The organism is Streptococcus parasalivarius, from assembly GCF_054785155.1.
In genome coordinates, this window is sequence record NZ_BAABOB010000011.1 from 1 (window position 1) to 48,516 (window position 48,516).

The 48,516-nt window shown below is 40.1% G+C and carries 52 protein-coding genes, 1 tRNA gene and 1 pseudogene; 7 read left to right on the forward strand and 47 right to left on the reverse strand.

The genetic code is table 11. From position 1 onward, the window contains the following. Positions 1-337 precede the first annotated feature (337 nt). The 25 genes from ACYVQ1_RS09560 to ACYVQ1_RS09680 form a co-directional block, all read right to left on the reverse strand. The gene (locus ACYVQ1_RS09560; protein WP_060973129.1) at positions 338-811 is read right to left on the reverse strand and encodes an ECF transporter S component; all 474 of its coding nucleotides are present in this window, start codon (positions 809-811) and stop codon (positions 338-340) included. After that, positions 801-1,562 carry a bifunctional hydroxymethylpyrimidine kinase/phosphomethylpyrimidine kinase gene (locus ACYVQ1_RS09565; RefSeq protein WP_461250509.1) on the reverse strand — a complete coding sequence of 254 codons (762 nt, stop codon included), beginning with the start codon at positions 1,560-1,562 and terminating at the stop codon, positions 801-803. The genes ACYVQ1_RS09560 and ACYVQ1_RS09565 overlap by 11 nt, the downstream gene beginning before the upstream one ends. After that, positions 1,555-2,301, reverse strand: a complete 747-nt coding sequence (truA, locus tag ACYVQ1_RS09570) for a tRNA pseudouridine(38-40) synthase TruA (RefSeq protein WP_175063579.1) — start codon at positions 2,299-2,301, stop codon at positions 1,555-1,557. Before truA ends, ACYVQ1_RS09565 begins: the two co-directional genes overlap by 8 nt. Before the next feature lie 105 nt (positions 2,302-2,406). After that, entirely contained in the window at positions 2,407-3,540 is a 1,134-nt protein-coding gene (gene dnaJ, locus ACYVQ1_RS09575) for a molecular chaperone DnaJ (RefSeq protein WP_002886399.1), read from the reverse strand. Positions 3,541-3,694: 154 nt separating this feature from the next. Then, positions 3,695-4,327, reverse strand: a complete 633-nt coding sequence (locus ACYVQ1_RS09580) for a DJ-1/PfpI family protein (protein ID WP_461250510.1) — start codon at positions 4,325-4,327, stop codon at positions 3,695-3,697. Positions 4,328-4,528: 201 nt separating this feature from the next. Beyond that, on the reverse strand, positions 4,529-6,352 hold the full coding sequence (gene dnaK / locus ACYVQ1_RS09585; protein WP_461250511.1) for a molecular chaperone DnaK: 1,824 nt from the start codon (positions 6,350-6,352) through the stop codon (positions 4,529-4,531). 267 nt (positions 6,353-6,619) lie between these two features. Then, a complete protein-coding gene (gene grpE, locus ACYVQ1_RS09590) occupies positions 6,620-7,144 on the reverse strand; it encodes a nucleotide exchange factor GrpE (RefSeq protein ID WP_461250512.1) in 525 nt (174 codons plus the stop codon). A 38-nt stretch (positions 7,145-7,182) separates the two neighbouring features. Then, the gene (hrcA, locus tag ACYVQ1_RS09595; protein WP_004182170.1) at positions 7,183-8,217 is read right to left on the reverse strand and encodes a heat-inducible transcriptional repressor HrcA; all 1,035 of its coding nucleotides are present in this window, start codon (positions 8,215-8,217) and stop codon (positions 7,183-7,185) included. Between the two features lie 189 nt (positions 8,218-8,406). Then, complete coding sequence (locus ACYVQ1_RS09600; RefSeq protein WP_461250513.1) at positions 8,407-8,991, reverse strand: glycoside hydrolase family 73 protein; 585 nt, start codon at positions 8,989-8,991, stop codon at positions 8,407-8,409. Then, positions 8,988-9,785 (reverse strand): M15 family metallopeptidase, encoded by a 798-nt coding sequence (locus tag ACYVQ1_RS09605; protein WP_461250514.1) that lies wholly within the window; start codon positions 9,783-9,785, stop codon positions 8,988-8,990. The genes ACYVQ1_RS09600 and ACYVQ1_RS09605 overlap by 4 nt, the downstream gene beginning before the upstream one ends. Further along, positions 9,772-10,476: a histidine phosphatase family protein gene (locus ACYVQ1_RS09610; protein WP_461250515.1), complete on the reverse strand. Its 705-nt coding sequence runs from the start codon at positions 10,474-10,476 to the stop codon at positions 9,772-9,774. Before ACYVQ1_RS09610 ends, ACYVQ1_RS09605 begins: the two co-directional genes overlap by 14 nt. A gap of 115 nt (positions 10,477-10,591) precedes the next feature. After that, positions 10,592-11,929, reverse strand: a complete 1,338-nt coding sequence (locus ACYVQ1_RS09615) for a PFL family protein (protein ID WP_461250516.1) — start codon at positions 11,927-11,929, stop codon at positions 10,592-10,594. 17 nt (positions 11,930-11,946) lie between these two features. Beyond that, complete coding sequence (locus tag ACYVQ1_RS09620) at positions 11,947-12,213, reverse strand: ACT domain-containing protein (RefSeq protein WP_021143456.1); 267 nt, start codon at positions 12,211-12,213, stop codon at positions 11,947-11,949. Between the two features lie 320 nt (positions 12,214-12,533). Beyond that, positions 12,534-13,751, reverse strand: a complete 1,218-nt coding sequence (locus tag ACYVQ1_RS09625; RefSeq protein ID WP_461250517.1) for a CapA family protein — start codon at positions 13,749-13,751, stop codon at positions 12,534-12,536. 165 nt (positions 13,752-13,916) lie between these two features. Beyond that, the gene (gene srtB / locus ACYVQ1_RS09630) at positions 13,917-14,753 is read right to left on the reverse strand and encodes a class B sortase, LPKTxAVK-specific (RefSeq protein WP_461250518.1); all 837 of its coding nucleotides are present in this window, start codon (positions 14,751-14,753) and stop codon (positions 13,917-13,919) included. A gap of 86 nt (positions 14,754-14,839) precedes the next feature. After that, positions 14,840-15,253, reverse strand: coding sequence for an LPKTxAVK-anchored surface protein (locus ACYVQ1_RS09635; protein WP_461250519.1), 414 nt, complete (start codon positions 15,251-15,253; stop codon positions 14,840-14,842). A gap of 680 nt (positions 15,254-15,933) precedes the next feature. Continuing rightward, on the reverse strand, positions 15,934-16,143 hold the full coding sequence (locus ACYVQ1_RS09640) for a helix-turn-helix transcriptional regulator (protein ID WP_002886384.1): 210 nt from the start codon (positions 16,141-16,143) through the stop codon (positions 15,934-15,936). A gap of 3 nt (positions 16,144-16,146) precedes the next feature. Next, entirely contained in the window at positions 16,147-16,728 is a 582-nt protein-coding gene (locus tag ACYVQ1_RS09645) for a hypothetical protein (protein ID WP_461250520.1), read from the reverse strand. 480 nt (positions 16,729-17,208) lie between these two features. Then, positions 17,209-17,772, reverse strand: a complete 564-nt coding sequence (locus tag ACYVQ1_RS09650; RefSeq protein ID WP_461250521.1) for a TMEM175 family protein — start codon at positions 17,770-17,772, stop codon at positions 17,209-17,211. Between the two features lie 151 nt (positions 17,773-17,923). Continuing rightward, positions 17,924-18,574 carry a DsbA family oxidoreductase gene (locus ACYVQ1_RS09655; RefSeq protein ID WP_014677715.1) on the reverse strand — a complete coding sequence of 217 codons (651 nt, stop codon included), beginning with the start codon at positions 18,572-18,574 and terminating at the stop codon, positions 17,924-17,926. Positions 18,575-18,593: 19 nt separating this feature from the next. Beyond that, entirely contained in the window at positions 18,594-18,773 is a 180-nt protein-coding gene (locus tag ACYVQ1_RS09660; protein WP_014677714.1) for a type Z 30S ribosomal protein S14, read from the reverse strand. Further along, positions 18,774-19,043, reverse strand: a complete 270-nt coding sequence (locus ACYVQ1_RS09665; RefSeq protein ID WP_461258414.1) for a hypothetical protein — start codon at positions 19,041-19,043, stop codon at positions 18,774-18,776. Further along, positions 19,040-19,960 (reverse strand): thioredoxin-disulfide reductase, encoded by a 921-nt coding sequence (gene trxB, locus ACYVQ1_RS09670; RefSeq protein ID WP_461250523.1) that lies wholly within the window; start codon positions 19,958-19,960, stop codon positions 19,040-19,042. Before trxB ends, ACYVQ1_RS09665 begins: the two co-directional genes overlap by 4 nt. Before the next feature lie 8 nt (positions 19,961-19,968). Beyond that, positions 19,969-20,283 carry a thioredoxin gene (trxA, locus tag ACYVQ1_RS09675; RefSeq protein ID WP_062005158.1) on the reverse strand — a complete coding sequence of 105 codons (315 nt, stop codon included), beginning with the start codon at positions 20,281-20,283 and terminating at the stop codon, positions 19,969-19,971. A 306-nt stretch (positions 20,284-20,589) separates the two neighbouring features. After that, a complete protein-coding gene (locus tag ACYVQ1_RS09680) occupies positions 20,590-21,258 on the reverse strand; it encodes an ArsR/SmtB family transcription factor (RefSeq protein ID WP_014677709.1) in 669 nt (222 codons plus the stop codon). Positions 21,259-21,671: 413 nt separating this feature from the next. Between ACYVQ1_RS09680 and ACYVQ1_RS09685 the strand changes: the two are divergent. Beyond that, positions 21,672-21,971 (forward strand): annotated as a pseudogene (locus ACYVQ1_RS09685) (tyrosine-type recombinase/integrase); the annotation flags it as partial. A 112-nt stretch (positions 21,972-22,083) separates the two neighbouring features. On the opposite strand, the gene rpsI reads toward ACYVQ1_RS09685, so the two are convergent. The 13 genes from rpsI to pnp all read right to left on the reverse strand — a co-directional run bounded on the left by rpsI (position 22,084) and on the right by pnp (position 33,996). Beyond that, on the reverse strand, positions 22,084-22,476 hold the full coding sequence (gene rpsI, locus ACYVQ1_RS09690) for a 30S ribosomal protein S9 (RefSeq protein WP_002888293.1): 393 nt from the start codon (positions 22,474-22,476) through the stop codon (positions 22,084-22,086). Between the two features lie 27 nt (positions 22,477-22,503). Next, positions 22,504-22,950 carry a 50S ribosomal protein L13 gene (gene rplM / locus ACYVQ1_RS09695; protein WP_002886374.1) on the reverse strand — a complete coding sequence of 149 codons (447 nt, stop codon included), beginning with the start codon at positions 22,948-22,950 and terminating at the stop codon, positions 22,504-22,506. Between the two features lie 250 nt (positions 22,951-23,200). Continuing rightward, positions 23,201-23,401 carry a helix-turn-helix transcriptional regulator gene (locus tag ACYVQ1_RS09700; protein WP_002886373.1) on the reverse strand — a complete coding sequence of 67 codons (201 nt, stop codon included), beginning with the start codon at positions 23,399-23,401 and terminating at the stop codon, positions 23,201-23,203. Positions 23,402-23,409: 8 nt separating this feature from the next. Further along, positions 23,410-23,880 carry a hypothetical protein gene (locus ACYVQ1_RS09705; RefSeq protein WP_270282653.1) on the reverse strand — a complete coding sequence of 157 codons (471 nt, stop codon included), beginning with the start codon at positions 23,878-23,880 and terminating at the stop codon, positions 23,410-23,412. Positions 23,881-24,030: 150 nt separating this feature from the next. Then, the gene (locus tag ACYVQ1_RS09710) at positions 24,031-24,891 is read right to left on the reverse strand and encodes a DegV family protein (protein ID WP_270282655.1); all 861 of its coding nucleotides are present in this window, start codon (positions 24,889-24,891) and stop codon (positions 24,031-24,033) included. A gap of 8 nt (positions 24,892-24,899) precedes the next feature. Next, positions 24,900-25,415, reverse strand: coding sequence for an NYN domain-containing protein (locus ACYVQ1_RS09715; RefSeq protein WP_002889631.1), 516 nt, complete (start codon positions 25,413-25,415; stop codon positions 24,900-24,902). A 2-nt stretch (positions 25,416-25,417) separates the two neighbouring features. After that, on the reverse strand, positions 25,418-26,161 hold the full coding sequence (rlmB, locus tag ACYVQ1_RS09720) for a 23S rRNA (guanosine(2251)-2'-O)-methyltransferase RlmB (protein WP_002886369.1): 744 nt from the start codon (positions 26,159-26,161) through the stop codon (positions 25,418-25,420). A gap of 47 nt (positions 26,162-26,208) precedes the next feature. Continuing rightward, the gene (locus tag ACYVQ1_RS09725) at positions 26,209-27,882 is read right to left on the reverse strand and encodes a hypothetical protein (protein WP_461250524.1); all 1,674 of its coding nucleotides are present in this window, start codon (positions 27,880-27,882) and stop codon (positions 26,209-26,211) included. Positions 27,883-28,170: 288 nt separating this feature from the next. After that, positions 28,171-28,572, reverse strand: a complete 402-nt coding sequence (locus ACYVQ1_RS09730) for a Mini-ribonuclease 3 (protein ID WP_461250525.1) — start codon at positions 28,570-28,572, stop codon at positions 28,171-28,173. Next, complete coding sequence (cysS, locus tag ACYVQ1_RS09735; protein ID WP_461250526.1) at positions 28,565-29,908, reverse strand: cysteine--tRNA ligase; 1,344 nt, start codon at positions 29,906-29,908, stop codon at positions 28,565-28,567. Before cysS ends, ACYVQ1_RS09730 begins: the two co-directional genes overlap by 8 nt. Before the next feature lie 376 nt (positions 29,909-30,284). Further along, positions 30,285-30,905 carry a serine O-acetyltransferase gene (gene cysE / locus ACYVQ1_RS09740; protein ID WP_461250527.1) on the reverse strand — a complete coding sequence of 207 codons (621 nt, stop codon included), beginning with the start codon at positions 30,903-30,905 and terminating at the stop codon, positions 30,285-30,287. Between the two features lie 86 nt (positions 30,906-30,991). After that, positions 30,992-31,762: an SseB family protein gene (locus tag ACYVQ1_RS09745; RefSeq protein WP_461250528.1), complete on the reverse strand. Its 771-nt coding sequence runs from the start codon at positions 31,760-31,762 to the stop codon at positions 30,992-30,994. After that, the gene (pnp, locus tag ACYVQ1_RS09750; RefSeq protein ID WP_461250529.1) at positions 31,759-33,996 is read right to left on the reverse strand and encodes a polyribonucleotide nucleotidyltransferase; all 2,238 of its coding nucleotides are present in this window, start codon (positions 33,994-33,996) and stop codon (positions 31,759-31,761) included. Before pnp ends, ACYVQ1_RS09745 begins: the two co-directional genes overlap by 4 nt. 209 nt (positions 33,997-34,205) lie before the next feature. Between pnp and pbp3 (ACYVQ1_RS09755) the strand changes: the two genes are divergently transcribed. Together pbp3 (ACYVQ1_RS09755) and pbp3 (ACYVQ1_RS09760) are read left to right on the forward strand one after the other, a co-directional pair. Then, entirely contained in the window at positions 34,206-35,453 is a 1,248-nt protein-coding gene (pbp3, locus tag ACYVQ1_RS09755; protein ID WP_461250530.1) for a D-alanyl-D-alanine carboxypeptidase PBP3, read from the forward strand. A gap of 144 nt (positions 35,454-35,597) precedes the next feature. Continuing rightward, a complete protein-coding gene (gene pbp3 / locus ACYVQ1_RS09760) occupies positions 35,598-36,854 on the forward strand; it encodes a D-alanyl-D-alanine carboxypeptidase PBP3 (RefSeq protein WP_270537501.1) in 1,257 nt (418 codons plus the stop codon). A 129-nt stretch (positions 36,855-36,983) separates the two neighbouring features. Here the strand turns inward: pbp3 (ACYVQ1_RS09760) and ACYVQ1_RS09765 are convergent, their stop codons facing one another. Together ACYVQ1_RS09765 and ACYVQ1_RS09770 are read right to left on the reverse strand one after the other, a co-directional pair. After that, positions 36,984-39,434, reverse strand: coding sequence for an ATP-dependent Clp protease ATP-binding subunit (locus tag ACYVQ1_RS09765; RefSeq protein ID WP_461250531.1), 2,451 nt, complete (start codon positions 39,432-39,434; stop codon positions 36,984-36,986). Beyond that, positions 39,435-39,890 (reverse strand): CtsR family transcriptional regulator, encoded by a 456-nt coding sequence (locus tag ACYVQ1_RS09770; RefSeq protein WP_002889615.1) that lies wholly within the window; start codon positions 39,888-39,890, stop codon positions 39,435-39,437. A gap of 298 nt (positions 39,891-40,188) precedes the next feature. Here ACYVQ1_RS09770 and ACYVQ1_RS09775 point away from each other — a divergent pair, with 298 nt between their 5' ends. Further along, positions 40,189-40,659, forward strand: coding sequence for a COG2426 family protein (locus ACYVQ1_RS09775; protein ID WP_461250532.1), 471 nt, complete (start codon positions 40,189-40,191; stop codon positions 40,657-40,659). A 105-nt stretch (positions 40,660-40,764) separates the two neighbouring features. Here the strand turns inward: ACYVQ1_RS09775 and tsf are convergent, their stop codons facing one another. Together tsf and rpsB are read right to left on the reverse strand one after the other, a co-directional pair. After that, positions 40,765-41,805 (reverse strand): translation elongation factor Ts, encoded by a 1,041-nt coding sequence (gene tsf, locus ACYVQ1_RS09780; protein WP_002886343.1) that lies wholly within the window; start codon positions 41,803-41,805, stop codon positions 40,765-40,767. A 110-nt stretch (positions 41,806-41,915) separates the two neighbouring features. Next, on the reverse strand, positions 41,916-42,683 hold the full coding sequence (gene rpsB / locus ACYVQ1_RS09785; protein ID WP_002886342.1) for a 30S ribosomal protein S2: 768 nt from the start codon (positions 42,681-42,683) through the stop codon (positions 41,916-41,918). A gap of 272 nt (positions 42,684-42,955) precedes the next feature. On the opposite strand from rpsB, the gene ahpC reads away from it, so the two are divergent. From ahpC to ACYVQ1_RS09800, 3 genes are all read left to right on the forward strand, one after another. Beyond that, positions 42,956-43,516, forward strand: coding sequence for an alkyl hydroperoxide reductase subunit C (gene ahpC / locus ACYVQ1_RS09790; RefSeq protein WP_037599758.1), 561 nt, complete (start codon positions 42,956-42,958; stop codon positions 43,514-43,516). A 16-nt stretch (positions 43,517-43,532) separates the two neighbouring features. After that, positions 43,533-45,065, forward strand: coding sequence for an alkyl hydroperoxide reductase subunit F (ahpF, locus tag ACYVQ1_RS09795; RefSeq protein ID WP_461250533.1), 1,533 nt, complete (start codon positions 43,533-43,535; stop codon positions 45,063-45,065). A gap of 175 nt (positions 45,066-45,240) precedes the next feature. Beyond that, positions 45,241-45,311: transfer RNA gene (locus tag ACYVQ1_RS09800), tRNA-Cys, on the forward strand. Positions 45,312-45,398: 87 nt separating this feature from the next. Here ACYVQ1_RS09800 and ACYVQ1_RS09805 read toward each other — a convergent pair. From ACYVQ1_RS09805 to ACYVQ1_RS09825, 5 genes are all read right to left on the reverse strand, one after another. Further along, on the reverse strand, positions 45,399-45,944 hold the full coding sequence (locus tag ACYVQ1_RS09805) for an NAD(P)H-dependent oxidoreductase (protein WP_461250534.1): 546 nt from the start codon (positions 45,942-45,944) through the stop codon (positions 45,399-45,401). An 87-nt stretch (positions 45,945-46,031) separates the two neighbouring features. Then, complete coding sequence (locus tag ACYVQ1_RS09810) at positions 46,032-46,460, reverse strand: MarR family winged helix-turn-helix transcriptional regulator (RefSeq protein ID WP_002886332.1); 429 nt, start codon at positions 46,458-46,460, stop codon at positions 46,032-46,034. A 132-nt stretch (positions 46,461-46,592) separates the two neighbouring features. Further along, positions 46,593-46,823: a GlsB/YeaQ/YmgE family stress response membrane protein gene (locus tag ACYVQ1_RS09815; RefSeq protein ID WP_002889604.1), complete on the reverse strand. Its 231-nt coding sequence runs from the start codon at positions 46,821-46,823 to the stop codon at positions 46,593-46,595. Between the two features lie 19 nt (positions 46,824-46,842). After that, on the reverse strand, positions 46,843-48,084 hold the full coding sequence (locus tag ACYVQ1_RS09820) for an aminopeptidase (protein WP_461250535.1): 1,242 nt from the start codon (positions 48,082-48,084) through the stop codon (positions 46,843-46,845). Positions 48,085-48,328: 244 nt separating this feature from the next. Beyond that, positions 48,329-48,516 (reverse strand): transposase (locus ACYVQ1_RS09825; protein WP_461258415.1); only part of this gene is annotated, 188 nt, incomplete at its 5' end.

A 48,516-nucleotide genomic window follows, 5' to 3' on the forward strand; every position in this document is an offset into this window, starting at 1 on the left:
ACGATTTATTCTTGTAAATTGACAGGTTATAATTTCTTCTATCATAACCCTGCACTTGGTTTCTTATTCAGTTCTCAAAGGTCTTTGTCTCTCTTAAGACAACTCCTATATTCTAGCAAATCTAGAACAACTTGTCAACACTTTTTTCGAAGTTTTTTCACTTCTCGTGTTCGCCGCCCCTTCCGAAGCAGCTTATTTATAATATCATCTCTGACTTATCTTGTCAATAACTTTTTTAAAGTTTTGGAACCTTTTCAAGTTTGTGGCAAGTCTGTTAAGACAACTTTTATATCTTAACACCCAATTTTGTTATTGTCAATAGGGTTTAGTAATGTTATTAACCTTTTTTAGACTGAACTTTTTTGAATCCTTGATACAATACCCATCCAACAACTACGCCAAGAGCATTCTGGCAGAAATTAGGAATCACTTCTGCGATTGAAGCTCCTGTTCCATACATAAATACTGAAGCAAGTGCATAGCCACCCACCATCACAATTGTTGCAATCAGAAGGCCTAGGATACGATAGTTCCCTTTAAATCCAGCAAAATAACCTTGTGCACCATGAATTAATAAACTGATAAACATCCATTGCGGAGCAGATGATAGCAAATCTATCAGAAAAGCAGACAATCCGCCCACAATTGCCCCCTCTTTCTTCCCAAGATAAAAGGCTGTGAAGTAGATTCCTGCATCTACCAAAGTTAAAAGCCCTGTTGGAGTTGGAATTTTAGCTACAAATCCAAAGGTCACTGATAAAGCTGTTAAGATAGCTAATAATGTTAGCTCTTTTGTTTTCTTATTTTGCATATTGAACTACTCCAAATTCATTTGATTGTTTAATTGATTCATAAACAAAGGATTTAGCATTTGCCACAGCTTCAGTTTCTGAACATCCTTTGACTAATTCACTAGCTATACTTGAAGCAAATGTACATCCTGCACCGGTATTGTTTTTATCCAACACAACTTCCTCAAACAATTTGTAGTCTGCTCCATCATAAAAGACATCTATCGCTTTATTACCATCCAAGCGGTTTCCACCTTTGACAACGACAGTCTTAGCTCCTAATTCATTGAGATAGCTAGCCGCATGCTTCATATCATCAAGAGTCTTGACCTTTCTATCTATAAGCAGTTCGACTTCAGGTAAGTTCGGAGTGATAACCGTGATATAAGGGAAAAATTTAACCAATTCATCACGTAGTTGAGAAACTTCAACGTCATGAGTCTCCTTACATACTAAAACGGGATCCAAGACAATTGGAATATCAGAATGATTTTTAACAAAATCCAACGTTAATTCTGCGATCTCAACGTTAGGCAACAAGCCAATTTTAATTGCTGAGAAGGGGACATCTTTTAGTGAATCAAGTTGTTGTTTAAAAACATTCGTATCAACCGGAATGACCTCAAAACCATTCTCAGTCATAGCTGTTAGACAGGTAAGAGCCACAAATCCATGCTGTTTATTTGTGGTAAATGTCGCTAAATCTGCATGAAGTCCGCCACCACTAAAAATATCATTCCCTGAAATCGCTAAAATCAATTCATTACTCATATCGTATCTCCTTTAAATACAAACCATTACCAGCTGTCGTTGGTCCTGCAAGATTACGGTCACGACTTTCTAATACTGTCTTAACTTGCGAAACAGGCATGCGACCATTGCCAATCTTCAACAAGGTGCCAACCATATTTCTAACTTGCTTATAGAGAAAACCATTACCAGAAAAAGTAAAGATATAAAATCCAGTTTTTTCATCAATAGATACACTAGCCTGGGTAATTGTGCGTACTTTATTTTCTACAGAAGTTCCTGAAGCTGTGAAGCCTGTAAAATCATGTGTACCGACCAAATCCTTAGCAGCCTCCTGCATAGGTGCTAAACTTAGAGGGTAGGGATAGTGGGTCGCATAATTACGCATCATGGGGTTCTTAGGTCGCCCTGCATCTACTAGGAACTCATAAGTTTTACTGTGTTTGTTGTATCGCGCATGGAATTCCTCCGATACAAGTTCGATACTAACAACATCAATATCATCTGGACATTGCGTATCTAAACCGAAACGCAACTTCTCTGGATCTCGCTCTTGAGGCAAATCGAAGTGAATAACTTGGCCATAGGCATGAACACCTGCATCTGTCCGACCCGCTCCATGAACGGTGACAGGTGTACCACTATTTAAACGTAAGAGAGTCTTTTCGAGCTCTTCTTGAATAGAACGTGCATTTGGTTGTCTTTGAAAACCTGAGAAAAGTGTACCATCGTAGGAAATTGTCGCTTTGTATCTAACCATAGAGCTATCATATCAGATTTTTTAGAGGATAAAAAGTAGATTTATCACAAACTGACCCCGTACAGTTTTTAGCATAAAGAAAAAGACGCCTTTCGCGTCCCTTCTTTATAAATCTTCTAAAGCGTCTTTTACCTTGTTAAAGAAACCTTTTTTCTGTGGTGCAATCTTTTCATCACCGCTTGCTTTGGCGAATGCAAGGAGAGCTTCTTTTTGGGCATCATTTAGCTTCGTAGGAGTTACAATCTTAACTGTAACGTGTTGGTCTCCTTGTGAACCTCCACGAAGACGTGGAGCACCCTTTCCTTTTAGACGGAAAGTTTTGCCTGTTTGAGTTCCTGCTGGAATGGTCATCTCAACATTGCCGTGAACTGTTGGTACTTCGACAGTGTCACCAAGAGCTGCTTGGACAAAAGAAATGTTAAGTGTATAGTAAATTGTTGATCCATCACGCGTAAATTTATCGCTTGGATTAACATTGATGATTACAAAGAGATCTCCATAAGGTCCACCATTGAAACCAGCTTCACCTTGACCAGCAAGACGGATTTGTTGACCTGTTTCAACACCTGCTGGAATCTTGACAGATACTTTATGGCTTTGTTTTTCATGTCCTGTTCCATGACAAGTTTGACATGGCTCTTTAATTTCTTGACCTGTTCCATGACAAACATCACAGGTTACTTGACGACGCATCATACCAAGTGGTGTTTGCGTATCGACATTGATAACCCCTTGACCATGACAGCGACCACAAGTTACAGGGCTTGTTCCAGGTTTTGCACCAGATCCTGAACATGTCTTACATGTCGCTTCACGGTTGTAGTGAACTTCTTTTTCTGCACCAAAAATTGCTTCTTCAAAGCTTAAGTTGACACGGTACTGAAGGTCATCACCTTGACGTGGAGCATTTGGGTTGCGAGTAGCACCACCACCAAAGAAGCTAGAGAAAATATCCTCAAATCCTCCAAAGCCTGCACCACCATCAAAACCACCAAAGCCTCCTTGGCCACCAAAACCATTTGCACCATCTGGTCCGTATTGGTCATAGGCTGCACGTTTTTGGTCGTCACTTAGAGTTTCGTATGCCTCTTGGACCTCTTTATATTTTTCTTCCGCACCTGGTTCTTTATTAATGTCTGGGTGGTATTTCTTAGACATCTTACGATAGGCACGTTTGATTTCATCTTGAGAGGCATCCTTAGATACCCCAAGACGATCGTAATATTCGGTATTGTTCATACAAGATACTAAGAGCGAACAGAAAGCGACTGAAATTTAGGAAACCCATAAGAAATCCTGATTTCTTAGGAGGTTTATCTAATTTCCAAGCTTTCCGCTCGTGTTCAATTTCTCGAACACTCTTTGTTCCTTTCTATAATTTTTATGTAAATCTTTAGAGGGTGTTTTCTATACTTCGCTTCACTTGATCAAACTCTTCATCTGATAGAGTAAATAACAAATCCTCCTCAGAGTACTCGTTTTTTTCTTTAAAATAGTTGCCCGTATTTTCTGCCAACCCTAGACTTAGAATCACTTTCCTTGCAAACTCTTGATGTTCGAATCCTATAGCCGTAATAATCTGTTTATCTTGCACAACCACTTTCGGTTGGAAATTCTCACGAGGAAGAAATTCAAAATAGTCAAAGAAGTTTTGCCAAATTCCACCTGTAAATTTCGTGTCCTTCAACAAGCCTGCTTTGGCTAATAAAAGGGGGGCTGAAGAAATGGCTGCAATTAAGACATCTTGCTCACCAAGCTCCCTCAAAAACGATATCAATTTTTCATCCTGTAGAGCAGGTCCAATGTTAACCATTCCTGGCAAAATCACACAAGAATACTCTTCTATACGGATTTGATCCAATGTTTTGGTCGGTTGACAGGGTAAGCCATCCTCAGATATAACTATCGAATGTTCTGAAGCCACATAATCAATTGTTACGTCAAAAGACAGGGCTAAAGTACTTGTTAAAGTGGTTATCTCATAAAGAGAAAAATTAGGATAAATGATACAAAGTACTTTTTTCATACGCAACATCCTCTATTTTACCGAAAAACAGAGGCTGGTTTGCAACCTCTGGATTTCTTACTATCATTTACTAGATAAGCTCAACACCTTACCGAACTGAGCACGCCTTACCTCTTGGTGAAAAAGAGAAATCTCCCTAGAAACTAAAGTTTCTGCGTCGGATTTCCTATTTCACTGTGAGGTTTTAACGGGCTTTGCATCTTATTTTTCAGTAAACTCTCCGTCTACGACATCGTCGCCTGAGTTATCTGCTGTTTGTGCACCTTCTGCTCCTGCTTGAGCTTGTTGTGCTGCTGCAGCTTGTTCGTAAAGTTTAACCGCAAGAGCTTGAGCTTTTTCGTTAAGAGCTTCCAATTTAGCCTTCATGTCATCAAGATTGCCTGATTCTTGAGCTTTCTTAAGGTCATCAAGAGCTGATTGAGCAGCATCACGTTCTGTATCGAAGCCTTTACCTTCTGTTTCTTTGATTGTTTTTTCAGTCGCAAAGATAGCTTGGTCAACTTCGTTACGAAGATCTACTTCTTCTTTACGTTTTGCATCTGCTTCAGCATTTGCTTCAGCATCTTTCATCATCTTTTCAATTTCTTCATCTGTCAAACCAGAGTTAGATTGGATAACAATTGTTTGTTCCTTTTGAGTTCCAAGGTCTTTAGCTTTAACAGATACGATACCGTTCTTATCAATATCGAAAGTAACTTCGATTTGTGGGATACCACGTGGTGCAGCTGGGATATCAGTCAATTGGAAACGTCCAAGAGTCTTGTTATCTGCTGCCATTGGGCGTTCCCCTTGAAGAACGTGGATATCAACGGCTGGTTGGTTGTCTGCTGCAGTTGAGAAAACTTGTGACTTAGATGTTGGAATTGTAGTGTTGCGGTCGATGAGTTTTGTGAACACTCCACCCATTGTTTCGATACCAAGTGACAATGGAGTTACATCAAGAAGGACAACGTCTTTGACATCACCAGTGATCACACCACCTTGGATAGCAGCACCCATAGCAACTACTTCATCAGGGTTAACTGATTTATTTGGTTCTTTACCAGTTTCAGCTTTAACAGCTTCTACAACGGCAGGAATACGAGTTGAACCACCGACAAGGATGACTTCGTCAATATCTGACAAGCTCAAACCTGCATCTGAAAGGGCTTGGCGAACTGGAGTTTTAGTACGTTCTACAAGGTCACGAGTCAAATCATCGAATTTCGCACGAGTCAATGTCATTTCCAAGTGAAGAGGTCCAGCCTCACCAGCAGTGATGAATGGCAAGCTGATTTGTGTTGATGTGACACCAGAAAGGTCTTTCTTAGCTTTTTCAGCTGCGTCTTTCAAACGTTGAAGAGCCATCTTGTCTGTTGACAAGTCGATACCATTTTCTTTCTTGAATTCTTCAACCATGTGGTCGATGATTTTTTGGTCAAAGTCATCACCACCGAGTTTGTTATCCCCTGCAGTTGCCAATACATCAAAGACACCATCACCAAGTTCAAGGATAGATACGTCGAATGTACCACCACCAAGGTCGAATACCAAGATTTTTTCTTCTTTATCAGTCTTATCCAAACCATAAGCAAGGGCTGCTGCTGTTGGTTCGTTGACGATACGTTCTACTTCAAGACCAGCAATTTTACCAGCGTCTTTAGTTGCTTGACGTTGAGCATCGTTGAAGTAAGCAGGAACTGTAATAACAGCTTTGGTTACTTTTTCACCAAGATAATCTTCAGCATAACCTTTCAAGTATTGAAGAATCATTGCTGAAATTTCTTGTGGTGTGTATTCTTTACCGTTAGCAGAAACTCTTTCAGAAGTACCCATCTTAGATTTGATAGAGATAATTGTATCTGGGTTTGTTACTGCTTGACGTTTTGCAGCATCACCAACGATGATTTCACCATTTTTGAATGACACAACAGATGGAGTTGTGCGGTTACCTTCTGGGTTTGCGATAATTTTTGATTCAGTCCCTTCAAGAACTGCTACTGCTGAGTTTGTTGTACCTAAGTCAATACCAATGATTTTAGACATATGTTTTTCCCCTTTTTACTAAAATTTCTATTTTGCTTTTTTATCTTTCATTCATAGTTTTCTGTCATTTCGGACAAGTTTTCAATTATGTTACGACACAAGAAGTCGAAATCGATGTCATTTCGACAACAAGTTGCTTCAGCAACCGTCAGAATTGCCTAGTTGAACACACCCTAAGCTCTGAGTAAAAAAGATAGATTTCCTTGTGTTCATCGAACACCTCGTCAATCTCCTATTTTTACTGTGAGCTTTTACGGACTTTGTATCCTAGTTGTATACAACTACCATGGCTGGGCGTAAGACACGTTCATGGAGCTTATACCCTTTTTGGAAAACTTGCGCAATCGTGTCTGCTGGATGTTCATCATCTGCAGGCATTGTTTGAATAGCCATGTGGAAGTTATGATCGAAATCACCATCTGCTGGGATTTCTTCAATTCCTTCCTCTTTAAAAGCATGTACTAAACTTTCTTGCACCATTTCCAAGCCTTTTTTGACATCATCAGTCAAACCCTCAACGGCAAGAGCACGTTCAAGGTTATCAAGTGATGGCAAAATCGCTTTTGCCAAATCTTGGCTACGATACTTTTGCAATTGTTGACGTTCTTCATTAGAACGGCGCTGAATGTTTTGCATTTCTGCATGGGCACGAAGGTATTTATTTTCAAATTCTTCGGCACGCGCTTGTGCTTCTTCAAGTTCAGAAGGTTCGCTTACTTCCTCTACAACTTCTTCAGTTGTCTCAGTAGCTTCCTCTTCTTTCACTTCTTCTTTTTTAATATCTTCAGTCAAGGCATACACCTCTTTCTATACTTATTAAATGTTATATCTTAGCTAACTTCATAATGGTTACTATTGAGGTAACGGTAATAATCCGTCAACTTCATAACCAAAACTCTACTAATAACATTGACCAAACTAACCATGCGACGATAATCCATTTCAACTGGGCCAATCACATGCATGAGCGCCATCCCACGATAAGGAATCAGGAATTTATGACTCATAACTGTGACATTTTCAAGCGCTTCTTCAGTTGATTCTGCAACCGAAATCTTGGTCACTTCATCATCGGAGATAGCTGATCGAAGCTCAAGTGCCACATGTTGTGGATTGTCCAAAAATTGATAGGTTTTTAAGTCGGCATAAGTCAGTGATGCAACCTTACCTTCGATGAAAATCAATTCCTTAAAAAGTTGTGAAAAGATATAATCAAACAAATCTAGAACATTATCTGTTATCTTGAAATACTTCTGCACAATCTGAGGAATCTCAGTTCTCAATCGGTAATGGATATCTAAGACAGTGTTTCCCAAAAAACGTTCTTGAACAAGCTTATGAAGAATTTCCAAATCACTAGACAAGAAATTTTTTGGAATAGCAAACTGAACTGTCACAGGCTTAGATTCATCTAGAGTAAGAACCGCTAAAGCGTCGTGATTGGATAGATGAACAATGTCAAATCCAGTCAGACGTTGTCGTGTCGGTTCCACATCTTGAATCACTGCTGTACATCCTGTCATTTCTGCCAGCAGCTTCGCCGCTGCATCCAAGATATCTTCAAGTTTAAAAGCTTCAAAGTCAAAAGCTTTAACCACTTGATAAACATCTTGTTCATCAATCGTATCAAGATTCAAAGAATTAGCGACAAAATACTGGAAACCTGCTCGGCTTGGCATACGCCCACTAGAAGTATGAGCTTTTTCAAGATAGCCCATTTTTTCTAGCTTGGCCATGTCATTACGAATAGTCGCTGAACTCGAATCAATTGATTCTTGTAACGCTTTAGAACCAACCGGTTCATGTGTACGAGTGAACATCTCAACTATCAAATTCAAAATAGTGTTTTGCCTTTGCGTAATCACGATGTCACCTCATTTCTATTTATTAGCACTCTAACACGTCGACTGCTAACTTATGATTCTATTATACACCTAAACTTGAACATGTCAACCCAAAAAAACAAAAAATTAGCACTCTTTTCAAGAGAGTGCTAAAAATACATCTCAAGACCTAGAGAAGCAAAAAAAGAGCACCTCCGAGGTACTCTAATCTTATCGATCATATTTTGACAAATGATAGGTCTCAATAATAGATATGAGGTGTTTGGCGTACTCTGGATCACTGCTAAAACCCGCAGCTTGTAGTTTTTCTGCCGCAACTTTATAACTAGTCGTTCCTGCCACCTCTTTATAGGTTGACTCACCCCACGTTCCTTGGCGAAGCTCTTCTAAATAAGTCATCATAGAACTTGACCAATCCTTAAAAACCGCAAAATCCACCTTTTGGTATTGCCACTTACCTTTACTATAGATACTATCCTTTAAACGAATACGTTCTTGACCCGGCTGAGCTAGCAGACTGTAGATGTTATGGTATTTAACAGATAAAAGACTGCTACCATAATTCGACTCATATGCAGCTTGACTAAGGAGAATAGACGCAGGCACACCATAGTTTTTGGACATCTTTTGAGCTGTTGGAGCTAAGGTCTCAATAAACTCTTGCTGCGTGTAAGCAACCTTTACCGAACGAGCATTATCATCTGTAGAGGCATGAAGAATCAAAGGTAAGACAATACCTAAAGCGAAAACAGCAACTAAGGTTATGAAGGCTTTTAGTTTAAAACGTCGTCTCACTTAGCTTTCTCCTTTAATAATGCCAAATATTCCTCCAAAGTAAGATTATGTTCAGTCATATACTCTGCTGACTCTTTACCAACATAGCGGAAATGCCAATCCTCGTAGCCTACACCTGTTGACGATGTTTTACCATCTGGAAAACGAAGAACAAAGCCATATTTCGGCGCTAACTCTTTAACTTTAGCTACTGTATCTGGATCTGCTTCATTTAAGCTATCTACAGTACTCATATCAATCGCAAGACCCGTCTGGTGTTCACTCGCTCCTGGTGGTTGTGAATAGGTTTGAACCTTTTTCTCCGCCTGAGACTCCGTCAAACTTGGGTCAGCAGCCATTTCCTGCTGAACATAACTGTTATAAAGTTCTGTCTGATAAGCAACACTACGATAACCTGATATCAAGTGGTAACTTGGATCAATTTCTTGAGCAGCTGCTAAAAACTCCTTAACATTCTTAGCAATTCTCGCATCTACAGAAACACCATCGACATCAGCAATCTCAGGGTTAAGTTCTTTAGACTTATTATCTCGATTTACCAAAAGCAATTGCCAGTCTTTAGGCGATACATCAGGTAGTCCCTTTGCATCCTTGCTTTGAGTCGCATCGGTAGCTTGTTTACTACTTTTTGTTACTGACGATCCACTGGTTTGTTGGACTGTACGACTGACACCAAATACTGAATAAAGTCCTGCTACAACTAAAAGGACTGCAATCAAGACACTACTGATAACCAAAAACCAGTTGGTTTGCTTTTTCGCCTGACGGCGACTTGGATAGTTATTTTTTACCATTTTCTTTTTCTATTATCTCTCGCCCAACCTGACGATAAGTCATATCGCCAAGTGCTTCTAATGTAAATTTACCATTTTCATAAGCAACAACAGTAACCGAACCGTTGTCCAATGAAGGATGCTCGACAGAAGGATCAATTAACCATGCAAAAGTTGCAATAGTCATACCGTGACTAACGACGATAGCATCACCTCCACCAGACCTCTCAAGATCCTCAGCCATAGCTGTAAACCCTTCTATAATACGTTTTCTGAGCACTTCCCAAGACTCTGCCCAACCAGCCGTATCCACATCAAGGATACCTTGTGCAAGTTCAGGATAAGTTACCTCATGCAAATCCTTACCTTGAAAAGCATCTGTTCTCGGTAGCACACCGTAGAAAAGTTCACCATCATAGCCACCATCTAAACTACCAAAACACCACTCACGAATACGTTTGTCACGTTTATAGGGAATAGTTTCTAAACCCATCTCACGCAAAATGATATCCATGGTTTGAATCGTTCGACCTGAATCACTAGAATATGCAGCTTTAAAAGGAATACCTGCTGCTTTCAGACCTACCCCCAATTCACGAATACCTTCTTCACCGAATGGGGTCAAAGGGCTATCAGACCAACCTTGTGCACGACCAATGGTGTTAAACATCGTTTTGCCATGTCTCGCAATATATAACCTAACCTTACTCATAGCGCCCCTTCTTTCCGTCATTTTTGAATTCATTATAGCACAAATCCCCTCGACTATCTAGCCAGCGAGACCATCAGAAAATGCCTTACCAATTGGCAAAGCATTTATCATCCGTTTAGTTTTTAAAGCTGTGAACAGGAGCTGGGATTTGACCACCACGCGCAATGAAGTCAGCCGATGAAGCTTTGTTTACCCTCATTACCGGTGCATACCCAAGAAGACCTCCAAGTTCCAGCATGTCACCTTCCTTACCATAAGGAATAATACGAACAGCTGTTGTTTTCTGGTTAATAACACCGATAGCCGCTTCATCAGCAATCATGGCCGCGATTGTAGTATCTGGCGTATCAGCAGGAATAGCAATCATGTCTAGACCAACAGAACAGATAGCTGTCATAGCTTCCAATTTTTCAAGGTTGATATGACCAGATTTAACAGCCGCAATCATACCCTCATCTTCAGAAACTGGAATAAAGGCACCTGACAAACCACCAACTTGGTTACATGCCATGATACCACCTTTTTTAACTTGGTCATTAAGAAGGGCTAGAGCTGCAGTAGTACCATGTGTACCAACAACTTCAAGACCCATCGCTTCAAGGACACGGGCTACTGAATCACCAACTGCTGGTGTTGGCGCAAGAGACAAATCTACAATACCGAACTCGACACCAAGACGTTCACTGGCCATTTGACCAACCAACTGACCAACACGTGTGATTTTGAAGGCAGTCTTCTTAACTGTTTCAGCTAAAACATCGAAACTTTCGCCTGGAACTTTCTCAACTGCACGTTGCACAACACCAGGACCTGAAACCCCGACATTGATTACAACATCAGCCTCACCAACACCGTGGAAGGCACCTGCCATAAATGGATTATCTTCAACCGCATTGGCAAAGACAACCAATTTACCTGGACCCATTGGATCTGCCTGAGAAGCCTCTTTGATGATACGTCCCATGTCACGTACTGCTGTCATGTTAATACCAGTCTTTGTTGAACCAATGTTGACAGACGAACAGACAAAATCAGTCTCAGCAAGCGCACGTAGAATAGAATTGATAAGAATCTCATCACCTTTTTGGTAACCCTTTTGAACGAGCGCAGAGAAACCACCAATAAAGTTAACGCCGATTTCCTTAGCTGCTCGGTCAAGCGCCTTCGCAAAAGGTACATAGTCTGTAGCATCTGTTGCCGCACCGATGATTGAAATCGGAGTAACAGATACACGTTTATTAACAATCGGAATACCAAGTTCTGCCGCAATCTCGTCGCCAACAGTTACCAAATCCTTAGCCTTAGATACAATCTTGTTATATACTTTTTCCGCTGCCTTATCGATATCTGAATCGATACAGTCTAGGAGTGAGATTCCCATGGTAATGGTACGAACATCAAAGTTCTGTTCCTCAATCATGGCAATGGTTTCTGTGACCTGTTTAATATCCATTTTAAGCTACTCCTATCTTACAAGTTGTGCATCGCATCAAAGATCGCTGAGCTTTGGATGTTAATTTTGACGTTCAATGATTCACCAAAAGCTTCTAATTCAGCACGTAGGTGTGTAAAATCTTTCTTATCTTCCGATGATACAACCGCCATCATGGTAAAGAATTCATCAAGGACTGTTTGAGTAATATCATCAATATTCAAACCAAGTTCTGCGACCTTAGTCGCAACACCCGCAACAATACCTGCTTTGTCCTTACCTACAACTGTAATAATTGCTTTCATGAGAAGCCTCCATCATTTTATTTTGTATAATTTTAGCATATTTTGATTAAAAATGCTATTTTTTATAAAAATTGCCTCTTTTTTCTTGAAAAAGACGAATGTTTCAGCAACATTTAATCATTATCGTTTATGAAAAATCCTCTCTTTGACCTAACTACTTGTGGATAAACTTGTTCACAACCTAAATAACTCCCTTCTTTTAAAACCTTGAAAAATCAATATTCAACACAGTTAACAGACTTATCCACACCTGTGGATAAGTCTGTGGGTAACTTGTCGATAAACAAAAAATACCGCCAAATTTAGGCGATATCTTAGCTTTATTTCCATTTTAAATTAACATGGGCATTCATTTCTTTATAGGCAGTATCGATACGTTCTTTGGTCTCTTCATCTAGTTTATTTCTATATTTACCACCTTTAATGAAATCCTCTAAAATATAAGTTTGGTAAGTATACAAAGGATATCCCTCTGGCGAAGTTGTTCCCTTAGGTGTACGGTTAACCCAGGTTGGATGCGCTTGAGCTGTCTTAATCGTGGTTTGACCATTCTTTTTCTCCAGAGTGACATCCATCAAGACACCCCTCTCTGTCCACTCTGCACTATCCACACCATCCATAGTCTCTATGCGCTGGTTAGAAATGAAATTTCCCATTGAGTAAATAATGAGTTTTTGCTGTCCATCCTTTTTAACCACCTCAGATGGCTCAACCACATGAGGGTGACCTCCAAAGATAATATCGGCACCCCAATCAATCATCTTATGGTAAAGCTTTACCTGTTCATCTGTCGGTTCCAAACGATATTCAACGCCCATCTGTGGCATGATAACCGTAATATCAGCCTCTTTTTCAGCACGCTCAATCTCTGCTTTCATACGTTTTTCATCCAGGTTCGACAAATGATTCGCAATCTCTTTTTTGGTCAGATTCGACTCCAAGCCATTGAAACCATAGGCATAAGAAAGTATCGCCACCTTGATGCCATTAACATTCTTGATAAGTAGAGGTGCCTTATCACGCACAGGCTTTTCATAAACACCAACAGGGTCAATGCCCACCTCTTTAAAGGCATCAGCTGTTGTAAAAGCTCCCTCTAAACCAGAGTCCAAAATATGGTTATGAGCCAAATCCATAACATCATAGCCAGCGTCCTTAATAGCTGCGGTCACTGATTGAGGAGCATTAAACAGAGGATAGCCTGACAAGGGATAGTCAGGATTGATAGTTCCCTCAAAATCACCCAAAACCAAATCAGCCTGCTTTAACCACGGCTTCACATAAGTAAAATTCTCCGTGAAATCATAGCTACCATCTGCCTGCAGGGCACTCATATAGAGACCGTCATGATAGAGCAAGTCCCCATTAGCCATGATACGTGCTGTCTGTACCTGGTTCGAGGCATTCTTTTGCTGTTCGTTCTTACTATGAACAATTAAAATCTCAAGAAAAAGCAAACCTAAGACAAGAGCAATTAACCCCATCAAAATCTTATTAGTCATCGCATTGTCACGCTTTTTAGCCTGGCTCTGTTTCATAATACTCTCCTTTTTCATACTTCTAGTGTACCAAAAAAACTTATCCATTGATGATAAAAAAGATTAATAAACGGTTACATCTCAATTCCACGACGATTGAAAAGATCAGTTTTCTTAGACAAGATAAAAACTCTACTTCATACTGAAGTAGAGTTCTGTTAATGATTAGCGTGTTGGTGTGTATTCCAAATCTTTACCATGTTTAGCTACAAAATCAGACATTTCAGAGTCTGGAATTTGACGTAAGTAGAGATTGGCACGAATCGTTTCATCTTCCTCACGACAAGTAGAAAGAACAAGGTATTTATCTGAAGCACTAACCTTCAAATCCTTGTTTTTAACACTTGCTTGATCATAGATAATATCCAACTGTTGTTTAAAGTCTTTATCGCTTTCAAATGATGTACGATAGAAAGCTGTGTCTTCAGGCACAATTACCATAGCAAGCGCTTCATAATAGTACTTACGTTGAGGCGTCTCAATAACAACATATTTGTGTTTATCAAAGAACGACTGATCACTATAGTAGTTAACATCGTTGAACATACGACTATCAGCAACCTTACTGCCTCGAGCATGGCCGAAGAGCCAAGTCAAACGATCACTGAAATCTTTATTATTGTCTGTATCCATGAAGACAGTTCCCAAATACGGAACGTTTCCTCCATCAAATGTTTTATCTAAATAGGTTGAATTGTCCGTTGTTTGAACAACCGGCTCATCCAATTTAGTCCCTGGTGCATAAACATAAGCGATAGTATCAGGGTTTGTTGCCTCAAGACCATCAAATTTATTTTTGAGGTAGGCTTTCTCCTCATCTGAAACTTTATAAGTGTTTGCTTTTTTAGTCGTTAAAACACTCTTAACACCATTAGAGGATGATGCTGTTGGAGACATAAACTGGAAGCCAAGGAAGATAGCCAAAGCAGCAATTACTAAGGCCGAAATCCCAGCAATCAGTTTATTGCGAGATCCATTAGATTTACGATTATGATTACTCATGAAATGTCAAATCCTTTTCTTTATCCATAGAAAAATATCACCGAAGCTTAAGCTCCAGTGATATTCTTTTTAGCAATAGCAGTTAATTATTTAACAGCTGCTGTGTTTGGAAGAGCTTTAGCTTCAGCTCTAGCTGCTGGAGCTTTCTTTTCTGCAGCTTTAACAGCTTTAGCTTCTTCTTTAGCGTCTTTGTTAGCGTTAGCTTTATCAGTAACTACAAATTCATCTTTGATGATGTTTCCGTTAGCATCACGTTTTGGTTCAATGTGTTCACCAGCATCTTCAAATTTTTGTTTAGTTGAATCTGCATCAACGTTGTTAAGACCATCTTTAGCAGCTTGAGTAAGACCACCTTCGTTGTTTGTGAAGAAGTCACCACCAGTTGCTTCAGTTTTGTTATCAAGGTTTCCAGTGTGAACGTTACCGTCGTTAGCGAAAACTGCTGCTGATGAAGCGAATACTGCAAGAACTGCAGCTGATGTAAGCAATACTTTTTTCATAATTATATCTCCTCTATCGGATATTATATTTTTTATCAGGACCTCCCTGACACCTAGATTATAACACTATTTAGAGATATGTCAATAATTTTTAAAAACTTTTTCAAATTTTTAATATTCACTACAATTCGTATAAATAAAGGATTCTCGGGACATATTAACCACTAGTCATCATTAGGTGTTTCTAATTTTGGCGTTATTTTGGACATTTTGTTATATCCTATTTTAAGTTTAGATACAAAAAAATAATCATATATAAAAGCATAATTTGTAAAATATACATTTCCATTTTATGGGTGTTTTTATTTCAAAAAATTATGACTAAACGTATAAAATCGTTTAATAAAAAGATGTTTGAGGTATATAACAATATCATCTTTCAAATTAATGTATTCATCCACTTTAGCCATTTTTGTATGGTAAATACATAATATGCAAGATTTTCAAATAAAGCAAATTAGAAAAAGATTAACAAAACTGAAGGCGCTTCAATCTGAATATCCCTATTCTTAGGTTAAATTACTTGAAAAATAAATCATAATCTTATTTTTAAAAGCGTTTTAACTAAGGTGAAGTTAAGTAAATTCCTTTGAAAACACTCCCTCTTACCAATACCTCACTTCAGAGTAACAAGTCTCCAAAAAACTAATACACAAATCAATTGGATTGTTTTACTTCTCTTATTTCAGACGAAATAGTTCTTCCACTTGTTTATTAAAGACTTGTGCTATTTTTAAAGCCATTTCCAACGAAGGGTTGTAGCGGTTATTTTCCAAGTGAACAATCGTTTCTCTCCGTATTCCTACTTGATCTGCTAAATCTTGTTGAGTCATACCATAAGCTTCCCTTACTTCTTTCAAGTTAGTCTTTATTTTACTTTCTTTCGCCATATTTCATCCCCTTTTTTCAGTGATAAAGTAAGTAATGGCAAATAATAAGAGTAAAAAAGCCACCAAAATATAAAGAAATCCAGCATTCAAAACAAAAACTTTACAGACGGCTATCAAGATTGCAATTCCCAATAATATAAAGATTGCTATTGTAAACAAAATGGAAGAGGACTTTGCAATATTTCTATAAAATCGTTCATCAGGTTCTTCATTAATTCTCTTGAATAAGAAGTAAAACATTAATAACAATTGAACACTTAATCCAATTCCTAACATTATATTCTTAATCAAAGAACCAGGAGTTAGAAGCCAAACTCCAATTGTATAGATCGATGACGAGAGAAGTACAAGCACTGTATATAATTTTGCAGTAATCCCAAACATATTTTTCTCTTTCTTTTGATAGGTTGATTTTGAGAGGACCGATTGCATCGTACAAGCCAAATACGTAGGAAGCCAAGACATCGTCATAATAGCACCTTTTGCTAGAATCGGTAGGTGATTCCCCAGCAATAAAACTAAACATACAACAATAAGCACGCTAGCGATATAAAGGATTATCTTTAAGTTCTTCGACATTTTCATTTTCGTCGCCTTCTTTCACCATGTTATAAATACATCACACCTTATCTGTTATAAATATATCACATTGTTATAAGAATTTCAAGATGAAGACAAAACTCTAGTAAGATTTTGAACAATTTTTCAGAAATATATACAAAAAAGCACCCATGAGGTAAACTCTTGAGTGCTTTGAAACGTTGATATAATCGTATCGATTAACGTTTTGAGTGCAGTGGTTGCCATCCAATCAAATGTCGCTTCGCTTGTTTTCTTGGGGCAACTGTGCATAGCATATCTCTATGCGACTAAAGTCGCTAGAGCTATCCTAATTGCGCACCACGAATTCTCATACAAAAAACACCTTGCAAGTTGCAAAGTGTTTTCGTTTGTACTCTGCTGTCCAGTAACGAATTAACATTTTGAGAACTGGCTAGCTTTACGAGCTTTCTTAAGACCTGGTTTTTATAACCGATGCTATTTAGCCATTATTTTTAGTCTTTTTCAAGATTTGTTGCTTAAAAAACCATAGATAACATTAACAATCATCAGTAGCGGGGCAAGAGAAATGAGATTTGGAAAAAGATAACCAACTAATAATATGATCACTAGCTGCAATCCATATAATAGTGCCCACCGATAAGGTATCTTTTTTTCTTCAGCTGATAACGATCTTTGACTCGTCTTGATCACCACTGCTGTCATGATTATCCAAGCTACATCCCAAAGGGCAAGAACGATGAGGTAAAACAGGAGAAAGGCAAAATTAGCGGAATGCTGTCCAATCCCTCGAGTCGCTAAGGGAACAAAACTAGCTGTTAAAAGCCAAAAACTATTGGCTCCAAATAAACGAAAGCTGACATGATCTACTAATTTGTAGAGTTCATGATAATATAGCCAGACTGCCATGATTTGCAAAAAACTAGTAATGTAGATAAAAAGCATGGGTAGCATGCTTCTAAGTCCTACTACGGTCAATTCCTCAGGTAACTGTAACTCCAAGGCCATAATTGTGACAATAATGGCCAATATAGCATCTGACAAGGCTTCTACCCTTTGTTTTTCCATTCTGCCCTCCTAATGACTGCTTTTTTCTAATGGCTGAGAGTGAGTTTCTAACGGCTGTGTTGAGGGCTCTATGCTGCAGCCATCAATCCCACAAACTAAACTTGTCTCTTCTGAATTGCTGTCTAGTAGTTGAAAAGGGGTATCTATCATTTTATTGTGCTCCTTCCTCTGCTTGAATTTGTTTTAATACCGCTAACATGTATTCATAAGGCTGAGCACCTGAAATGCCATACTTATTGTTCAGAACAAAGAAAGGTGCACCTTGAACGCCTGATTGATGGGCTTCTAAAATATCGCGTTTGACCTCGTCAGCAAACGCATCGCCAGCAAGAACCTGCGCTGCCTCTTCTTGTGGTAGAGCGAACTCACTGATAACAGCTAGTAACACAGAATGATCCGCAATATTGGCATGTTCTTCAAAGTAAAGATAGTACAAGGCCATAATGAAATTTTGATGATCTTTTTTATCTAAATACTTCTGCGACCATTTAATAAGACGGTGAGCTGAAAAGGTGTTGGTTGGGATAATCCCCGCCATATCAATACGAAGCCCTTCTTCATTTCCCATGCTTTCCATGTGCGCAAACTGAGCTTTTGCTTGCTCAGTGGTCATACCGTGACTGGCAGCAAACTCTGTGAGCATGGTTTCACTTGTTTCTAAAGGCGCATTGGGATTTAGCTGGTAAGCTTTCATTGTCAAATCTTCCGGGTTTAAACCAACAGCTGCCATAGCACGCTTCATCCGACTAGCACCAATGTAACAAAATGGACAGGCAATATCTGACCAGTAACTAATTTCCATATTTCTTCCTTTCTTTCCACTACCAAGAAGCTTTTTTCAACCCAGGAATGACACCTTGGTAAACTTGCTGGCGTAAACAAATCCGACAAAGTTTAAACTTGCGGTAAACCGAATGCGGGCGGCCGCATGCCAAACAGCGTGAGTATTCTTGAACCGGATAGGCCTTCTTTTTCCTTTGTATCAAAGCTTTTCTTGCCATTTAAACCTCTTTCTTATCAACCAATTGACCCTTTTTAAAGACTAATAAACTCGTCAGGGTAGGCTGAATGCCAAATAAAGAAATAAGACGGGGCACTTGAAAAATATCTGCTTGGTAAAGCACCAAATGCTCTCGTTCAGCCGTGTCTATGAGTTCTTTTTGCCCAAGAGACGATAGACTGCATTGATTTCCTGAAACAAGAAGAGCTAGATTTTGATATTCGGCTAACAGTTCTTCTAATTCGATAGTAGACGTGACTGATTTCATCATAGGTTATCAATATAGGCCAATGTATCTAGGGCAGCAATGGCACCGCTACCTGCTGCAGTAATGGCTTGTTGGTATTTTGGATCTTGCACATCACCAGCTGCAAAAATACCTGCAACAGAGGTCTTTGCTGTTCCTGCCTGTGTTTGAATATAGCCTTTATCATCCAATGCTAATTTTCCATCAAGAAAATCGGTGTTTGGCTGATGACCAATGGCCACAAAGAGACCGTCAGCCTGAATGTGCTCAATATCACCTGTTTCATTATTACGAACATCCAAACCAGTCATTCCCATCAGGTTAGATGTAACTTTGACAGGCGTGTAATTTAACATCCAATGAATTTTATCATTTGCCTGAGCCCGTTTGGCCATAATATCAGATGCGCGTAACTCATTGCGGCGGTGGACAACGGTCACTTTCGATGCAAAGCGTGTCAAATAGAGGGCTTCTTCCATAGCGACATCACCCCCGCCAACTACAAGGATTTCACGATCTTTATAGAAGAAAGCATCACAGGTCGCACAAGCGCTGACACCTTTTCCGACGGCCTCTTCTTCGCCTTCAATCCCTAGGTATTTAGCGCTAGAGCCTGTTGCGATAATAACGGCCTTGGTATCAATGATCTCACCATTATCCAGATGTACCTCGAAAGGAGACGATTCGCCTTCAATTTTTTGAACAAATCCAAAGGTCATTTCGGTGCCAAACTGTTCTGCTTGGCGGCGCATTGTTTGGACTAATGTATTGCCATCAATCCCGTTTTCAAAACCTGGATAATTTTCTACGAGGGTTGTGGTGGTTAATTGACCACCCTCAGAATAGCCTGTAATCAATCGATTTTTCAAACCAGCTCGACTTAAATAAATGCCAGCTGTGTACCCTGCAGGTCCTGAACCTACAATAATTGCATCATACATAAATCACCTCATGATAACTGTGCTTGGATTTTTTCCATCAATGTTTGTTTAGGATGAACACCAACAAGAGCATCAACGGGTTTGCCATCTTTAAAAATTACCATTGTTGGGATAGAACGAATGCCAAAGAGATTGGCCAGATCTTGTGATTGGTCCACATCCACCTGAGCAATCGTTACTTTTCCGTCAAAGTCCTGTGAAAGTTCTTCCACTACCGGCTCCATCATCCGACAAGGTGGGCACCACTGCGCCCCAAAATCGATAAAACTTACCCCATTTTGGATAGATTTCGCAAATGTTTCGGTTGTTAGTTGTGTCGTCATAAAAAACTCCTATCTAAAATAAATCGCTTCTATTCAATCATATAATTGAATAGCATAAGAATAAAAGAATGAATTTCAAAAAGGTTAACTTAGCCCTTCTAAAAATTCAATTTGTATCACTTAGTTTCTTTGAGATACTAAATAAGAAGTATTTCAAAGATGTAATTCAACAAAGTTGTTGAATAGGTTGAATAAAAAATAAATTCAACTTTTTTATTGAATAATTGAATTATAGCACACTAAATCTATTTTGCAATGATTTTGCTCACGAGTCTCCGGTTATAAGAAAAGACTAAGGAATACACCTTAGTCAAGTTCTGAACGAGAGGATGCACCCCACTTCCAATCAGCAAAACTACGATTGAGACTATAGATACTGTAGCCTAAACTCTGTAAATCCTGTGCTGCTAGGTTAGCATAGCCACATTGGCGCCCGCGACAATAAACAATGATGGTCTTCTCTTTGGGAAGCTGAGCTTTTTTTTGATCAAACTCATCGATTGGTAAATTAAGAGCTTTTGGCAAGTGCCCTGCCTCATACTCCTCAACAGGCCTTAAATCAAGTAGGAGAGCATCTGTCTTAGCTGCTAATTCAATTGCATTAGCGAGCTCAATCTGAGGAACACCAGCTGCCTCATCATAGTCTGACTCAATCGCTCTGACTTCTGCTAACTGTTCTTCACCGACGGCAAATAACAGAAGGACTAACTGGACAACCTTTTCAGAAGCCAAGCTATAACGGATAAAATTACCATTTCGACTCGTCACCACCAAGTGACTTTCTTTTAAAACCTGAAGGTGGCGCGAAGTATTGGCAACAGAGAGACCCGTCGCATGCGCAATTCCCTCAACTGTCTTTGGTCCCTGTGATAATATATTTAAAATATCAAGACGCTTCTCACTTCCTAGCCCCTTTGTTAAGCGAGATAGCTCTTGGTAAATATTTTGTTTGTAATCAATCATTGTCTCTTGCATCAAATCAGCTCCTTATCTATTCAATTCAATAGTATAATTCTTAAAAACAGTTGTCAACTATTCCATTCGAAAGATGTTGATACTCATTTGTGGCAAAAAAGCCGGCATTCGCCAAAAAATAAAAAGAATACTTATCCTTAACATTTACTAATATTAATAGGTAAATCATGTAAAAAGAGACCTATCTCTGAAAAAATGAAATTTTTAACGAGCAGCAGTTTCTTTTGTGACATACTATCTATGTGCGACCATAAATTGTATCAAAATAATTTACTTAGAGCTCTCAACTGCCAACAATTTTCTAATGATTAATTTGAACATTCACAAAAATAATCCACAACTACTTCTGTTGTCGCTATTATCTCAAAGCCTAAAACAAGAGACAAGAAGTAAACAGCATGCAAGACATACTACCTGAACAGTTTGTCTTTACTTATATAGACACTAGAGGAAACATCAACAAGCCTTTACATGCTGACTATCTAAACAATAAAATGAAAAGCATCAGAAAGCGACATAAAGAGCTGGCACATGCTACACCTCATAAACTGCGACATACTGGTGCGACACTCGCAAAACAAGCTGGGGTTTCGCTAGAAATAATTTCAGAAGCCCTAACTCATAGTGACAAAGAAATTACAAAGACTTATGTTAACACTAAAGATACCGTCAATCAGACTGTAGGTGACATCGCATTTCGTAGCTTAAAATAATGATGGGGTGAATATGGGGTGAATTTTGGGGTGAACTTTAGTTTTTAGGCTAAAAAAAGACATCCAAGAGAAATCTCTTGAATGTCTTGAAACGTTGATATAATCGTATTGATTAACGTTTTGAGAATTGTGAAGCTTTACGAGCTTTCTTAAGACCTGGTTTCTTACGTTCAACCATACGTGCATCACGAGTAAGAAGTCCAGCGCGTTTCAATGAATCGCGGAAGTCTGGGTCTACTTGAAGAAGTGCACGAGCGATACCGTGACGGATCGCACCTGATTGACCAGCGTATCCACCACCTACAACGTTAACGTGTACGTCGTATGAACCTTCAGTTGAAGTAACTGCGAAAGGTTGGTTGATAACGAGACGAAGGTCTGCGTGTGGGATGTATTCTTCTACATCTTTTTTGTTAACTGTGATTTTACCAGTACCTGGAACCAAACGTACGCGTGCAACGGCGTTTTTACGGCGTCCTGTACCTGCATATTGTGCTTGTGCCATTATATTAGTGCTCCTTTCCTCTTAGAATTAGATAAGTCCTGAGATATCAAGTACTTCTGGTTGTTGTGCAGCGTGAGTGTGCTCACCGCCAACGAAGACTTTCAATTTCATACCTTGTGCGCGTCCAAGAGTGTTGTGTGGAAGCATACCTTTAACTGATTTTTCAATCAAACGAACAGCATTTTTAGAACGAAGTTCACCTGCTGAGATTTGTTTCAATCCACCTGGGTACATTGAGTGAGTGTAGTAGATCTTATCAGTTGCTTTTTTACCAGTCAATTTAACTTTTTCAGCATTGATAACGATTACGAAGTCACCTGTATCAGTGTGTGGTGTGAAAGTTGGTTTGTTTTTTCCGCGAAGTACGCTAGCAACTACTGCAGAAAGACGTCCAAGTGGCACATCAGTTGCGTCAACGACATACCATTTACGTTCAACTTGGCCTGGTTTAGCCATAAATGTTGTTTTGTTCATGATTTCTCCTATATATAGTTCGATTTTTGTTTACGAGTGATGGGTGTTCCTTCCCATCGAAAAGTATTTGGAAGGTTCCGGGGCCTTTCAAATGGGGTAAACAATACCGTTTAACATAATATCAAAAAAACACGTCCAAGGCAAGTCATTTGGAGGTGTTTTTCTTTTATTTTTTGTATTTTTTTAGTCTCTAATTTTATAAGGTGTAAGACTAGAAATCATACCTAATTAACCTCTAAGGGGGTACAAATTAATCCTCAGATTCCCAAAAAAGCTGGTCTAAAGTTTTGTCCAGAGTTTTGCAGATAGCAATACACAGATTTATAGTCGGGTTGTAGTCTCCCTTTTCAATAGCTGAGATAGTCTGACGAGAGACTCCTATAGCATCTGCCAACCCCTGTTGAGTGAGATCCTTTGCTACACGCGCTGACTTCATTTTTAAATTTTTCATTCAAAATCCTATTCTTCGTCTTCTAGTTCTTCCAAACGGTTTTTCTTGATTCTTTTAATAATAACCCAGCAGTCACAAATAAGGGTCAAACCCAATGTCAAAAATGCTACACTACTCATAAGATTCTTCCCTATCTTAAATGACTGAAATAGACTTAAAAGGCCCATTAACGATATAAAAATTCCCAAAAGACACATTCCCCAGGACAATATGAGCATCTTCTTCTCAAGTTTTTTGTCCAGTAACCATGGGTGTCCATTCCGTGATACGCTGTGCACTACGACTACGCACATAGAACCAAAGAAGGTGATGTATAATAAGGACTGAGCTAATTCTAAGGAGTGTGTCTTGCTAGCAACCATAATCGTTACAAACATACCAATCATGGCTACCCAATAACCTCTAGCAGCAGATTCTGCACTGATTAATCGAGCACGTTCATCCATCGTGCTAGCTACTTTTTTCTTTGACTTTTTCATTTTGTTTCCTCCATTTTCTAGATTTATTATAGCATTATTTTACGTTATGTCAAATATATCATTCATTTTGTATAGATTATCTTTTGATTTTCTATTAGTCTAGCATTCAGAAAACAAAAAATCAGATAGGAAATCCTATCTGACACTTTTCTATCTAGCTTCTTTACCAATCGTAAAGACGGCCAAGGTATCTGGTCCGACGTGGGTAGAGATGACTGGCCCAAGTGGCATAATGAGAACTTGCTCAATGCCGTCAACTGCTAACAATTGTTCTTTTAGATTCTCCGCCGCTTCAATATCATTGGCATAAGCAACAATCGCTGTGCTATGTCCAATATCCTGAGTAGCTTGCAGCACCATTTCTTTAATGGCTTTTTTACGTCCACGGATTTTAGCCAAAGGAACCAACTTGCCTGAAGCATCTAACCAAAGGAGAGGTTTAATATTAATCAAACTACCAATAATAGCTGAGCTCTTTGAGAGACGTCCCCCACGCATGAGATGGTAGAGATCATCAACTAAGAAATAAGTCCGTAAACGTGGCAGAATGTCCTCAATCATGGCTTTCGTTTCAGATAAGCTCTTACCTTGGTCACGAGCTTCTGCCGCCAAAATAGAGAGATAGCCTTCTCCACCTGCTGCTGCTCGGGTATCTATAATTTCAATAACAGCCTCTGGATATTCATCCAAAATCATGTCACGCGCCATAACAGCACTTTGATAAGTACCTGAAAGCACTGATGAAAAGGCAATATAAAGAAGGGCATCACCATTTTGGGCGTGACGACGAAAAACCTCTTCAAATTGACCAACATTCACCTGGCTTGTGGTAGGCTGACTGCCTTCTTGCATACGTTCCAAGAGACGGTCACTCGTTAAACGGTTAGGACCAACGGTTTCATAGGCAATATCATCAAGCGTAATGGTCAAACCAACGAGCTCTACCTTATTCTCCTGAGCCCATTTTTCATCTAGATCTGCTGTAGAATCTGTCAAAATGTTAAATGTCATATGTCCCTCTATTCTATTTCATTTAAAAGGTCCTGTAATTTCCCTAATTGTGCATCGTCCCATGGACGTAGTTTTGGTGTCTTTAAGTCAATATGTGCCGACATCTTGTCTAAGTCAGACTTAACAGTATTGACACGCTCTTCCAACTCACGCGCCGAAACACGCAAAGCTCCTTGTGAAAAGATAGCCCACTGTTCATTTAAGTCACTAGTTGCTACTTCAACTAAATTTTGAACAGTATTCATCTCAGCCGCTGCGCGCTCAATATAGCTATCTGCTGTCTCATCTTCCTCAGTAAAAATAACACTGATACGATACTGATCATAACGCTGACGGCTCCCTGGAACAAACTGAGCATCAAACACACAGATAATATCAATATGTTCAAAGTTAGCATAATGATTGAGCTTACGAAGCAATGTTTCACGAGCTTCATCAAGCTGATTGGTCTTAAAGAGTTGACGGGTTTCTTGCCAAAAGGCAATCATATTATAACCATCAACTAGAAGTATTCTTTTTTTCATAGTTACAATCGGTTTCGATAAACTTCATACATGAGAACTGCTGCTGCCACACTGGCATTAAGGCTCTGCACATGACCACTCATGGGTATAGTAATCATCTCATCCACTTGTTTCTTGATGTTAGCAGAGATTCCCTTACCTTCATTACCAATGATAAGGGCAACCTTTCCAGCTGTATTCCATTTATGAGATGGGGTCCCATCCATATCCGTTCCAAACACCCAGAAGCCTGCTTCTTTAAGCTTATCAAGAGTTTGGCTAAGATTAGTCACTCGGGCAATGGGAATATGCTCCACGGCCCCTGTTGATGTCTTGGCAACGACAGGTGTTACCCCCACAGCACGATGCTTAGGAATAATAACTCCTGTCACCTGAGTAGCATCAGCTGTACGTAGGATAGAACCAAAGTTATGAGGGTCGTTAAGTCCATCTAAAATGAGGACTAGAGGATTCTCCTCTTGTTCAGCCTTATCCATAATAACTGAGAGCTCAGAATAAGCGAACTCTGACACACGAAGAACAAAACCTTGATGCACAGCCCCACCTGTCATATCAGACAAGGTTTTCTTAGGTGTCCAAGAGATGGAAACCTTCTTTTCAGCTGCCAAGGCCTTAATGGCATCAACATTTTTCCCTCGAAGATCATCTTGAATATAGAGTTTATTACCAGTATTTGCTTCTAGACTCTCTGTTACGGCGTGCACACCATAAACAATGTCTAGACTTGATTCTTTAGTTGTTTTCATAAGCTAATTTTATCATAAAAAAAGCCCTCTTACGAGGGCAAAGCATGTTAAATAAATGTAATTGCTGCTAAATAAAGCACCAGGAGAACTAGAACAACAGTTGCAGCAGCCAAAGCTTGCTTACCAATTGTATCTGGATCTGAGATTGATTCTGCAATCTTTCTCGCAGCTTGAGTAATGGTTTTACCTGCCGCTTGGAAGATATCAATTGAACCTGTGCTTGTTGAATTAATTCCAGAAATCGCTGAAGACCAACCACTCAAAACCTCAGCAATTTGTTCTGCTAATTGCTGTGTTAACGCTCTAGTTGTCTCAGCCAACTCATTAACAGCCGTAGCTTGTATATGATTGGCGGTCTCAGTATAGTTATTTGCACTGGTATTATAAGTAACCGGTACAGTCGTTGTTGTCGTTGATGAATACTGATTCCTACGGTAACTATCAGGTGTCACTGGACGTTCGCCTTCATTGAAGACGCTAAAAGTCTGTGTCAGGTAATGAATATTGTTATTCGTATCAATCAACTCAAAGGTCATTTTATGAATACCAGTCGTTTGTTCTGCCAAATGGTAGGCACTCAAACCAGCATTGACCTCATCCAGAGTTCCTTCAACAAAGTAACTATGATGAATTTGTTTACCATCAAGGACTAGATTAAGCCCCTTAATCTTCTTACCTTCCATCTTGTTAACATCAAAATTGACGTTAAAGATTTCACCACGTGCTAAATAAAGAATGTCTGTATTCCCTGTAACAGCAGGTTGATCTTCAAGAAGCGCTCCAGTACTGTCTCGTTTTGGAACAACGGTGTAAACTTCAGAAGTGATTGGAGTCGCTAAGATTTCTGAGATGAGTCCATCCGTAAAGGTTACCTCTGACGAATAGGTCAAACTCTCACTTTGCAACATAGAAACCACTTCAGAAGTTTCAAAGACCTCAGAAGTTGACGATGAATCTTTCCAACCAATCGTGAGGACAGTTAAGCTATCTTCTGAATTATTATTTAACTGACTCGTTTCTGGAGCCGTAGATGCAAGAGAGCTAGCAGTGCTTGCAGACTCAGAAGCGACTTCAGAAGTTGCAATAGCTTGGCTAGTAGGAGTCGCACTTACAGATGTCGTATGAGAATCCAGTGAAGAATACTCTGATTTTTCAATAACTGCATGTGTATTTCCAGCAAGTTCAGATGTGTATAGTGTGCTTTCACTCTTATACATTGAAGTCACAGCTTGAGACTCTGCAGTCGCTGTAGCCTCACGAGACTTATCATAAGTAAGCACAATATTCGGTTTTGCTTGTTCAGAATCAGATGTTGAGTTTGCATCTCCTCGTTCAGACGCCGCTACTGATCGATTCTCACCAAAAGCTTGGGCACGAGCCTCTTCTGAATGAGGTGTAGCCGTAGAAATACTAGACTCCACGATATCAACTTGAGAATGCACCTCAAGAAGCCCCTCATCTGTCTCACTTGAAGAGACAACCATCAGTGACGTTGAGGTCACTACTGAACTTACTTGACTCGCTGGCTCTGCCTTAGCTCCTACTGAAGAAAAATCAGCCTGAGGAGCAACTGGAGCCGGTGCCTCACTATTAACATAATCTATTTTAGCTTCATCAGGTTTTACCTGAACCTCATCTGCTTTACCTGTTTGAAGCGTAAAGCTAGATAAAATCAAAGCAGCAAAAGTTGTATAGAAAACTTTTTTCTTAGCTATTTCCATTCACCTCCTCATTTTTAGATGGCCTCATTTACTAATATTATAGACTTTTTTTTTACTTTCTGTCAAATTAGTTTTATTAAAAAAGCTATAATATCGGGGTTTTACACGTGTCAGATATCCCTTAACTTTCTCATTTTCAAGATGCTAAATATTAGTTTCATCTTATTTTTTATTGTCAAATCGCTGAATTACTTTGATTATCAAACAATCTAAATTTTGAAGCTTCAACTAATTGTCACAATTTTTATAGCCTTTAAATAACAAAAAATCCTGCTCTCGGCAGAATTTTTAGATTTCTTTTTCAACTTCGTCAATACACCAAGTAATTAGTTCCTCTAAGCGAGCAATATCCTCGGTCATATGAAGATAGCCCATGACTGCTTCGAAGCCTGTTGACATTTTATAGGTAATAACATCTGTATTTTTAGCCTTGGTATGGCTATTGGCATTACGACCTCGTTTATAGATATCTAGCTCTTTTTCAGTCAAAAGCTCTTGTTCTAGCATTTTTTCAATGAGACTAGCCTGGGCCTTAGCTGAAACATAGCGTGTGGCTAGACGGTGCAATTGATTCGGCTTGGTCTGACCTTGAAAAATCAGGTGACGGCGAATGTACAAGGAATAAACAGCATCTCCCTCAAAAGCGAGAGCAATACCATTAATAAGGTTGACATCAAGGTGTTTAGTCACGTGTCCACCTCACACCATCCTTGGTATCAAGAAGTTTGATACCTTGAGCAGCTAACTCATCGCGAATGCGGTCTGCTGTCGCAAAGTCTTTGTTGGCACGCGCTGCTTGACGCTCTTCAATGAGTTTTTCGATATCTTCATCAAGGACTTCTTCTTCGAAAACAATACCGAAGACTTGGAGCATTTTTTCAAAAGCATCCTTAACGTTTTGGTCATAATTGCCTGAATTAATCCATTTGGCCATGTCAAACAGAACAGTCACACCATTCGCTGTATTAAAGTCATCATCCATTGCTGTCTGGAAGGCGTCAAGATAAATTTGCAACTCATCTTGATTCACCTGATCTGTCAAGGGAAGACTGTGGGTGTTTTTCAAATACTTAAGATTGACTTCAGCATCATGAATAGCTTTTTCAGTAAAGTTAATTGGCTTACGGTACTGTTGTGTCGCTAGGAAGAAGCGAAGCACTTGACCATCAACTGTCTTAAGCATATCATGGACAGTCACAAAGTTACCTAAGGATTTTGACATTTTCTCATTGTCCACATTGACAAAACCGTTGTGCATCCAGTAATTAGCGAAGGTCTTACCAGTCTTGGCTTCTGATTGTGCGATTTCATTAGTATGGTGTGGGAACTCAAGGTCCGCACCTCCACCATGGATGTCGATAGTATCCCCAAGGATTTCAGTCGCCATAACAGAACATTCGATGTGCCAACCTGGACGTCCAGGTCCCCAAGGGCTTTCCCAAGAAACCTCTCCTTCTTTGGCAGCCTTCCAAAGGGCAAAATCCAGAGGATTTTCCTTACGAGCAGTTTCGGCATCCGTACGTCCGCTCGCACCAATTTCAAGATCTTCCAAGGTCTTGTTGGCTAATTTAGCATAATTATTTGACTTAGCTACTCGGAAGTATACATCACCTTCAGCAACATAAGCAAAACCTTTATCAATCAAGGTTGACACAAATGCAATGATTTCATCCATGTAGTTAATAACACGAGGATTTTGTGTCGCTGGTTTTATTCCAAGTTGTGCGGTATCTTCCATGAAGGCTGCGATAAAATTGTCCGATAATTCTTTAGTCGAAATTCCGGCTTCATTGGCTGCCTTGATAATCTTATCATCTACATCTGTAAAGTTAGAAATGTAGTTAACAGTGTAACCTCGATACTCAAAATAACGACGAATGGTATCAAAAGCTACTGTTGAACGGGCATTTCCGATATGAATATAATTGTAAACTGTTGGTCCGCAGACATACATATTGACAATATTTTCTGTCAACGGTACAAAATCACGAAGCGAACGCGTCATCGTATCATAAATTTTTATCACTAGAGATTCCTTTCGATTAACTGGAAACTATTTTTTATCCCTGAAATGGTTTAAGTATAAACACAAGAGTATCACAAGAATGATAATCCCCATGGCCGCAACTAGCTGGCCTTGAGCCAAAAGAGACATAGCTGAAACGAAGCTCCCAACTATATAAAAGACCAAAAAAGGATTACTTTTGAACAATTTTTTCATAATTCAAGTCTCACTTGTGACGTTGCTTGTAGACAAGACCAGCCCACAAAAGGGAGATACAAAACCACAAAGCAGCCATGCTATAATCCCCTCTGTGTAAAGCAATGTAAACAAGAACAAGAGGACCTACAACCGTCAGTCGAGTCACCTTTGTACTAAAAAGTTTCATCATTTTCTTTCCTTATAGATGTGATGAGTGGAAGCTAGCCGCTTTTAGGAGATCTTCCAACTTTTCGCTATAGTATTCACGTCCCTCTTCGATATCATGGATAACTTCTTCATCCTTTTTACCGTGAACACGTACGACCTTAGCAGGGACACCAACTACCGTAACATCTTCTGGGACATCGGCAACAACCACAGCTGCTGCACCTACCTTAGCATTTTTTCCAATCTCAATAGGACCTATGACCTGAGCATGGGCTGAAACCAAAGCACCTTCACGAACAGTTGGGTGACGTTTTCCGACATCTTTACCAGTACCACCTAAAGTGACACCGTGGTAAAGCATAGCACCCTTCTCCACAACAGCTGTCTCACCAATGACAAGGCCTGAGCCATGGTCAATGAAAACACCTTCAGCAATCTGAGCCCCTGGGTGAATCTCGATTTGAGTCCAGAAGCGCCAAAACTGACTATGCATGCGCGCTAAGAGTCGACAATGGTGGCGCCAGAGAAAATGTGAGATACGATGAGCAGCCAAGGCTTTTAATCCAGGGTAGGTTAAAAGAACCTCCAGACTCGTCCGAGCTGCTGGGTCATTTTTCTTTACTATATCAATACTTTCTTTCCACCAACCCATTTAGGTCACTCCTTACATCATTATTGCTATTATTGTTTGTTGTGGCCCTATTATTTCTTTAAAGTGGAAAGCTGTAAACACTAGGTCTACTCGCTATCCCCCTCAAAATAAGACCAATCGACTAACTCAGGTTGCTCGTCAAACGGATTGATGACAATACCTTGAACCTTATCCAACTCATTTTCACCTGTTGAAGGCTGGTAAATTTCTGACAGTGGCCATTGTAAAATCGTCCCTTTAGCCTTACGGAAAGGTAGGCCAAAAGTTTCGTTACCGTACCATTTTGCAAAGCTCGTTAAGTTCGTAAACACAGGCACATAACTCTGTCCCTCTGCATTCGACATAGTCGCAAAGAAACGGTCATCCTGACCATCTTCCTCGCGTTTGTGAATGAAGGCTGGAACAAGATAAATCTTATCTTTGGAATCTGCCTTTTGATTTTCCTCACCCAAAAGGTTATTGAGCGTCTGAGTGAAATAGTTGATAAACTGGATAAGTTCACTGCTTGCAAACAGAGTGGTGTTTGAGAAGTCACCATCCTCTTTTAAATTGAAAGCAAGACCAAAAAGTTCTGCCTGAACCAGTTGTGTTAGGATATCCAAGCTTGAACGTTTTATCCAAGTTTGTTCTCGAGCACTCTCTTGAGTAGCTTTGAAAGATTGTAAGTCCTGTTCACTAGTGAAGACAGGAACAACCTCCTTGCCTTCCACTTCAACTGCGTAGAGGTCTTGGGCAGCCAAGACAGGAGTACGTTGTAGGTGATTAACCAAAGCCAGACTGGTCAAAAAGTGGTCTGGTTCCTTTAAAAATTCTTTCAGAGTTTCATCAAAAGCTTGCAATTCTTGATTTTCTGTCATTCTTCTATCTGTTCTTTCGTTTCTGATTTATCAGGATTTTTCGGTGCTTCACCATTTTCATTATGGTGGCGTGGTTTGTGATGAGAACGACGGCGGTGACGATGCTCTCCTTTATTTTCCCCGTCCTCAATCTTTTCAGGCTTAGAAAGCAAGGTCTTGATTGAGGCATCGATACGTCCTTTTTCATCGATTTTGATAATTTTAACAGTTACCATATCCCCAACCTTAACCACATCTTCGACACGCTCAGTGCGTTCCCAAGCTAGTTCTGAGATGTGGACGAGAGCATCCGTCTTATTGAAGAGGTGGACAAAGGCACCGAACTTTTCAATACGCACAACTGGTACAGTGTAAACCTCTCCAACCTTAGCTTCACGTACAAGATCAGAGATGATAGCTTTAGCATGGTTAATGGCATCCTGATCACTAGAGAAAATCTGAACAAGACCTTCTTCATCGATATCGATAGTGACACCAGTCTCAGCGATAATCTCGTCAATCGTTTCGCCACCTTTACCGATGACAACCTTAATCTTGTCAACAGGAATCTGAATACTGTCAATCTTAGGCGCTGTTGGTGCCAATTCTGGACGTGGCTCAGCGATTGCTGACTCAATAACGTCAAGAATCTCAAAACGAGCTACCTTGGCTTGAGCCAAAGCCTCTTCGAGAATGGCAGGTGTAATACCTGAAATCTTAATATCCATCTGAAGAGCTGTAATTCCTTGACGTGTACCAGCTACTTTAAAGTCCATATCTCCAAAATGGTCTTCTAAACCTTGAATATCAGTTAGGACAGTGTAGTTAGTACCATCTGAGATAAGCCCCATGGCTATCCCTGCAACAGGCGCCTTAATAGGTACACCACCAGCCATAAGAGCCAAGGTTCCTGCACAAATAGAGGCTTGTGAGGAAGAACCATTTGACTCCAAGACTTCTGCTACCAAACGGATAGCATAAGGGAACTCTTCAACACTTGGAAGAACCTGAGCAAGGGCACGTTCACCTAGGGCTCCGTGACCTATTTCACGTCGACCTGGTGCACCGTAACGCCCTGTTTCACCCACTGAATACTGAGGGAAATTATAGTGGTGAAGGAAACGTTTCTTATACTCTGGATCCAAACCATCAACAAGTTGTGTATCACTCATAGGTGCTAAAGTCAAAACTGACAAGGCTTGAGTTTGTCCACGTGTAAAGAGACCTGAACCATGAACCTTAGGAAGAAAGTCAATCTCTGCGTCCAAAGGACGGATTTCATCCACACGACGACCATCTGGACGAACCTTATCCTCGGTAATGAGACGGCGTACTTCAGCATGTTCCATCTGCTCAAGGATTTCTGCTACATCACGCAGAATGGTTTCCTTATCTTCATCTTCTGCAAAGCGTTCTTGATAAGAAGTAAGGACCTCTTCTTTAACAGCCTGGGTTGCTGCTTCACGCTCTAATTTTTCTTCCACCTGAATAGCCTTAGCTAACTGATCATAATAAGCTGTTTCAATTTCAGCCTTCAAATCAGCATCGACTTGGAGCAGTTCAACCTCAGCCTTCTCCTTACCAACAGCCGCAACAATGTAATTTTGGAAATCAACCAACTCTTGAATAGCTTCATGTCCCTTCAAGAGTGCTTGCAACATAATATCCTCAGACAATTCCTGAGCACCCGACTCTACCATATTGATAGCTTCCTTGGTACCTGCCACTGTCAAGTCTAAAAGTGAGATTTCCTTATCCGCTGCACTTGGGTTGATGATGAAATCTTCTGCGGCATAGGCCACTTGAACCCCAGCAATCGGACCATTGAAAGGAATGTCAGAAATAGAAAGAGCTAAAGAGCTACCAAACATAGCTGCCATCGGAGCACTAGCATTCCCATCATAAGAGAGGACGGTGTTAATGACTTGAACTTCGTTACGGAAGCCTTCCGCAAACATAGGACGAATAGGACGGTCAATAAGGCGAGCAGTCAACGTGGCATCTGTTGAAGGACGACCCTCACGCTTGTTAAAGCCCCCCGGAAACTTACCAGCTGCATACATTTTTTCCTCATAATTAACCTGTAAAGGAAAGAAATCTGCAGTTGCCATCTTTTTAGACATAACAGCTGTTGATAATACCGTTGTATCTCCATAACGCACGACGACAGCACCATTAGCCTGCTTGGCTACCTGCCCAACTTCAACGACAAGCGGGCGTCCTGCAAAGGTCATCTCAAAAGTTTGTTTAGCCATGTTTGATCCCTCTTTTTATCCATGACCAGCCCTTATAAAAACGAACCGGTCAACTTTATGTCATTCATTTGATATAACTTTCATTTTACCATAATATAGTCAAAAATGGCAGAGCTCCGGCATAAGTTAGTAGCTAAGATTCCCTTTCTCTCAGATATTTAAGTCGTTTTGTGATATAATAAACACTTATGAGAGACAAAGGAATGACTATGAAAAAATTACAACACATCATTATGATTGCCTTAATCTTACTAGGCCTAGTAACACCTGCTCTAGCACAAGAACAGACAGATGACTTCAATGTTTCCGCTAAACATGCGATTGCTATCGAAGCAACTACAGGAAAAGTCCTCTATGAAAAGGACGCCACTACCCCTGATGGTGTGGCTTCAATGACTAAAATCCTAACAGCCTACATGGTCTATAAAGCAGTTGACCAAGGAAAAATTACCTGGGACACTGAAGTAGATATTTCAGACTATCCTTTCAACTTAACCGTTGATTCAGAAGTTTCAAATGTCCCACTGGATTCCCGAAAATACACTGTTAAACAACTCCTAGATGCCACCCTCATTTCCAGCGCTAACAGTGCTGCTATTGCTCTGGCTGAAAAAATCTCAGGATCAGAGAGTGCCTTCGTTGACACTACGACAGCCCAACTAAAAGAATGGGGCATTACAGATGCTAAATTATATAACGCTTCTGGTCTAAATAATAAATATCTTGGGGATAACCGCTATCCTGGCTCAAAACCAGATGACGAGAATACGATGAGCGCCCTAGATGTTGCAATTATTGCGGACCACCTCATCAAAGACTATCCTCAGGTACTTGAAATCACCAAGCAAACCGAAACTGACTTCGAAGGTGACAACAAATTAACGACGCACAACTACATGTTGGAGGGGCAAGACAACTACCGTGAAGGCGTTGATGGACTCAAGACTGGAACAACCGAACTTGCAGGGGCATCCTTTGTAGCCCACTCCAATGAAAATGGCATGAGTTTGATTACAGTTGTTATGAATGCGGACAATGGCGGAGAGGATGAAGCTGCTCGATTCACAGCCACAAATGAGTTGCTAGATTATGTGACTCAAAACTGGGAAATCAAAACCCTCAACACCAAGGGACAAATCATCAAGAAAAATGATATTAAGGTAGCCGATGGAGACAGGCAAACCATCTCTGCTAAGCTCGAGTCAGACCTTACAGTCATTCAAAAAATAAACAGCAAAAATGATGCTGTTAAAATCAAAGCAAAAACCATAACAGCACCTATCAAAAAAGGTGACACTATTGGAATAGCAACCTTTGATGATAAGGATCTCGTAGGAACAGGTTACATCTCTGATCCGCCTCAAATTTCGGTAACAGCCAACCAATCTATCAAGAAAAGTTTCTTCTTAAAAGTTTGGTGGAACCATATCGTTAATTTCTTTACAGGAAATAAGTAAACACAAAACTACCTTTTAGATATCAAAAGGTAGTTTTATCTTGCCTTCAAAATTAGTCCTGTTAGTAAATGCCCCTTCTCTACACCTTATGTTCCTCTCAAAATGTGGTATAATAAATATCCAAAACACATGAAGGAACAAACCATGAAAAAACTGATTACGCTTATGATGACCTTCTTACTCTGTCTGGGAAGCGTAGCCCCTGCTTTTGCAGCAGATAAGAAAAAAGGATATGATGCCGCAGCCAAACATGCCATCGCTGTCGAAGCTACTACTGGCAAAATTTTATACGAAAAAGATGCAACCACTTCTACAGGGATTGGCTCTATTACCAAGCTCCTAACAGCCTATATGGTTTATAAAGCGGTAGATCAGGGAGACCTCAAATGGAACAGCAAAGTTGACATTTCTGACTACCCATTTGAACTAACTGTCAGTGCCGGAGTATCTAATATTCCACTAGACGCCCGCAAATACACTGTCAAACAACTTCTTGACGCAACTCTTATTTCCAGTGCCAACAGTGCATCTATTGCTCTAGCAGAGGAAATCGGAGGAACCGAAAGTAAGTTTGTCGACATGATGAAAGCCCAACTTAAAGATTGGGGTATCACTGATGCCAAGATTGTCAATGCCTCTGGTCTCAATAATTCTTACTTAGGTGACAATATCTATCCAGGCTCTAAATCAGACGAAGAAAATACCATGAGTGCTAAAGATGTTGCTATCATTGCACAACACGTGGTGAAAGAATACCCTGAAATCCTCGATATCACTAAAAAAACTGAGGCTGATTTTGATGGTGTTAACAAACTTAAAACCTTCAACTATATGCTTAAGGGACAACCTAGTTACCGTAAAGGGGTGGATGGCCTAAAAACGGGAACCACTGATTTAGCCGGTGCTTCCTTCGTGGCCCACTCAAATGAAAGTGGTATGAGCATTATTACAGTCATTTTGAATGCTGATAATACCGATACTGATGACTACGCCCGTTTTACTGCAACCAATGACCTACTTAATTACGTGGTCTATCATTGGGAAAGTAAGACCATTGCCAAAAAAGGACAAGCCATCGGTAAAAGTCAAGCCCATGTTATTGATGGTAAATCTAAGCAAGTCACTGCTGTCGCTAAGTCTGACTTTAATATCATCCAAAAAATAGATGCTAACAATAGTAAACACATTAAAGTCACTACAAATCAAGTCCAAGCCCCCGTCAACTCAAGTAACAAGGTTGGAACGGCTACCTTTGAAGATAAGTCACTTGTAGGAGAAGGTTACTTGCCTAACCAAGGTATGCCTAGCATGGAGCTGGTTGCTGGTAAAGAAGTTAAGAAAAGCTTCTTCCTCAAGGTCTGGTGGAATCACTTTGTCAACTTTGTCAACGAAAAACTCTAATCATTACAGTCGAGCTTTGCTCGGCTTTTTCTTTTACCCCAACTTTACAGAAAGATTGACTCTATCTTGACTCCTATTGACACAACAAAAAGACAAACTACACCTGTAATCTGTCTTTTTGTTTGATTTTTACACTACTGTAAAGGTTAATTTATCTTTCGAGCAGCCGATCTTAAGGGTTTGTCCACTAACTACTTGCCCACCTAGTAAGAGCTCAGATAACTTATCCTCCACCTGAGTTTGAATCGTGCGACGTAATGGACGAGCACCCATCTCAACATCATAGCCATCTTTAGCTAAATGCTTGAGGGCAGCTGGTTGGAATTTCAAGTCAATCCCTTTTTCAGCCAAAGCTGATACCAACGGTTTTACCATAATCTTGACAATCTCACGAAGCTGCTCTTCCTCTAGACTATGGAAGACAACCTTTTCATCAATACGGTTGATAAACTCTGGTCGGTAGGCCTTCTTAAGTTCTTCCATGATACGTGACTGCATAGCTTGGTGATTATGAGAAATGTCTTGGACTCCAAAACCAACGGTCTTATCATCACGAAGAGCAGTCGCTCCCAAGTTCGAAGTCATAATGATAATGGTATTCGAGAAGTCAACTTTACGACCTCGACTATCCGTCAAGACACCGTCATCCAAAACCTGTAAGAGAATATTGAAAATATCTGGGTGAGCCTTTTCCACCTCGTCAAAGAGAAGAACTGAGTAAGGCTTATTACGAACTTTTTCTGTTAACTCACCGCCCTCATCGTATCCAACATAACCTGGAGGAGCACCGTTAAGTCGGCTAGCCGCAAATTTTTCCATGTATTCTGACATGTCAAAGCGAAGCAAAGCTGACTCATCATCAAAGAGAACTTCCGCCAATGCCTTGGCCAATTCTGTCTTACCAACACCAGTAGGTCCAAGGAACATGAAGGAACCAATAGGACGTTTTCCAGTACGAATACCTGACTGGTTACGACGAATAGCACGACTAATCGCTGAAACTGCTTCGTCTTGACCAATAACACGTTTGTGAAGCTCTGCTTCCAGATTCAAATAACGCTTGCTATCTGCCTGAGTCATCTTCTCAACAGGAATACCTGATAGACGACTAAGGGTTTGCATAATCTGATCCGCATCTACCAAGGCAGGTTTTGGTAATTTTGCTTTTTGGCTAGCCTTATATTGTTTAACAGCAGACTTCATATCACCAGATAGAAGCGCTTCATCCAAAGGCGTTATCTCACGTTTGGCTTCTTTTTTAATACGACCTTGAACAGTTGCACTCGCTTCATCTAAAAGGTCAATGGCAGAGTCAGGCAAGTTTTTACTCGTCAAATAACGATGCGCCGCCTTGACCGCTGTCTCAACCGCTTCATCAGTAATCGTTACACGATGATAGTCTTCATAAGACGAACGTAGGCCTTTTAGAATATCAATCGCCTCAGCTACACTTGGCTCCTCAATTGTAATCTTAGCAAAACGACGAGAAAGAGCTGCATCTTTTTCAATATGCTTCTGGTACTCAGCTTGAGTTGTTGCTCCAACCATATGAAGAGTTCCACGTGCTAGAGCAGGTTTCAAAATATTAGCCGCATCCAAGGTACTATCAATACCTGAACCAGAACCAATAATCGTATGCAATTCGTCAATAAAGAGAATGATTTTTCCATCAGCTTCAATCTCATCAATGATTTGATTCATACGTTCTTCGAAATCACCACGGAAACGTGTTCCTGCAACCACACTCATCATATCAAGCTCTAAGATACGCATATCAGCCAGCTCAAAAGGTACTTCGCCTGAAGCAATACGCTGTGCCAAGCCAAGCGCAAGTGCTGTCTTACCAACACCTGCTTCACCTACAAGAACTGGGTTATTCTTCGTTTTACGACTCAAAACCTGAATCATGCGTGAAATCTCTTTCTCACGTCCAATAACAGGATCAAGAGCACCTGACTCGGCTACTGCCGTTAAGTCCTTGGTATAATCTGCCAACTCCCCAGTAGAAGATTGAGGAGGCTGCATCATATTAGCAAAATTTCCTGATGTCTTTGATTTTTTAGGCTTACGAAGGTCATGAATGGCCTTCAAATCTTGCTTACTAAGACCTGCATAACGCTCCAAAGAACGTCGTAAATCGATAATACGAGGCTTATCGCTGTCATCCTTATATTGAAAACCAGCAACTTCAAGGAGACGACAAACCATCAAATCCTTATGAAGGAGAAAGGCCATCAATACATGTTCAGACCCTACCTCTACAGCACCAGTCACACCAGCAATTCCCTCTGCCTCTTGCAACATAGCCTCTAAAGCATGTGACTGTGCACGTAAATCGATAAAATCTGATTCAGACAAGTCTTTTGGACTTTTCTCCATCGCTAGTACAGCTGCTGTCTCAATCTCTTCCGCACGAATACGGTCCTCAAAATCAGTAAATGTTAGGTAGGCTACAGATCCTGGAACCTCAACCATAGCCAGAAGCACATGCCAAGTCTCCAGAAAAGGACTTCCAAAACGCTCTGCCTCAAGCTGCGCACGATGGAAAATAGCCTGCATTTTTCTTGAATATGTCGTCATCTAATTTCCTTTTCTATCCAATCTAAGTAATAGCGAGCGTAGAATACGCGAACGAATAGCAGCCGCATCTGCGCCTAAAATATCATCACTTGCAGTTGCTAAAATCAAATTTCCCTCACGTTCTGTGATGATTTTTTCATCAAAAAGCAACTGGATCAAGTCTGTAAATACCTGCTCGCTGAGCTGATCCGCTAAGTTCTGAAGCAAATCATTAATCATGTGGTGCTTATCAGAGAATCTGACTTTGACGATACGAATATAACCGCCACCTCCACGCTTACTCTCAACAATATAACCACGACTTTCTGTAAAACGAGTCTTAATAACATAGTTAATCTGACTCGGTACAACTTGAAAAGTATCTGCTAAGTTCGAGCGTTGAATCTCAGCAATTCCAGACTGGCCCAGCAATTCTTTAATATATTCTTCTATACTATCTGATGTATTTCTTGCCATCTTAATTCCTCCAGTCTAATTTGACTATAACTGACTATTATTATACCAAAAATGTCAGCACATGGGAAACTATACCTTCAAAAAGCTTTTTAAAGTTGTCATTAGAGACCATATAAGATACAATAAATAAGACTAAAATATTAGGTAACTTTAAGTGTTTGATACACTTTGACAGGCTGAGCCCCACCTAATCCAACAAGTACTTTTTAACACTTTCGCAGTAGTATTAGTCTTATCACTCTTGATAAAGCTCTTGTGACTTTTAGTCTTTATTTTATTTCTCTATGAAAGGTTACTCATGAAATACATCATTGCACTCTTAATCTCTATGATTCCCTTGGTTGAGCTCCGTGGAGCCGTTCCTGTTGCTATCGCCTCAGGTATCCCTTGGTGGCAGGCCCTCGTTCTTTGTGTGATTGGGAACATGCTTCCTGTTCCAATTATTTTCTTCTTCGCCCGCCGTGTTCTCGAATGGGGGGCAGACAAACCTCTAATTGGTGGCTTCTTTACCTGGTGTCTTAAAAAAGGTCACAGTGGTGGCCAAAAACTTGAAAAAGCTGCCGGAGATAAGGGGGTCTTCTGGGCCCTCCTCCTTTTTGTGGGAATTCCACTTCCAGGAACAGGAGCCTGGACTGGTACCCTAGCAGCATCTATCCTAGATTGGGACTTTAAACGTAGTGTTATTGCCGTTATGCTGGGGGTTATCCTTGCAGGTATCATCATGGGAACACTCTCTCTTCTACTTGGTGTAAATACCTTCGCTCATTAATTACTTTGTTAACGTCTGGGGCATGCTCAGACGTTTTTTAATAGCAACAAAAAAGAAGCTACGATTCATTTACGTAACTTCTTTCTTTTTATCTAGCAACTAGAATTAGTTGTTAAGGGCTGCTGCCATTGTAGCTGCAACTTCTGATTCAAAGTCGTTAGATGCTTTTTCGATACCTTCACCAACTTCAAAGCGAACGAATTCTACTACTGAAGCGTTTACTGATTCAAGGTAAGCTTCAACTGTTTTGCTGTCGTCCATGATGTAAACTTGAGCAAGAAGAGTGTAAGCTTGGTCAACCTTAGTGTTGTCAAGCAAGAAGCGGTCCATTTTACCTGGGATGATTTTATCCCAGATTTTTTCTGGTTTACCTTCAGCAGCCAACTCAGCTTTGATATCTTCTTCAGCTTGAGCAAGAACAGCATCAGTCAATTGAGCTTTAGAACCATATTTAAGGTGTGGAAGAGCTGGTTTGTTAACCATTGCACGGCTTTCGTTATCTTGATCGATAGCGTGGTTAAGTTGTGCCAATTCATCTTTAACAAATTGTTCGTCCAATTCAGTGTATGAAAGAACAGTTGGTTTCATCGCTGCGATGTGCATTGAGATTTGTTTTGCAAGAGCATCATCTCCACCTTCGATAACTGAAACAACACCGATACGTCCACCGTTGTGTTGGTAAGCTCCGAAGTGTTGTGCATCAGTTTTCTCAACAACTGCAAAACGACGGAATGAGATTTTTTCGCCGATAGTAGCTGTAGCAGTTACGTATGCAGCTTCAAGAGTTTCACCTGAAGGCATAGTCAATGCAAGTGCTTCTTCGTTGTTAGCTGGTTTACCTTCAGCAATTACTTTAGCTGTTTCGTTTACCAACTCAACGAATTGAGCGTTCTTCGCAACGAAGTCAGTTTCAGCGTTAACTTCAACAACTGCTGCAACGTTACCGTTAACGTAAACACCAGTCAAACCTTCAGCTGCAACACGGTCAGCTTTCTTAGCTGCTTTAGCCATACCTTTTTCGCGAAGCAATTCAATCGCTTTTTCGATATCACCTTCAACTTCAACCAATGCTTTTTTAGCGTCCATGACACCAGCACCAGATTTTTCACGCAATTCTTTAACAAGTTTAGCTGTAATTTCTGCCATTTTGTTTTTCTCCAAATTTATTTTATCAAACTAAGGGGCAGGGCTGAGCCCCGCCCCTTAGGTGTTTGTCGTATCTTAAGTGGGCATATAGCCCTAACCAATCTTAAAGATTAGTTGTTGTCACCTTCGACAACTTCAACGATTTCTTCGATTGAATCAGCTGCAGCTGCTTCTTGGAAATCTGCAGAAGCATCTTCACCTTGGTTACCTTCGATGATAGCATCAGCCATTTTTGAAGTGATCAATTTAACGGCACGGATAGCGTCATCGTTAGCTGGGATGATTACATCGATCTCATCTGGATCAGCGTTTGTATCAACCATCGCTACAACTGGGATACCAAGTTTTTTAGCTTCTTTAACAGCGATTTGTTCTTTGTGTGGGTCAACGATGTAGATTACATCTGGAATGCGAGGCATATCTTCGATACCACCCAAGAATTTTTCAAGACGTGCACGTTGTTTGTTAAGAAGTGCAACTTCTTTCTTAGGAAGAACTTCGAAAGTTCCGTCAGCTTCCATTTGTTTGATTTCTTTCAAACGAGCGATACGTTTTTGGATAGTATCCCAGTTTGTAAGAGTACCACCCAACCAACGGTGGTTGATGTAGTATTGACCAGCACGAGTTGCTTCTTCAGCTACTGCTTCAGCTGCTTGTTTTTTAGTACCAACGAACAAGATTACTGCATCGTTAGCTGCTGCTTCACGAACGAATTCGTAAGCTGTATCAGCCATTTTTACAGTTTGTTGCAAGTCAATAACGTGGATGCCGTTACGTTCTGTGAAGATGTACTTAGCCATCTTAGGATTCCAGCGACGAGTTTGGTGACCAAAGTGAACACCAGCCTCAAGAAGTTGTTTCATTGAAATTACTGCCATGAGTATTTCTCCTTAAAAATTGTTTTTTCCTCTTCTAAGCTTTAGACTTGCAGTCCCACCCTGCGGCAACAAGACCACAATCGGCTTAGAATGAGTATTTGTCACTTTACGCAACTATAATAGTTTATCAAAAAAAGTGACATTTGACAAGCTCTAAAACCAGTCTGACCATTAGAAAAATCCCCCTCTCATTAAAATTGCAATCGTTTTCTTTGAGGTTGATGAGTATTTCGTTTATAATTAGGCTATCAAAAATAGAGGAGGACATTATTTTGTCATTAGTCGGAAAAGAAATTATTGAATTTTCAGCACAGGCTTATCACAACGGGGAATTCATTACTGTTACAGATGAAGATGTTAAAGGTAAATGGGCGGTCTTCTGCTTCTATCCTGCAGATTTTTCATTTGTCTGCCCAACTGAACTCGGTGACCTTCAAGAACAATATGAAGCTCTTAAATCTCTTGGTGTAGAGGTTTACTCTGTCTCTACCGATACTCACTTTGTTCACAAAGCTTGGCATGATGACTCAGATGTTGTTGGAACTATTACTTATCCTATGATTGGGGATCCTTCACATCACATCTCACAAGGTTTTGATGTTCTTGGACAAGATGGTCTCGCACAACGTGGTACATTCATTATTGATCCAGATGGTGTTATCCAAATGATGGAAATTAACGCTGATGGTATTGGACGCGATGCAAGTACTCTTGTTGATAAAGTCCGTGCTGCTCAGTATATTCGTCAACATCCAGGTGAAGTTTGTCCAGCCAAATGGAAAGAAGGAGCTGAAACACTTACTCCTAGCTTAGATCTTGTAGGTAAAATTTAACAACCAGGGGGTATCCATGGTCTTAGATAAAGAAATCAAGACACAATTAGCGCAGTATTTAAATTTACTAGAATCTGATATTGTATTACAAACGGATTTAGGAGATGATGATAATTCTCGTAAAGTGAAAGAATTTCTAGACGAGATTGTCGCTATGTCTGACCGTATTAGTCTTGAATCAACACATTTAAAACGTCAACCTAGTTTTGGTATTGCACAAAAAGGGCAAAAAAGTCGTGTTATTTTCTCAGGCTTACCAATGGGCCACGAATTCACATCTTTCATTTTAGCTCTCTTGCAAGTTTCTGGTCGTCCACCTAAAGTTGATGAGGATATTATCGAACGTATCAAGAAGATTGATAAAACCATCGATTTAGAAACTTATGTTTCACTAACCTGTCACAATTGTCCAGACGTTGTTCAAGCCTTTAATATAATGGCTGTTTTAAACCCCAATATCACCCACACCATGATTGAAGGTGGTATGTATCAAGATGAGGTCAAAGCCAAAGGTATCATGTCTGTTCCTACGGTTTACAAAGACCAAGAAGAATTTACGTCTGGTCGTGCAACCATTGAACAGCTTGTAGAAAAATTGGACGGCCCACTTGATGCTGAGGCTTTCGCTGATAAAGGTGTCTATGATGTCTTGGTTATTGGTGGTGGTCCTGCTGGAAACAGTGCTGCAATTTACGCTGCTCGTAAAGGGCTTAAAACTGGGCTTTTAGCAGAAACCTTTGGTGGACAAGTTATCGAGACAGTCGGCATTGAGAACATGATTGGTACGCTATATACAGAAGGTCCTAAGTTAATGGCCCAAGTTGAAGAGCATACAAAATCTTACAATGTTGATATCATCAAAAGTCAATTAGTTACTGGCATTGAGAAGAAAGAACTTATTGAAGTCACACTAGCTAACGGTGCCGTTCTACAGGCTAAAACTGCTATCCTAGCACTAGGAGCCAAATGGCGTAATATCAACGTTCCTGGTGAAGATGAATTCCGCAATAAAGGGGTTACTTACTGTCCACACTGCGATGGTCCTCTATTTGAAGGAAAAAATGTTGCTGTTATCGGTGGTGGTAACTCAGGTTTGGAAGCTGCTTTGGATTTAGCGGGTATTACTAAACACGTTACAGTCTTAGAGTTCTTGCCTGAATTAAAGGCAGATCAAGTCTTACAAGAACGAGCTGCTAAAACTGATAATCTAACCATTCTTAAGAACGTTGCAACCAAAGAAATTCTTGGTCAAGATCATGTGACTGGTTTGAGTTACGTTGAGCGTGATACAAACGAAGAAAAACATCTTGATCTTGAAGGGGTCTTTGTTCAAATTGGTCTTGTACCAAGTACTGCTTGGCTCAAAGACAGTGGTATTGAACTCAATGAACGCCAAGAAATTATCGTTGATAAATTTGGTTCAACAAATATCCCTGGTATTTTTGCCGCAGGTGACTGTACTGACAGCGCCTACAAACAAATCATTATTTCCATGGGATCTGGTGCTACAGCTGCTATCGGAGCCTTTGATTACTTGATTAGACAATAATCAAAACATACGTGTTAGTAATCTATCTACAACAATTACAAGAAACATAAAGAGGTTGAATGTCTTTCAGCCTCTTTATATTTCTCGTAAATAGGTAGTTTGAACAATCAACCAGCCAATTTGATGAAAGAGACTTGACGAATCTTTGTTTTTTCGATAGAATGGTATCTGTTATGGCGGTATAGCCAAGTGGTAAGGCACGGCTCTGCAAAAGCTTGATCGTCGGTTCAAATCCGTCTACCGCCTTCATAATACGAGGACACCTTAGGGTGTCTTTTTTCATTGTTGCATATAAAAATACCCGAAGCTAGATACCTCGGGTATTCGTTATTCTTATTTAATCGCTTCAACCAAAGCCTCTGCTTGAGTCTGAAGGCTTTCAAGAACTTCTGCTGTTGCTACGAATTTTCCATCCACCCAGGCTGTATCATTTACACGTGTCGCTGTAAAATCACCAACCACTTGGGTACGGATAAATGGTAACAATTCTTTGTAGACATCAAAAAGTTGATTGTGACCACCATTAGCAACTGATGATACGGTTACAATCTTATCTTGAAGAGCTGATAGTCCTGAAGGATCTGATAGGTCAAGGGCGCGGCTCAACCAGTCAAGCAAATTTTTCACTGGCCCAGGAATTGAGAAATTATAAACCGGTGAGAAAATCCAGATTGCATCTGCTGCCAAGACCTGCTCTCGAACTTCTGCCAAAACAGGAAGAACCGGATTTTCTAAATCCTGATTAAAAACAGGTACTTGACTATAGTCAAGATAAGAAACATTAGCTTTATCAGCTAGCATTTTCTCAGCTTCTTCTGCTAATTGGTGGTTAAATGATCCCTTACGAAGAGACCCAACGATAAATAGAATGTTTTTCATGATACATTTCCTTTGTATTTCTAACAATTAATAATTAATACTACATAGTAATATATGCGATTTCATTAGAAAGATAAAGAAATATGCTCAGACATTCTTAAATTTTTTCAGTAGCTCTACCAACTGTGCCTGCTCTTCAGGTGTCAGAACGGAAAAAGTCTCCTCAATAGCTCGCTGATGTGGGGGGATTGCTGCTTGAATAATACGACGTCCCTCATCCGTCAAATCAACCTCGAAAGCACGCTTATCTGTTTGGCAGGCTTCTCGCGTCAGCCAGCCTTTTTTCTCCATATTTTTAATGACGACAGTCATATTACCGGAGGTAGCAAGCATGCGATCAATTAATTCGCCAATCTTCATACGTCCTTTGGCATTTAGTACGTCCATGACCCCAAATTGAGTTGGTGTCAAATTAAATTCTTTAAAGGTCTCAGAAACCTTGGCATCGATGGTACGAAAAGCCTTACGCATAACTACCATACTTTTTACAGCCATATTTTTATCTAAGTCGCTCATTTCTAGTCCTTTCCAAATAGATGCTGTTTTTATTACTCTACCACAGTTTTTCTAAAAGTGGTATATGAAAATGAAAAAATAAGAAAAAAGAGTCCTTAGATATCTAACCAATACCTCAGAACTCTTTCATTTCTAACTATTACGATTCCAAAAAAGGGCTAATAAGATAACAGCACCTAGCACCGAAGGGACTATAGCAGTATCTGCTAACATCGGTCCCCAATTTCCAAAAAGAAGCTGACCAACAAAAGCACCTAGCCATCCAACAAAGGTCTTGCCAATACAGCCCATACGTTCACCCCTATTTGATATAGCAGAAGCAATAAGGCCAATTAGAAAACCAACTATCATACTTCCAATCATGATAAATTCTCCATCATACTTAGATTACCCAATCCCCATTTCGGAAGATTGGTACACGACTACCATCTTGGCGGATACCATCAATATCCATTTGATTTGAACCAATCATAAAATCTACGTGTACATCAGAACGATTAAGACCAGCTTCCTTAAGCTCCTCTTCTGTCATGTCTGCCCCTCCCTCAACACTGGTAGCATAGGCTGCTCCAATAGCTAGGTGGTTGGATGCATTCTCATCAAAAAGAGTGTTAAAGAAAGTGATTCCTGACTGTGAAATAGGACTTGGATCTGGTACCAAAGCACATTCACCTAGAGCACGCGCCCCATTATTGTTGAAGACGAGATTCTTCATCACCTCATCGCCCTGGTCCGCTGTGATATCTACAATTTCACCGTCTTTGAAGGTTACCTTGATTCCCTCAATAATATTGCCATTGTAACTTAGAGGCTTTGTACTTGAGACATAGCCATCTGCACGACGAAAATCTGGTGCCGTAAAGACTTCTTCTGTTGGCATATTAGGAAGGAAACCTTCACCTTGCGCATTGATGGCACCTGCAGACTCCCAAACGTGATTTTTAGGCAACCCTAGAGTCAAATCTGTTCCAGGTGCTTGGTAATGCAAGGCTGAGAATTGTGCCTCATTGAGTAGGCATGCCTTAGCATCCAAACGATCAGCATGTTCCTTCCAGGCACGTACAGGATCCTCTTCATAAACACGACAGGTCTTGAAAATTTGGTCCCAAAGTAAATCTACAGCTTCCTCATCACTCGAAGCATCGGGAAAGACCTTCTTAGCCCATTCCTTACCAGCTGCAGCAGCTACAGTCCAACTAACCTTATTAGACTGAGTTGCCACCTGCATAGGTTTAAAGGCCACTCCAGTAGCTTTAGCATGGGCAGATAAACGTTCAGGAGCTACACCATTAAGGGCACCTGGATCTGATGAACGAACACCTAAGCGACTTGCCTTTTTGTCCAACAAATATTCCATCTCAGCTTTTTTATAGGCAGGAACCTCTTCGATGCGGTCCATATCAGCATGCAAGAAGCGCTCGCGATTAATAATATCATCTGACCATTGAACGATTACCTCAGCTGCTCCTAAAGCATAGGCTTCTTTTACTAAGAGGTGAGCTAGCTCTGCTTGTTCTACATCAATGCTCAAGGCCACTGTGTGACCAGGTTGCACATTAATCCCATTAGCAACCAGTAATTTAGCATATTTCTCAAGATTTTCTTTAAAATTTGGTAAAACCATGATTAACTCCTTGAAACTATAATTTTCTATCAGTATACCATAAGACGAAGAAAAAGGTTTCTTCTCAGCTTTGGCTTTTCAGCATCACATGCAGACCCCTAAATCATAACCACCCGTCTAACGGGTGGTTTGATCAAGGGCTATAAGCCCATAATACCAGCCAGCGCCTAAAGACGCTGGCTTTCACTTTGTTCAAGTCTTATTGCTTTTGACTCGTCACAAGCCTCTCAAAGAGGCATTCGCATTACTTACCATTATCCCTGAAGGGATTTTCATATTCTTTTACGCTTAATTTGTCCAAAGCGATATCATGCTTCTCTTGTTCCTGAATATATTTCTTAATTGTGGCTTCATTAAGTCCTACCGTACTTACATAATAACCTTCTGCCCAAAAATGTCTGTTACCAAATTTATATTTTAAATTGGCGTGTT

What these genes read in the sequence shown, in the direction of transcription:
- ACYVQ1_RS09805 (WP_461250534.1), bottom strand. Translation starts at nt 45,944, where the DNA reads ATGAAAAACATTCTATTTATCGTTGGGTCTCTTCGTAAGGGATCATTT.
- rlmB (WP_002886369.1), bottom strand. Translation starts at nt 26,161, where the DNA reads ATGAAAACAACTAAAGAATCAAGTCTAGACATTGTTTATGGTGTGCAC.
- ACYVQ1_RS09770 (WP_002889615.1), bottom strand. Translation starts at nt 39,890, where the DNA reads ATGGCAAGAAATACATCAGATAGTATAGAAGAATATATTAAAGAATTG.
- ACYVQ1_RS09560 (WP_060973129.1), bottom strand. Translation starts at nt 811, where the DNA reads ATGCAAAATAAGAAAACAAAAGAGCTAACATTATTAGCTATCTTAACA.
- ACYVQ1_RS09815 (WP_002889604.1), bottom strand. Translation starts at nt 46,823, where the DNA reads ATGATTGGAAGTATGATAGTTGGTTTTCTAATTGGCCTTATTGCTTCT.
- dnaK (WP_461250511.1), bottom strand. Translation starts at nt 6,352, where the DNA reads ATGTCTAAAATCATTGGTATTGACTTAGGTACAACAAACTCAGCAGTA.
- ACYVQ1_RS09645 (WP_461250520.1), bottom strand. Translation starts at nt 16,728, where the DNA reads ATGAAAATGTCGAAGAACTTAAAGATAATCCTTTATATCGCTAGCGTG.
- ACYVQ1_RS09680 (WP_014677709.1), bottom strand. Translation starts at nt 21,258, where the DNA reads ATGCAAGAGACAATGATTGATTACAAACAAAATATTTACCAAGAGCTA.
- dnaJ (WP_002886399.1), bottom strand. Translation starts at nt 3,540, where the DNA reads ATGAACAATACCGAATATTACGATCGTCTTGGGGTATCTAAGGATGCC.
- trxA (WP_062005158.1), bottom strand. Translation starts at nt 20,283, where the DNA reads ATGACGACACAACTAACAACCGAAACATTTGCGAAATCTATCCAAAAT.
- trxB (WP_461250523.1), bottom strand. Translation starts at nt 19,960, where the DNA reads ATGTATGATGCAATTATTGTAGGTTCAGGACCTGCAGGGTACACAGCT.
- ACYVQ1_RS09665 (WP_461258414.1), bottom strand. Translation starts at nt 19,043, where the DNA reads ATGATGAAATCAGTCACGTCTACTATCGAATTAGAAGAACTGTTAGCC.
- ACYVQ1_RS09775 (WP_461250532.1), top strand. Translation starts at nt 40,189, where the DNA reads ATGAAATACATCATTGCACTCTTAATCTCTATGATTCCCTTGGTTGAG.
- ACYVQ1_RS09605 (WP_461250514.1), bottom strand. Translation starts at nt 9,785, where the DNA reads ATGGTAAAAAATAACTATCCAAGTCGCCGTCAGGCGAAAAAGCAAACC.
- rpsB (WP_002886342.1), bottom strand. Translation starts at nt 42,683, where the DNA reads ATGGCAGTAATTTCAATGAAACAACTTCTTGAGGCTGGTGTTCACTTT.
- ACYVQ1_RS09745 (WP_461250528.1), bottom strand. Translation starts at nt 31,762, where the DNA reads ATGACAGAAAATCAAGAATTGCAAGCTTTTGATGAAACTCTGAAAGAA.
- ACYVQ1_RS09620 (WP_021143456.1), bottom strand. Translation starts at nt 12,213, where the DNA reads ATGAAAGCAATTATTACAGTTGTAGGTAAGGACAAAGCAGGTATTGTT.
- ACYVQ1_RS09725 (WP_461250524.1), bottom strand. Translation starts at nt 27,882, where the DNA reads ATGGAAATAGCTAAGAAAAAAGTTTTCTATACAACTTTTGCTGCTTTG.
- ACYVQ1_RS09610 (WP_461250515.1), bottom strand. Translation starts at nt 10,476, where the DNA reads ATGAGTAAGGTTAGGTTATATATTGCGAGACATGGCAAAACGATGTTT.
- ACYVQ1_RS09625 (WP_461250517.1), bottom strand. Translation starts at nt 13,751, where the DNA reads ATGAAACAGAGCCAGGCTAAAAAGCGTGACAATGCGATGACTAATAAG.
- ACYVQ1_RS09660 (WP_014677714.1), bottom strand. Translation starts at nt 18,773, where the DNA reads ATGGCAAGAAAAGCTTTGATACAAAGGAAAAAGAAGGCCTATCCGGTT.
- ACYVQ1_RS09650 (WP_461250521.1), bottom strand. Translation starts at nt 17,772, where the DNA reads ATGGAAAAACAAAGGGTAGAAGCCTTGTCAGATGCTATATTGGCCATT.
- ACYVQ1_RS09765 (WP_461250531.1), bottom strand. Translation starts at nt 39,434, where the DNA reads ATGACGACATATTCAAGAAAAATGCAGGCTATTTTCCATCGTGCGCAG.
- ACYVQ1_RS09820 (WP_461250535.1), bottom strand. Translation starts at nt 48,084, where the DNA reads ATGGTTTTACCAAATTTTAAAGAAAATCTTGAGAAATATGCTAAATTA.
- pbp3 (WP_461250530.1), top strand. Translation starts at nt 34,206, where the DNA reads ATGAAAAAATTACAACACATCATTATGATTGCCTTAATCTTACTAGGC.
- tsf (WP_002886343.1), bottom strand. Translation starts at nt 41,805, where the DNA reads ATGGCAGAAATTACAGCTAAACTTGTTAAAGAATTGCGTGAAAAATCT.
- rpsI (WP_002888293.1), bottom strand. Translation starts at nt 22,476, where the DNA reads ATGGCACAAGCACAATATGCAGGTACAGGACGCCGTAAAAACGCCGTT.
- rplM (WP_002886374.1), bottom strand. Translation starts at nt 22,950, where the DNA reads ATGAACAAAACAACATTTATGGCTAAACCAGGCCAAGTTGAACGTAAA.
- cysE (WP_461250527.1), bottom strand. Translation starts at nt 30,905, where the DNA reads ATGGGTTGGTGGAAAGAAAGTATTGATATAGTAAAGAAAAATGACCCA.
- ACYVQ1_RS09700 (WP_002886373.1), bottom strand. Translation starts at nt 23,401, where the DNA reads ATGAAAAATTTAAAAATGAAGTCAGCGCGTGTAGCAAAGGATCTCACT.
- ACYVQ1_RS09710 (WP_270282655.1), bottom strand. Translation starts at nt 24,891, where the DNA reads ATGACATTTAACATTTTGACAGATTCTACAGCAGATCTAGATGAAAAA.
- ahpF (WP_461250533.1), top strand. Translation starts at nt 43,533, where the DNA reads ATGGTCTTAGATAAAGAAATCAAGACACAATTAGCGCAGTATTTAAAT.
- ACYVQ1_RS09705 (WP_270282653.1), bottom strand. Translation starts at nt 23,880, where the DNA reads ATGAAAAAGTCAAAGAAAAAAGTAGCTAGCACGATGGATGAACGTGCT.
- ACYVQ1_RS09580 (WP_461250510.1), bottom strand. Translation starts at nt 4,327, where the DNA reads ATGAAAAAAGTACTTTGTATCATTTATCCTAATTTTTCTCTTTATGAG.
- ACYVQ1_RS09655 (WP_014677715.1), bottom strand. Translation starts at nt 18,574, where the DNA reads ATGGAAATTAGTTACTGGTCAGATATTGCCTGTCCATTTTGTTACATT.
- ACYVQ1_RS09635 (WP_461250519.1), bottom strand. Translation starts at nt 15,253, where the DNA reads ATGAAAAAAGTATTGCTTACATCAGCTGCAGTTCTTGCAGTATTCGCT.
- ACYVQ1_RS09565 (WP_461250509.1), bottom strand. Translation starts at nt 1,562, where the DNA reads ATGAGTAATGAATTGATTTTAGCGATTTCAGGGAATGATATTTTTAGT.
- pnp (WP_461250529.1), bottom strand. Translation starts at nt 33,996, where the DNA reads ATGGCTAAACAAACTTTTGAGATGACCTTTGCAGGACGCCCGCTTGTC.
- ACYVQ1_RS09810 (WP_002886332.1), bottom strand. Translation starts at nt 46,460, where the DNA reads ATGAGCGACTTAGATAAAAATATGGCTGTAAAAAGTATGGTAGTTATG.
- ACYVQ1_RS09615 (WP_461250516.1), bottom strand. Translation starts at nt 11,929, where the DNA reads ATGGATATTAAACAGGTCACAGAAACCATTGCCATGATTGAGGAACAG.
- srtB (WP_461250518.1), bottom strand. Translation starts at nt 14,753, where the DNA reads ATGAGTAATCATAATCGTAAATCTAATGGATCTCGCAATAAACTGATT.
- ACYVQ1_RS09640 (WP_002886384.1), bottom strand. Translation starts at nt 16,143, where the DNA reads ATGGCGAAAGAAAGTAAAATAAAGACTAACTTGAAAGAAGTAAGGGAA.
- pbp3 (WP_270537501.1), top strand. Translation starts at nt 35,598, where the DNA reads ATGAAAAAACTGATTACGCTTATGATGACCTTCTTACTCTGTCTGGGA.
- truA (WP_175063579.1), bottom strand. Translation starts at nt 2,301, where the DNA reads ATGGTTAGATACAAAGCGACAATTTCCTACGATGGTACACTTTTCTCA.
- ACYVQ1_RS09715 (WP_002889631.1), bottom strand. Translation starts at nt 25,415, where the DNA reads ATGAAAAAAAGAATACTTCTAGTTGATGGTTATAATATGATTGCCTTT.